This is a genomic window from Paraprevotella xylaniphila YIT 11841 (genome assembly GCF_000205165.1).
Classification (GTDB): Bacteria; Bacteroidota; Bacteroidia; order Bacteroidales; family Bacteroidaceae; genus Paraprevotella; species Paraprevotella xylaniphila.
The window spans coordinates 57,672-114,561 of the sequence record NZ_GL883880.1 but is presented as its reverse complement, the minus strand read 5'-3'; the positions used below and the strand labels follow the sequence as shown (position 1 = coordinate 114,561).

Below are 56,890 nucleotides of genomic sequence, written 5' to 3'. Positions count from 1 at the left end.
CGGACGACTCGGTGGCCATCCGCCACGGGCTGGCGGAAGGCTACCGCAGGCTCGAAGAACTGAGCCGGGAATGGAGCGAGGAGATGCGGGGCGACAACCACACCGTCATGGAACAGATCGAGTTGCGGGAGGCGGACGAGAGGGGAAAGCTGATGCGGCAAGCCGCCGCCCTTTACGAGAGGAAGACGGGCGGCAAACTGCCCGGCGACTATCTGGAAGCGGTGAAGGCGGAACGGGCGCTGCTCCACGGGCTCGCCCGCCACGGCTGGGACGGTCAGCGGGAAGTACCGAAGGAGACGGTGGAGAAGTACGGGCTGACGGAGGACTTTGCCGGTATTGCCCGGCTGAGGTGGGACTACCACCTGAGCGAGGACAACGGGGACTTCTCCCGGGACTACCCGGAAGCCGCCATCGGACGCCACAACCGTGCCATCCGGGAGCGTGCGGCGAAAGAACTGGCAGGTCTGGAAACGAGGCTGTTCCCCGAAAAGGCGGCAAGCCGGGAACGGAAGGCTGCGCACCTGCGGGCGGACAACCGGGCAAGCCCCACGGCATCGCTCAAACGGGAACGGAAGGAGCCGCCCGGCAAGCGGCAAACCGGGGAGACAGGCAGAAGGAAGCCTCCGGGGAGAAGAATCAGAATGTAGGACAACCATAAATTTTTGACATGATGGAAGAACAGAACCAAGAAAAAGCAACGGCAACGCAGCACGTGACGGTGGCGGATGCCGCAGCCCCGGAGACGGGGAACGGAAAGAAGGAGGACAAGGGCGGCGGGAAAAAGGAGAAGAAGACAGCCAAGCCGCTCACGCCGAAACAGTTGCAGCAACGGAAGAAGCTGATGGTATATCCGCTGATGGGTTTGCTGTTCCTCGGCTCGATGTGGCTGATATTCGCACCTTCGGAGGAGCGGGAGGTGAACCGGGACACTGTGGGGGCGTTCAACGCCGACATCCCCCTGCCGGAGAACGACGGGATCATCGGCGACAAGCGGAAAGCCTACGAGCAGGCGCAGGCGGAGAAACAGCAGGCGGAGAAGGTGCGCTCGCTGGAGGACTTCGCCTTCTCCGAAGAGAGCGATACGGACGGGGTGGAAATGGAACTGCCGGACAGCGAGCCGGAACGGGAACCGTTCCGGGACTATTCGGACAATAGCGGCGGCAGCCGTTCCTCCGTTACCGCCTACCGGGACATCAACCGTCAGCTCGGCTCGTTCTACGAGGAGCCGAAGGTGGACGGGGAAAAGGAGGAGCTGAAAAGGCAGGTGGAGGAGCTGACCGCCAAGCTGGAAGAAAGGGAACGGCAGGCGGGCGGAATCGACGATCAGGTGGCGCTGATGGAGAAGAGCTACGAGCTTGCCGCCAAGTACATGGGACAGAACGGGCGGGACGGCGCAGCCGTGCAGGTGCCCGCCACCGGGCAGGACGGCAACGGTTTGGGACAGCCCGCCGTGGCGGTGCAGGCGGCACGGGAGCGGACGGGATCGGGGCTGCAACAGCCCTTGAGCGATGCGGAGTTCATGCGGCAGTACAGCCAGCCGAGGAACTACGGCTTCAACACGGCAGTAGGCAGCGGGTACGCTATGGGGAAGAACACGATACGGGCGTGCATCCACGGGGATCAGACGATTATGGACGGACAGACGGTGAAGCTCCGTCTGCTCGAACCGCTGCAAGCGGGAAACCTTGTGATTCCGCAGAACACGCTCGTTGCGGGTACGGGAAAGGTACAGGGGGAACGGCTGGATATCGTGGTGTCGTCCGTCGAATACCGGGGGAACTTGCTGCCCGTGGAGCTGGCGGTGTATGACAGCGACGGGCAGAAAGGCTTGTCTGTCCCTTCATCACTGGAACAGGAAGCGGCAAAGGAGGCGATGGCGAACATCGGCGGCGGGTTGGGAACGAGCATCTCGTTCGCACGGAGCGCCGGACAGCAGGTGGCGATGGACATCACCCGTGGGCTGATGCAGGGCGGCAGCCAGTACCTTGCCAAGAAGTTCCGCACGGTAAAGGTGCACCTGAAAGCGGGGTATGAGGTGATGCTTTATGCCAAGGAGTAGCGTACTTTTTCTTTTGCCTTGACACAAAAGAAAAAGATACCAAAAAGAAAAAGTCAAGACTGCATTTTCTCGCTACTCTCTTCCTGCGTTCCGCTAAAGAAAAAGAACTCGCTAACGCTCAAACAGCTTTTTCTTTTTAACGCTGCACTTCGGTCGTTCGCTTTACGCTGCGAAAATGAGGTCGGTCTGCTATGCAGTAGGTAATTTTTTGTATGGGAAGAGGTAGCCAGAGGATATGATAATTAGCGATAATAATTTAGAACAATAATTAAAAAGAAAGGACAAATGAAAAAGATTTTTGGATGGGTCGCCCTGCTTATGGGCATGGTGACGGGTGCGAACGCACAAGTGAATGATACGATACAGCAGGCTGCGGGCAACGATCTGTATCAGGGGATTACACGGAAGCTACCCTACCGGCAGATGGTTACGCCCCACGGGGTGCAGGTGACGTTCGCCAAGACAGTGCATATCATCTTCCCCTCGGCGGTACGGTACGTGGACTTGGGGAGCAATTGGATTATCGCCGGGAAAGCTGACGGTGCGGAGAACGTGATCCGGGTGAAGGCGACCACCGAGGGGTTTCCGGGGGAAACGAACTTTTCCGTTATCTGCGAGGACGGAAGTTTCTATTCGTTCAATGCCCGGTATGCGCATGAGCCGGAGATGCTGAACATCGAGATGAAGGATTTTTTGGAGAACGGGGACACGACGGACTTTTCCCACACCCGGATGAATATCTATTTCAGGGAACTGGGTAACGAAAGCCCGCTCTTGGTGAAGCTGATCATGCAGAGCATCTACAAAGAGGACAGGCGGGAAATCCGGCACTTGGGCTGCAAACGCTTCGGGGTGCAGTTCCTCCTGAAATCCGTCCACTCGCACAACGGGCTGTTCTATTTCCACACGGAAACGAGGAACAGGTCGAACGTGGCTTTCCGGACGGACTTTATCCGGTTCAAGATCGTCGACAAGAAAGTGCCGAAGCGCACCGCCATTCAGGAACGGGTGATCGACCCGGTGCGCAGCTACAACGAGGTGCTGGTGACGGAGGGGAAAAGCGACGTACGCACGGTGTATGCCGTCCCGCAGTTCACCATACCGGACGACAAGCTGCTGGTCATCGAGCTGTTCGAGAAGGACGGCGGCAGGCACCAGACCATCCGGGTGGAGAACGCCGACCTTGTGGCGGCAAAACAGATTAACGAACTGAAAATCAAGTAAGCGATGAAAAGGTTACTGTTCATTATCCTGCTTTTCGGGGTGTGCCTGACTTTCAACCGGGCACACGCCCAACGGTGCCTGCCCGGAATGAGGGGCATACAGCTCACGGGCGGGCTGTCGGACAACATGCGCTGGAAAAACGGCGACGGCTTCGGCTACCACGCCGGGATAGCGGTGAGCACCTACACGAAGAACGCCCACCATTGGGTGGTCGGTGCGGAATACTTGGAGAAGCGGTACGGCTACCGGGACTGCCTCTATCCGGCGAGCCAGTTCACGGGCGAGGGCGGCTATTACCTGAACTTCCTTTCCGACCGGAAGAAGACGTTCTTCGCCGCACTGGGGCTGTCCGCCCTTGCCGGGTACGAGACGGTGAACTGGGGCGAGAGCCTGCTGCCGGACGGCTCCCGGCTCACGGATGAAGACAATTTCATCTACGGGGGTGCGCTGACGCTGGAGCTGTCCGCCTACGTGACGGACAAGATTGTCCTGCTGGTAAACGGTCGCCAACGGGTGCTGTTCGGCGGCGACTGCGGGAAGTTCCACACGCAGGTCGGCGTGGGAATACGTTTTATGATTCGATAACTGCTATATAATATATAATGTATATGAGGACAATGATTTATAAAATATTCACGGGCTGCTACATCGTGGCCGCCCTCGTGCTGGTCGCAGCCTGTAATGACGGGCTGGACATTCAGACGAAATACCCGTTTACGGTGGAGACGATGCCCGTCCCGAAGGAGCTGAAAGTGAACGAGACGGCGAAGATACGGTGCGAACTGAAACGGGAAGGACGCTGGGAGGACACCCGGTACACGATCCGCTGGTTCCTCTTCGACGGGGAAGGCACGCTCAAACTGGAAGACGGCACGGCGTTGCTGCCCAATGACCGCTACCCGCTGGAGAAAGAGACGTTCCGGCTCTATTACACCCCGCTGTCGGACGAGCAGAGCAGCTTCACCGTCTGGGTGGAGGACTCGGACGGTCAGGCGGTCGAGCTGGAATACGACTTCAATGCGGACAACGACAAGGAGGACGGGGATGGAAGTGGAACTGAGGAAGAGTGAGGTACCGGCTTTGGCGGAACTGAAAGACCTGTGCCGGCACGAGTGTACCGCAGAGCGGTGCGCCGATGCCGTCAGGGAGTTCGGATGGTCGCTGGAGCATGTGCCGGAGGACATGAAAACCCCGGAGATGTGCCGCCGTGCGTTGGCAGCGAGTGCGGAACTCGGTTACGGGCATCTGGCATTGCTGCACCATATCCCGTTCGCAGAGGTCTGCATGGAAGCCATACGGGACTGGTACGGCGAGGGCAGAGCCGATCTTTACGAGGTGGCTTCGGCAATCCGACCGGAGGTGTTCGACGGGAAGATGGCGGATTTTCTGGTGGCGGAGGACGGCAGGTGCCTGTCCCTGCTGCCCGTCCACCTGCAAACGCCGGAGCGGGCGGCGAAGGCGGTGGAGGTGTCGGGGGCGTCTGCCCTCCTTTCCGACCGGGTGAAGCCGGGATTGAAAACGCCGGAGCTGTGGCGGAAATGCGCCGAACATAGCTGGATGTCATTCGTGATGATTCCGTGGAGGGAACGGTCGCCGGAAGCGTGCCTGACGGCGTACCTGAACTATCCCGGGATGATCCATGCCCATCCCCATGTCGTGCCGCAACCGGTGGACAGCTATTGCAACGTGTACTCGCTGTGCCGCCTGATGGAGCAGATGACGGGCGGGAAATTCACCTACGGTCAGATGGCGGACTTCTACGGGGGAAAGCCGATGGCGGTCAAGTGTATCGAGGTGCCCGATGGTTTCCTGAAAGACCGTGAGGTGACTTTCGACCGGCAGAAAGAGACGTTCCGCATTGCCCCTCTCAGCCAGCGGCAGGAGCAGAAGGAACGGCAAGAGCCGGAACGGAACGACGCACCCAAGAGGCGCAACGGAATGAAAATATGAAACAACCTATCTAAAAAAACAGAAACATGGAACAAGAAGAAAGAATGTATCAGGTGCCTTTGGAGATGATATGCAGGCACGACCGCACGGCGGAGGTGTGCCGTGCCGCCGTTGAAGAGGACGGCTGGCAGTTGGAGAACGTGCCCGAAGAGGTGAAGACACCGGAACTGTGCCGGAAGGCGCTGGAAACGGAAGCGGGGTTCGGGAACGACTGCTTCCGGCTGGTTCAGCATATCCCGTCCCCGGAGGTGTGCATGGAGGTGCTGAAGGAGTGTAGCAAGGTTTGCCCGGAGGAACTCTACGGGGTGGCGGCAAGCATCCGCCCGGAGGTGATGAACGGCGAAATGGCGGACTTCCTGCTGCCGCTGGACGGCAGGTGCATCAGCGTCCTGCCCGTGCACCTGCAAACGCAGAAACGGGTGCTGGTGGCGGCTGAAACGTCGGGGATGTCCGCCGTCGGGCGTGGCGGAGTGCCGAAAAGCCTGCTCACGCCCGAGGTGTATGTCAGGTGCGCCGCCCACAGCCGGGAGTCGCTGATGATGATCCCGTGGGCGGAACGCTCGCCGGAGGTCTGCCTGATGGCGACAACGAAGTACCCGGACTGGGTGAGGAACCATCCGGAGTTCGTGCCGGAGAGCGTGCATAATCAAGACAGCGTATATACGCTGAACAGCCTGATGGAAAGCCTGACGGGGGAAAAGTTCAGCTACCGGCAAATGACGGACTTCTACAACGGGAAGCCGCTGGAGGTGAAACGGATGGAGACGCCGGACGGCGTGCAGAAGGACAAGGCGGTGAAGTTCGACAAGGAGACGGGGAAGTTCTCCTTCTCCGACATCCGGCAGGAGCGGAAACGGGGATTGAAGATGTAGCGTGAGCCGGACGAAATGGAAAGCATCCTTCGGGATGCTTTTTTCATATCCGCCCTATCGTCTTCCGGTTTCTTTTGCTTCTTGTTCTTTTTCCGCCCCGCTCATGAAAGAAAAGAAGTGCAAAACGGATAGCGAACAAAAAAGGGGGTGCTTAAAGCATCCCCTCGTCGGTGTAGCTGAGGTAGGTGTCCTCGGTCAGTATGATGTGGTCCAAAAGGCGGATGCCGATTGCCTCGCAGCCTTTCTTCAACTGGCTGGTCAGGTTGTTGTCCTGTGTGCTTGCCACCGTCGAGCCGGACGGGTGGTTGTGCGAGAGGATGATTCCCGAAGCATGGGAAACGAGAGCCGTCTGAAGGACGATGCGTATGTCCACGACCGTACAGTCTATCCCGCTGCGTGAGATGCACGAAACGCCCAGCAGCTTGCCTGCCCGGTTCAGATACATCGCCCAGCACTCCTCGTGGTGCTGCATACAGTTCTCGTAGAAGGTCTTGAGGATGTCGTAAGACTCCTTGGAAGAGTGGATTTTAACTCTCTTGGATGCGTCAGCGTCCTTGTAACTTACGGTGATTTGAGGAAAAGACAGTGTATTCATAATGCAAAAATTAAAAGTGAAACATTTATTTTTTGCTTTGGGGCACGGGGAAAGAGCGGACTTCATGCAAGGCTTTTGCGTGGAATACGACCCGAAGGTGTGGAGATTGTGCGCAAAACCGTCAGGTTCAGCCTTGCTACTTGTCCGTTTTTTCCCGTAGATTTGCTAAAAAAATGAGTGTGGAGCTTGGCTAAAAATCCGGTGGGTCAAGGGGTTTCTTTTTGCTTCTTTGTCTTTGTCCGCATCCGGCTCACCGAAAGAAAAAGAAGTGCGTCCGAAATGCCGGGTCAATCCTTTCCCACGGGTGGGTAAAAATAGAAGTCCGGGCGGATCGCTACCCGTCCCGGACCTGCGGCGATGAAACATAGAGGGGAATGTTATGGCTTGATTTCCCCCGTTGCGATTAAATTCCCGTCCGAATAATACGCTATCTTCCCGTAGGTAAATCCCATGTCGGGAATGGCTACGAGAGCGATATAGTCCGAATACTCCCTGCCTTTGAGGTTCTTCCCGACAAGGTTGTTGAATATCATGGGGATGCTGCAACCGTCCTCGCTGTAAAGGACGGTTTTCCCGTTCTGTCTGATTTCCTGCTTCATTGTTATCAAAATTTAAAAGTTGAAAAATCGGTTTCTTTGCTATCTTTCTTTTTCGCTACGGCTCACGAAAGAAAGTAGCGGGCGGATTTCTCCGCCCTGCCCTTTGTCCTTAGGCTGCAATCTCTTCGGTTTGCGGTTCTTCTTCGGGTTGCGTTACCTTGCGCTCCCTTGCCCGTTCCTGCACCAAGAGGACGGCTTTCTTTTCCTCGATGCGCTGGTGTCGCTTCTCGTACACCCCGTTGTACTCCCTTTCGATGTTGGCGAGTTCCTCCGGCATGTGCCTGCGTGCGAAGTCAAGCAAGAGGGTCGCCACGGTGTTGTTGCCGTATGCTCCCTTGAAATTGGCTACAAGGAAGTCCCTGCGGATGATGGTCTTCATCCTCACGGTGAGGTTGCCGATAATCCCCATCTTGTCCTCGTCCGTGATATACTGCTTGTCTTCCGTAATCCCCACGGCTGCGAAGTGTTCCTTACGGAGTGAAGAGAGAAGGAAGAAGTACAACATGGTATCTTCGTCCGCACTGAACTTGCCGCCCGTGATGTCGGCTTCGAGGATTTGTTTCTTGGTGTCCTCCACCGTGCGTTCGAGTGCGATTTCCTTGTTGCGCTCGTCCTGCTTCTCCAATTTCTCCACGGGTGAGAGCGGTGCGGATGCGGGCTTTCCGTCCGCTGTCTGCGCTTCGGTCACGTTCTCCACATAGCAGAAGTCAATCTCCTTCTGCCCGATTTTGGCATAGACGGTGATTTCCCCCGCTTCGCTCCTGCGGGTGATTTCCTCCTCCTGCTCCATGTAGTCCGCCCATTGCTGCTCGTAGCGGGTGCGGGCTTCCCCGTAGCGTTCGGGGTCGTTGAAATTTTCGGCTTTGGGTTCTTTCGGGCAGCTTGGAAAGGCGGTGTACCTGTCAAGGGTCTCCACCTCGTAGCCCGAAGCGATTAGCCGTTCTGCCACCGTTTCGTTGGTGCAGTAGCGGTCACGGCAGAGCGACACGCCCGGCTGGGTCTGCATGATTTGCACAGCCCGCTCCATGAGGTAGGATGCGTTCATTTCGGCAAGGCACGTGCGGTTGGCGCAATGCCCGCACCCGCCATCACGGAACAGCAGCAGGTTGTTGGTGTTGTGTGCGCACGTAGCGCACTCGGTCTTGTCGAAGCGGTAGTATTGCAGGTCGGTGGTGAAGTTCTGCTCGATGCGCCTTGCGACATCGGCGGCTTTCAGTCCCCGCCAACTGTTGTACGTTCCCTCGTCCTGCAAATGCTTCTCGTACACCTCACGCTGAATGTCCTCCCCGTATCGGCAGATTTCAGCCGCCACGCTGATGGTCAGCTCGTCCGCTTCCAAAAGGGCGGCGATTTCGGGGATAAGGGCGGTGAATTTCAGCCGTGTGCGGATGTAGTTCTCGTTCTTTCCGAAGAGTTGCGCCAAGGTCTGCACGGTATGGCGTCCGCTCTCGATAAGCCGTTGATAGGCTGCGGCTTCCTCCACGGGTGTCACGTCCTTGCGCTGCAAGTTCTCGGTAATCGCCATTTCCTCGGCTTCCTCGTCCGACAACTTGGTTACGATTGCGGGAATTTCGTCCCTGCCCGCAATGACGGACGCACGGTAACGGCGTTCCCCGAAAACAATCCCGTAACGGTCTGTCCCGTCAACGGGGCGCACGGTGATGGGCTGCAACACGCCCTGCCGTTTGATGCTCTCGGCAAGTTCGTAAAGGGCTGCTTCATCGAAGTGTTTGCGTGGGTTGAAACCGCTCGGCTGAATGTCTGCCAATGCTACCATCGTGATGTTTTTCTCTGCTGCTGATTGATTTGCTTTTGTCTTCATAATCTGTTATTTTTAAGTTGATTGTTTATAGTTGTTCTTTTTGATTTTTGACAAACCGTTCCGTTCGGGAAATCGGTTTCTTTGCTATCTTTCTTTCCCCGCTCCGGCTCACGAAAGAAAGTAGCGGGCGGAAAATCCGCCCTTGCGGGCTACCTGCGGTTATAGCATACGTTCGCGAACTTCTTTTTCTGCTCTACTGCCCGTTTGAGGGTGTAGAACGTGCCGCCTATGGCTACCGCATCGTAATAGACCATCAGAAAAGCGGAGTTTTCCAAAAGGTAGTCGTTACGGCGCAGGAAACAGCCCTCGGTATATCCGTCCTGCAAGGTTACCACTTCATCGGCTTGCGCCAAAATGGTGTCGTAACGCTGCTTGTCGGCTTGGGTGTACCGTTCGGCTTGTCCCTTGAAGGGGACAACGCATTTCAGACGGATATGCGGGTATCTCTTTTTGAGGTTCAATACTTCCTCTGCTGCGATAAGGTCGAAGCCCTCGCACATTCCCGACAAAAAGGTGTCGTAGCCTTTTTTGATACAATAACTTTCGATGGCTGCGAACGTGTCGAACGCCACCTCCCTGAAGAGTTTCTCACGGTCTGCCGTGAACTTGGCTATACGGTTGGTGCGGTGTCCCGAAAAGGCTACCGTCTTTTCTTTGGTAACGGGTGTTCCGTTTTCTGTCCATGTCCTTGTTTCCATATCGGTAAATATTAGAATATTAAAAGAATGATTATCAGTACGAACACGAAGCCGACAAACAGCCGCCACGCAAGGGCGAAAACAAGCCGTGCCACGAAGTAAAACAGAGCCACGACAAGCAACAAGGCGAAAAGCTGCCCTGCGGCGGTGGTAAGGAAATAAGCCGCCGAAGCCCAAAGGATTAGGCGGTATATCAGTTTGTAAACAAATGCCGTTTTCATGTTCTTGGGTATTGTCGGGCGGATTGCTCCGCCCGTGGTTCTTTAACAGTTCCCTTACGGGATATAGCGGTTATCAGCCAACAGCCGGAACGTGTCGTAATCAGCCGTTCCCCGATAACTTAGGGACAGTTCAAAGGAGAGGTGTCCTTTCTCTATGTAGAAAGTGAAGCGCAAGCCGTTGCGGGTTATCGTCCCTTTCGCATAGTTTCTACGTTCCCAGCTTACGGGTTCGTTCTCGATACTTTTCAAGAAGTCGGCTACCTTTCGGGCGTTCTCCGCATTTTCCTGCTCCACCTGCCTGTATATCTGCGTGCAGTAGTTTATCCAATCGTTTATTTTCTTGGCGGTGAACACGCCAATATTGCACGGCTTTTCGTATTGGCTGCCCGCCCTTTCGATGTCGTAGCGGTTGACATATTCAAAGTGTTCCATGTCGGCGGCTATCTTGTATTTGTTCTCTTTGTTTATCTTGTACACATGAAAACGGATGCCGTTGTACGTGAACTCTATGCGCACGCCGTAAAATGCGGGGTATTCACCGCTTACCACGTGGTAGCCGTATTCCGCTTGGGGCATGTACTTCCTTATCTCCTGCATGAGTGGAGACAGCTCTTTTTTTGCCTGTTCCACCTTCTCGGTAAACATAACTTTTATGTTTAACCCGTTAAATTCCTTTTCCGATAATGTTTTCATCGTCTTATGTCTTTAGTGGGGCGGACTGCTCCGCCCGTTGGTTGATACTCTTGTTCCTTTGTTGTTTCGCTTAGGCTGCTGCGGGTTCGTTTACCGGTTCGGTCACCTTGTCGGCAATCATCTTCGCCGCCTTGTTCACGTCCCCCAATATCTCCACCAAAAAGGCGGGTTCTTCCTTTAGCTTGGTGAGCCAGTGTTTCAGATAGGCGGCGTTGTTCTCCTGCGGTGCGGCTGCGTAGCCGAAGAACGCACCGCAAAGGGCGGCGGTAAGTTCGGCGACAAGTTCCTCACGGGCGTAGAGCGCATCCCCGAAGAAGCTGCCGAACGTGCGGTTCAGCCGTTGGGGGCTTCCCGTGCTGTGCGCCATCTCGTGCAGAAGCGTGCCGTAATATTCCGCTCCCTGCGGGAACTGCTCACGCTGCGGGCAAACGATATGGTCGGAAGAGGGCGAATAGTAGGCACTGTCCGAATACTGCACCTTGATGGGGCAATACCAATTTTGCAGACAGACAAGCTCGTCCAACGCCTCGTAAATCATCCCGTCCGAATAGTCTTCGGGCTGCTCTCCCTTTTTCATGCGCTCGTAGCGTTCGGGGTATTTCCCTGCAAAATCGGTCTGGTCGATGTTGAAGACATTGTAATACTTCATCTGCGGGATGACCTTGTAATTTTCCTGTTCGGTTGCGGTCAGCTTGCGGTATTCCTCGTACTTGATTGTCTTTTTCGTCTCCTTGTGTACCACGAACTTAAACCAATAATAGACGGGAAACGAGCGTGCGCCCTTGCAAACACTTAAATCCTCTTCCTTCGCTTGGTTGAACGTGAGGAACACGGGCAAAGTGAATTTCATGAACTCGGTGTAGAACAATAACATCAAGACATTTCCGCCGTTATAGAGCGTCCCTCTGATGTTGCGGGGCAAACCTTGTTCAAGGCTCGCTATCCACGGCTTTTGCCAATCCGTTTTCAAGCACTCGATTTTCTTGATTAACAAATCGGTGAACATCGGTGCAATCTTTTCGATGGTGCTGTTCGTTGTTGCCATAACTCACAAATTTTAATCGTTATTACTCTGTTTTCATCGCTTGTCGCCCCAACCAATTTTTTTCCCTTGGCTGATTGGGAAGAACATTGACCATCATTGATAGCGGAAAAGGTGAATTGCAACCATCTGAAAAAATGGTAAATACTACCCGCAGGGTGGAGATTTGGCATTTTTTACGGATTTGCTTTCACCTCCGCCTACCTTCGTCAATGTTTTCCCAATCAGCTTAGGGAAAAAATGCCCTGTCAGTCATTCCAGTCAATGGTAAGTTACTTGCCGGGTGCGGGAAGAAGAAGTCTTCCGGAGAGCCGGGAACGCCCGTTTCCCAAGGCAAGGAGATACGGACGGGAGAAGTATATGGGAGCACGGTCAGCTTCCGGCTGCCGGACAAACACCGGGGAACTCTTTCGGGCGGGACGGGGGCACGGGAAGTTTCGGCGAACAGCCGAAGCCCCGTGTGACGGCACGGACGGATGTGTTCCGTTTGTCCTTCCGCCCGATGTCCGGCTTCGGCCATGCAGCCTGCCGAAATGGTCGGAAACGGACGCCGGGACGGGACAGCCCGTGCCCAAGGTTTAAGCGCAAGACAGTGAAAGCCCTTTCACCCACGTTAGGGATTGCAGGGAAAAGCCCACAGCATAGCGAGGACTTGCAACGGAAAGCCCGACCCGAAGGGGAACGCCCAAACAACCATCCGCAAAAACTGCTTTTAAGCATACCTTGAAAAAAGGAAGACCGAATATTCCGAAGTTTCGTCCTTATGATATATATTTGTAATTGAACGGAAAAAATAGCTGCATATCAAGGCTTGAAGCGAAGATTACAGCGAAAAAGCAAATCACTACCTATTTTTGAAAAGAATTGCATTTATGGAAAAATACAAAGTAGATTATAGTGAGTTTTCTTATTTTAAAGGCATAACGATAGATTTTGATTCTTTAGAAGAAGGTCTTGATTATGCCCAAAGACATAATATCAAAGATGTTTTAGTCCGCTCTGAAAAGAATGATATAAAAAGAGTTGTAAACTTTGATTTTCTAAATAGGCGGGATTTTATACAAACATTTCATTGGATCGTTTCTCTTTCTAAAAGGTCGAACATTACTGGATTATATCATCTTTCAAAACTGAAAGATTTCCGTTGGGGAGTAGATAATAATTTTGACTTGGATTTATCTCTTTTTCCAGTATTAGAGAAAGTCAATATCAGTTATGATGCAAAAATCAGTGGTTGGGAAATGCTGCATCAATTAAATTGGCTTCAGCTAAGTAAAGTTAGGACAGATAACCTTTCATTTTTAGAAAAGACCATTAGTTTACAGTATTTGCGTATTATCGGAGGTTCATTTACTTCGATCGAAGGTTTGGAAAAGTGTGTCAATCTAAAAACTCTTTTTCTACAAAGGTGTACGGCTCTCACAAACCTAAAACCAACAATCGCAAATTTGTATAATTTAGAGAGATTGAATTTAGAAACATGCCGAAAAGTCAATGTAGAAGAACTCAAAGGCATTGCTGTCAGATATATATCAGTAATTTGAAAAACATTGGGAGCAAAAATGAAAATACCCATCACAATCCTGCTTTTAGCAAGCCTGTTTGCCGCAAGTTGCGGAAAGCCGCCTATGCCGCCGAGCGACGAGGAAATGATACGCCACTTTGCCACGCACGAGGCGGCGTTCCGCAAGGTGTACGAAATCATGGCAGAGAGTTCAGAAGGCAGTTTCCACTACCCGCCACTTTATCCGGAAGAGGTCATTATACTTGATTCAACAGAGCAAAGCGATACATCCCATGAAACGAATGACGAAGAAGACCTCCCGGTATATGGGCTGCTGAAGCCAGACCGAATACAGCTCGATTCCTTGTTGTCAGAGATTGGATGCGGTCTTGTCCTTGTTGACCGCAGGGAATGGGAAACGGCGGATTCGGTATATGTGAGCCTCGTTATGCCGTACTATTCCCACGGCATCGTGGACGCAGGAACATCCAAGAGTTTCGTTTATGATCCCGGATTGAGAAGCCGCCGGAATATCCGTATCACCGAACACGGCGACCTGAACGAGATTTACCGAAGGACATACAACGACACCACGCTGTACAAGCCCGTCAAGGAAGGCTGGTACATCAAGTTAGACCATTCACGATAACCTGAAATGATGAACCAAACAAGATGAAATTAAGATTGGCATTAAGGATATTATGGGGGTTATGCTATCTGCTGTTGCTGTGGGTGGCTGTCGCTGATTCTATACAATTCTCAAAGCATCCGGAACTTTACCCGATAGGTTGTGAAGGATTAAGTTGGAGCTATGAATCTTCCGAAAACTATATCCTTACGGGCTGGGTGGCGATTGGTTGGAGTGCCATCGGCTTTGTCGCATCTGCCTGCTATCGTTTCAAGTATAGCGGAAAAATACTGCTGGTACATTTTGTACTGACACTACTCCGATGTTGTTGGATTTGTATAGTCATTTATGGATAGATCCTTCCGCTCGTCCTCGAAAGCGATGGTCTTGGCAAGGAACATGCCGATGACGAACTTCGCCCCATGCGCTATCAGCTTGCGCCGCAGCGCTATGAAAGTAGCCCCGGTAGTAAGCACGTCGTCCACGAGCAAGACGCACTTCCCCCTGAACCGTTCGGGGTGGAACTCCAGATTGGCGGTGCGGTCTCCGTTCCCGTGCGTGCCCTTGAATTGCGCCCGGTCATAAGCGACGGTTATCGCCCCGTACCCGTCGGCTATTCCCATGTCCGCCGAGAGCTTGCGGCAGAACGCCTCGTACCGGGTGCGGTGCTTCTCCCGTGTGGATGCCGGGACGGGAACCAGCACGGCACGGTGCCTGTTCTCCTGAATCGCCCGGATGTGGCTGGCGGCGATGGAGAAGAGCTTGACGAAAAGGTCGGTCTGCTCGCCGCTCTTGAAACGCCAAACGGCGTTCGACACCTTCTTCCCCTCGAAGGTGATCTTGTCGTTCCGGCGGACGGGGCAGTAGTCATAAAGGTATAAACACAAGCTGCCGTCCAAGCGGAAGAAACCCTGAAAGCGGTTGTCGAGCGGAAAGAACGCCTTGCGGAATCCGTTGAAGAAAGTGAATACAAGGATATTGTTCCAGAAACGTGCCTCGTCCTCGCTGCCGGAATCGAGCCTGTACATGAATCCCGCCAAGTTCCCGCTCTCGTACAAGCCCATGCCGATGGTCAGGCGGCTGTTGAAGTCGGTCTGGCTGACGATGTACCAGCCGCACCGGGCGAAATGCTCCTCGGTAGCCGGAACGGGTCTCCAGCAGGAAATAGAACTTGCCGTCGTCCTCGAAACGGATGACGTACTCGCAGCGCAGGCGGCGTGCGATCTTGCCCAAGATGCGGCTCTCCTCCTCGATGACCGCAGGAGTGGCAAGGAAGGTATATTGTGCGATAAAGACAGCCTCGTCCATAGTAATGATGTTTGGTCGGTTACAAATATGCGAAATGTCCGGCACACGGCAAGCGGAAAGGGCGGAAAATATGCGGAAGGGCGTGCGGATATGTAGAGCTTCTCCCTACTTTTCACCGCCCGGAACGTGACAAGGCTACAAGCGTGAAGCAAAACGAGGACAAGCGATACGGTTTTGATACACGGACATATACAGACCGGTATATTTGCAGGGAAGTATAACAATAAAAACGTATTGGGACAATGGAAATAGTAAGCATCGAGAGAAAGACCTTCGAGGAGATGAAGGAACGGTTCGGCAGCTTCTCGCAGCACGTGAGGGAGCTTTGCGCCCGCTACCGCCCGCCCGAAAAGATGAACTGGATGGACGGGGCGGACGTGTGCGAGAAACTGGGCATCAGCAAGCGGACATTGCAGACCTACCGTGACCGGGGGCTGCTGCCGTACAGCCAGATCAACCACAAGATTTACTACCGGACGGAGGACGTGGAGGCGTTCGTGGAAGCCATGAGCCGGGAAATGACGGAGGACGAGTGAGATGGAAGTGATCACAAGGGACACGGAAGAGGTACGGGCATACTTCGAGGCACTGGAGGAAGGCATGAGGTACCTCGACACGGTAACGGCGCACTTCCGCCCGGCGATGAACGGCGAGGTCTATCTCACGGGCGAGGACGTGTGCAGGCTGCTGCACATCACGCCGAGAACGTTGCAGGACTACCGCACGCAACGGCTGATCCCGTACATATCGCTGCCGGGCAAGACGCTCTACCGCCAGTCGGATCTGCTGCGTATGCTGGAGGAGAACTACGTGGACATGCGCCCAAAGCGCAAACGGGGGAAAAGTCCAACATAAACGCACGGGGGTGTGCATCGGGAAATGCAGCAAAGGCAGGGACACCGTATCGGAAGTTCCTGCCTTTGCCGCATTCTGCACCGGGGAAAGGCGTCAAGCCGTTTCCCGGAGGGAGCGGCGCACCCGCTTCCCGTCCTGTTTCCTGTCCTTCTTCTCCAGCACGCTCCGCTGCATGGCGGCGAGGTTGCCGGAGATTGCCCGGAAATCGGAGCTTACCATCCTGTTGGTCACCTCGGCGTAGATCTGGGTGGTGGAAATGTGCTTGTGTCCGAGTATCTTGGAGAGCGCCTCGATGGTGCCGCCGTTGCAGAGATAGACGGTCGTGGCGAAGGTGTGGCGGCTCAGGTGGAAGCCGATCTCCTTGTGGATGCCGCAGGCTTTGGCTATCTGTTTGAGGTGGGTGTTGCACACGCTGTTGCTGGGTATGGGGAAGACAAGGTCGCCCCCGGCAAGCCCCCTGTACCTCTCTATCAGCTCCTTGGCAATCTCCATGAGGGGAACGTTGCTCGATACACGGGTCTTGGTGCGTCGGGTGATGATCCATTCCTCGCCGTCGAAGTCCATGCGCTGTATCTTGTCATGGGTGAGCGTCTTTATGTCAATGTAGCTAAGCCCGGTGAAACACCCGAAGAGGAACATATCCCGCACAAGGTTGGTCTGTTTCTTGACGAACACGGCATTAGCCAAGGTGCGCAGCTCCTCTTCCGTGAGATAGCCCCGGTCGGTCTCCTGCATCTCAAGGCTGTACTCTCCGAAGGGGTCGGTGCGGACGATTCCACGCCGCCACGCCTTGTCGGTCAGGCTGAGCAGGGGCATGGTGTATATCCAGAGGGTGTTGGCACTCAGCCCTTTCTCTACCCGCAGGTACTTGTCGAAATCGGTGATGATCTCCTTGGTCAGTTCCTTGTAAGCCATGTCGGTGCGCTTCTTCTTCTCCCAAAGGAAGGTCTTGAAATGGTTGTAAACAGCCAGATACTTGTTGTAGGTGGACTTGGCTCGCTGCCCTTTCTCCACCATCGCCTCAAATTCCCGGTTCATGTTCCCGAAATCTTTGAGGATGCAGTTCTCCATCACGCCGACACCGAGGAAGGCGTTGCGCAATTTCTCGGCGGTGACGAAATCCTCTTCCCGGAGGATGCGGTGGTAGTGGTTGGTGAGCCGGGCGGAGACCTCCTTCAGTTGCCCGTTTATCTCGTTTGCCTCGGCGGACTTGCCTTTCGCCTTGCCGTTCTCCCAGAGGTCGGGAGTGACAAACAGCTTGGTTCCCACCGCCTTGTCATCCCCGTCAACGGAGATTTTCACCATGATGGGGGCTTTCCCGTCCCGGTTTCTCACTGCGGATCTCTTGATGTAGAACGAGGTCGCAAACGTACTTCTCTTTGTTTCCATAACTCTAAAATTTTCGTTTCTAAAGGTAGTTACTTATTTCTTACCAAGAGCTATGCAAAACAAGGCAAAGCAATGAAACAGAACTCATTATGCCGTATATACTCCCTTTCGGAACCGGTAGCTGTTTAGTAGCCGAACTTTGTCCGAAAGGGGTGTTTTCAGGCTTTTTATGCCGAAGCCTGCTTCAACCCGCTCTGCATACAAGATGCTGACCTGCATTTATTTATGTAGAACTTTGCTTTTCTTTGCGCCTTATGCCGATTTTTTCCGTAAAAAAGAACGCCTTACGGAAAAAATATCTATTTTTGCATATCAAAAAAATAAATTGTGTGGGTTAACAGTAAAAACCAAGGCTAACAATAACCAAAATACAGGTATGGGAAAAATAATAACGATGGGAGAAATCATGCTCCGTTTGTCTACACCCGGACAATCTCGTTTTGTACAGACAGACACATTTGATATTAATTACGGGGGCGGGGAAGCCAACGTAGCCGTAAGTTGTGCCCATTATGGACATGAGGCCTACTTTGTTTCCAAACTGCCCAAGCATGAAATAGGTCAGGCTGCCGTAAATGCCTTGCGCCGTTATGGCGTACACACTGATTTCATCGCCCGTGGCGGTCAGCGCGTGGGAATATATTATCTGGAAACAGGAGCCTCCATGCGTCCGTCCAAAGTCATTTACGACCGTGCAGGGTCGTCTATTGCAGAGGCTTGCCCGGACGATTTCGATTTCGATGCCATCATGGAAGGTGCCGACTGGTTTCATTGGAGCGGTATCACACCGGCCATTTCAGATGCCAGTGCCGAATGTTTGCGCCAGGCATGTATTGCAGCCAAAAAGCACGGCGTGACCGTTTCCTGCGACCTCAATTTCCGCAAGAAGCTTTGGACATCGGAGAAAGCCCAAAGCATTATGAAGCCTCTGATGCAATACGTGGACGTATGCATCGGCAACGAAGAAGACGCAGAACTTTGTCTGGGCTTCAAGCCGGATGCGGACGTAGAAGGGGGCAGCACGGAAGCCGAGGGTTACAAAGGCATTTTCAAAGGCATGATGGACACGTTCGGTTTCAAGTACGTCATTTCCACTTTGCGTGAATCCATCTCGGCCACTCACAACGGGTGGAAAGCCATGATATACGACGGTAAGGAGTTCTATGTGTCCAAACGTTACGACATAGACCCCATCATCGACCGTGTCGGAGGAGGCGATTCTTTCTCAGGAGGCATTATTCACGGCTTGCTAACAATGAAGACTCAAGGCGAGGCGTTGGAGTTTGCCGTAGCGGCTTCGGCTTTGAAGCACACAATTCCGGGCGACTTCAACATGGTATCCGCCGAAGAAGTGGCAGCTTTGGCCGGAGGTTCTGCCAACGGTCGTGTACAAAGATAAACCCGTCCAACGATAATAAGAAAAAGATATGGCAAAATTCGATAAACTTGCAGTCATGCAAAAAATAGGGGAAACCGGCATGGTTCCCGTATTCTATCATTCCAATGCCGAAACGGCCAAGAAAGTAATCAAGGCGTGCTATGATGGTGGCGTGCGCGCATTTGAATTCACCAACCGTGGCGATTTTGCCCAGGATGTGTTTGCAGAATGCGTGAAATTCGCTGCCAAGGAATGCCCGGAACTGGCTTTGGGCATAGGTTCCGTTGTGGATGCCCCTACAGCAGCCCTCTACATCCAGTTAGGAGCTTGCTTCGTGGTAGGGCCGTTGTTCAATCCTGACATCGTACCGGTATGCAACCGCCGTTTGGTGCCCTACTGTCCGGGATGCGGCACAGTATCGGAAATCGGCAAGGCACAGGAATTGGGCTGCGACCTTTGCAAGCTCTTCCCCGGTGACGTGTACGGCCCGGCTTTCGTGAAAGGGATGATGGCACCCTGCCCATGGACCAAGCTTATGGTGACGGGCGGCGTGGCTCCTACGAAAGAGAACCTGACCGCATGGGTCAAAGCCGGAGTCTACTGTGTGGGGATGGGTTCCAAATTGTTCCCGAAAGAAGAAGTTGCTGCCGGGAATTGGCAATACATTACCGACAAATGTAAAGAGGCTTTGGGCTATATTGCCGAAGCGCGTATATAATGACAAAGGACATTAGATTTTTATGAGTAATACAATTGGTTAATTTTGTGGTATGTGATTTGCGAAAACCGCATACCTTGGTTTTAATGTTTTTAGATGTGGGTGTCATGTCTTGTGAAAAACGTGGCACAGGTTAACTTTTTATAATTATTAAAATTTTAGGTTAATGTATGCGGCTTTGTGAAAAGCCGCATTTTTTGTATACATGGGAAGTGTGCTATTCCATTAGCCGAAATGTTTTATGCAACCAAGTTGCACGGAAAACCGGATAACTTTGCCATAGAAATCATAAAAAAGCCATATAATGAAAACAAAAGCACATACCTGTGGGTGCGGTCACGGCATCTGCCACACGGAAAACAATCGGAAAACCAACCTGTGTCTGTGGTTTTCTTTCGCAGTTTTGATCAGCGGCATCACATGTCAAAGCATGGACACTGCCTTTTTTCGCCCTTCATGGGTACGGCTGTGTTGGTTTTTCGTGGGGTGGTTGCCCGTAGCGTTCCCCATCATGAAAGAGGCGTGGGAAACCATTCGCCACAAGGACTTTTTCAATGAATTTACGCTGATGCTGTCGGCCTCGCTCGGCGCTTTCTATATCGGAGAATATCCGGAAGCTGTGGCGGTCATGCTCTTTTATGCCGTGGGAGAGATGTTTCAGGACCGTGCGGTGGACAAAGCCCGGAGCCATATCAAGTCGTTGTTGGACGTGCGGCCGCAGACTGCCACCGTGCGGCGCGACGGGCAATGGCAGACGGTGGCACCGGAAACCGTGGGGGTAGGAGAGGAGATTGAAGTCAAGACAGGCGAACGCGTCCCCTTGGACGGTGTGTTGTTGGAGCCTGAAACCGCTTTCAATACCGCCGCATTGACCGGCGAAAGCGTGCCGCGCATGATTGGGCAAGACGAAGAAGTACTGGCCGGTATGATACCGACCGAACGGGTCGTCAGATTACGCACTGTACGCGGCTATACCGACAGCGCCCTGTCACGTATCCTCGACATGGTACAGCATGCGGCTTCACGCAAAGCTCCCACCGAACAGTTTATCCGCCGGTTTGCCCGTGTCTACACTCCGACCGTCACGATGCTTGCCGCACTGTTGGTCGTGTTGCCTTGGCTTTATGCCTCATGGCATCCCGGTTTCATCTACGATTTTCATGCATGGCTCTACCGGGCGTTGGTCTTTCTCGTCATTTCCTGCCCCTGTGCATTGGTGGTCAGCATACCGTTGGGCTATTTCGGAGGAATCGGGGCAGCCTCACGCCGGGGAATCCTGTTCAAAGGCAGTAACTATCTGGACGCCATTACCCATATAGATGCCGTAGTATTCGATAAGACCGGCACACTGACCTGCGGCGTCTTCCGGGTGCAGGAAGTACATCCTTCCGGCGGCCTCACAGCCGACGAACTGGTGGCATGGGCCGCAGCGGCGGAATCCGGAAGCAACCATCCCATAGCCCGTGCCGTTGGTGAATATGCCAAACAACAGGCCATAACGCTTCCTGCGGTAAGAAATACGGAAGAACGGGCCGGATTAGGCTTGCGCGCCATGACCGGCAGAGGCGAACTTTTGGTCGGAAAAGCGGCTTTATTGGCTCAAAACCAAGTAGCTTATCCCGAAGACATTCTTCACATTCCCGACACGATTGTGGTTGTGGCCCTCGACGGACGCTATGCCGGCTACCTGCTGTTGGCCGACGAGCCGAAACCCGACGCATCCCGTGCCGTGGCGACTCTCCATGGCCTGGGCATCCGCAACCTCTGCATTTTATCCGGAGACAAGTCGGCATTGGTGGGCAAACTGGCCGGACAATTAGGGATTTCCCGTTATTTCGGCGACCTGATGCCGGAGGACAAAGTGCGGCATATCGAAGAATTCCAAACAGAAGAACATGCGCGTGTGGCTTTCGTCGGCGACGGACTGAACGATGCGCCCGTATTGGCTGCCAGCAAGGTAGGCATTGCGATGGGCGGGTTGGGAAGCGACGTGGCCATCGAAGCGGCCGACATCATCCTGCAAACCGACCAACCGTCGAAGATAGCCGAAGCCATTCGCATAGGTCGCCGCACACGGGCTGTCGTGTGGCAGAACATCATCGGTGCCCTCGGAGTGAAACTGCTTGTACTGGTACTGGGTGCTTTCGGTGCGGCCACCTTGTGGGAAGCCGTCTTTGCCGACGTGGGTGTGGCTTTGTTGGCCATTCTGAATGCCGTCCGGCTGTTGAGTGATAAAAAAGATTAAACCATCGCCATACTATGGGATAAAGCACGTACCTTTATCCCATGGTTATATTGGAGGCATATACATTATGGAAGAAGACATCTATTTGCATAAACTGAATTTACGGAACGTGAAACCCACAGCCATCCGTCTGTTTATTCTCCGTACGATGATGGAAATGAACCGTGCCGTGTCACAACCCGACTTGGAAGAAAAACTGCAAACCGTGGATAAATCCACCATATTCCGCACCATCTCGCTGTTTCTGGACCATCACCTGATTCATGCCATTGATGACGGGTCAGGCGCACTGAAATATGCGGTATGCAGCGACGATTGCACTTGTTCGGTGAGCGACCAACACGTACATTTCTATTGCGAAGGATGCCATCGGGCTTTCTGTTTTCGGAGTCAGGCGGTCCCGGTGGTGCAGGCACCGGAAGGATTCGTCCTGCACGGGGTGAATTATGTACTCAAAGGACTGTGTCCGGCATGTGCGGCCCGTATAGATAAAGACTGACATTTTGTCAGTAGCCTTATCCTCGTTTTTGGGAAACAATACCAACCATGACACGACAGCGCACACTGCGCAATGAGGGCGGAAGAAGATCCGGTTCCATGATTTCGAGATTTGACTTCAATTCGTCCAGCAACTCTGGATGGGGGAGGCATAATTTATAGGCCAGTTTCATACAAAGTGCACGGACGCTATAGGGATACCGGGAAGAAGACATGCCGATAAGGCAATAGTCCAAGAAATCCGTACGGAACGGGTGGGGGAGCACAGAACGGGAAATGAGCGTGAGCAACAGGCGGCGGAGCGTTTCGCTCCGGGTATCCATGGCACGTTCCATCCACGTGTCCACGTAGTGCGGCGGGAGGCTTGGCAAAAGGTCGGTATCCGCATACGTGAAGATCCATGCAGCATTTTCCGCCATGCGGCTGTCGCCATCCGCCATGATACGGTACAGCGTGTCGCGGAACATGCCATCGTATGCCAAGCATTTTCCACAGGCGCGGACTTCCCGCATAGGAAGGCGACCGGACAGCATGTCCTGCCATTCGGAAGCGGATGAAGCCTGACCTACCATAGATGGTGCTCTGCAAAATAACGCCATAACGGAGCGAGCATCAACGCCTGCTTGATTTCGTTGTGCTGCAAGAGGCTGCGCACTTCGTCCACGGTCAGGAAATGCACGCTGATGTCCTCGGTGGCTTCCCGGTGGGGAGCCGACATGCGTTTCACTCCCCGTGCCACAAAACAATGGCATTGGTTGTTCATGGAAGACGTATTGGGCGAAATGGTCATCAAGTGCGCCCATACCCCGTCGCCGAATCCCGTCTCTTCGTGCAACTCCCTTTGGGCAGACTCCAACGGCGTTTCCCCTTCTTCGCACACCCCGGCACATATCTCATAACCGGTCCACTGCAATCCATGACGGTATTGCCTTTCCATGATAAATTTTCCATCTTCGGTCAAGGCTATCACATTGACCCAATCCGGATACTCCAACACGTAGTATTCGTCATTTTCCACGCCATTGGGAAGCCTCACCTTGTCGCGCCGGGCAGTCAGCCAGGGGCGACGGATGAGGTATTCACTCTCCAAAACCGTCCATTGTTTATCTTTGTCGTCCGTCATATCAAGCTATTTACTACGCAAAGGTAAGTCTTTTCTTTAAAGAAAAGCTTCCGGAAAGCGAAAATCTTCCGGAAGCATAATTCCGGTTTACAGGGTAACGCCGGACTTGAAAATAGCAATTTCGTGATAACCGTTCTCTTCGTTCAACGTCTGCCGCCCACTGGCCACGTCGAGGACGAAAGACGTGAAGCGTTCCAATACGAGTGGCATGGGTTCTCCTTCCAGTAACGTGCCGGCATTGAAATCTATCCAATTAGACTTTTTCTCCGCCAATCCGGTGTGGGACGAAATCTTCACGGTGGGCACAAACGTACCGAAAGGCGTGCCGCGTCCGGTCGTGAACAGCACGATATGGCATCCGGAGGCCGCCAAAGCGGTACTGGCCACAAGGTCGTTGCCGGGAGCACTCAGCAAATTCAGTCCCGGAGAAGACAAGGTTTCTCCATATTCCAACACGTCGCACACGGCAGTCGTCCCGGATTTCTGCGTACATCCCAATGACTTTTCTTCCAAGGTGGAAATCCCCCCGGCCTTGTTTCCCGGCGAGGGGTTCTCGAAGACCGGTTGCCCGTGGCTGATGAAATAGTCCTTGAAACCATTGATGAGCGAGACGGTCTTCCGGAAAACCGCCGCATCCTTGCAACGCGCCATCAAAAGCGTTTCGGCACCGAACATTTCAGGCACCTCTGTAAGCACCGTGGTGCCCCCTTGTGCCACGAGGTAGTCTGAGAAACATCCTAAAAGCGGATTGGCCGTAATGCCGGAAAAGCCGTCGGAACCTCCGCATTTGAGTCCTATTTTCAGTTTCCCCATCGGCACTTCCGTCCGGCTGTCTCCCACCATCCGGGCATATAAATCCCGGAGAATCGTCATCCCGCTCTCCATCTCGTCCTCCTCGTGTTGGCAGACCATAAAGCGTATGCGCTCCGTGTCATAGTCTCCAAGTAAGGCACGGAATGCGTCGGGCTGGTTGTTTTCGCAACCCAAGCCGATTATCAACACGCCGCCGGCATTGGGATGGAGTGCCATGTCGCGCAGGATGAGGCGCGTATGCTCGTGGTCGTCTCCTAATTGCGAACACCCGTAATTATGCGTGTAAGCCCTGATGCCGTCTATTCCTTCGGCACGGGTTTCCTTTTCGAGCATCCGCGCCAAACGTTCGGCCACGCCGTTGACGCATCCCACAGTGGGGATAATCCATAATTCGTTACGGATGCCCACTTCACCGTTCCGGCGTGCATACCCCGAGAAAGTCTGCAGTCGGTCGGGGCGGTAACACGGGATGTGTACAGGTCGGTACTGGTAATCCGATATCCCCTTCAGGTTGGTACGCAACATCCGCTCGTTCACCCACCGGCCTGGCTCTATCGTTTCCGTGGCATGCCCGATGGGGCTGCCATACTTGATAACGTCCTGTCCGGCGGCAATATGGGCGAACGAGACTTTATGGCCGGCCGGAACCTGCTCCCTCACCTTGACAATCGTGCTCCCGTATGTGATGCTTTCTCCCTCCTCCAACGGTTGCAAAGCCACGGCCACATTGTCCGCCGGATGAATGATAATATATTTCAACATAAAGAAATCCTATGAATCCAACATGTGTTTCAGTGCCTCCCGCATGCCCTGTAAGCGGATGTCTTTCAGGTAACGTGCCAAGAGTCCGCCCAATCCGGGTATCCGGTTCAAATCTTCACCCCACCAATCCGTACGTTCCAACACGCCAGTGGCCACCTTTTGCTCGTCGCCGTCCTGCCACAAGCAGGCCACGTGTGCCATGATGTCGGGGGAGTCGGACGGGACAATCGGAGTACCATCCTCGCGGCTGCCACCTTTATAATAAATAATCAGGGCTGCCAGGCCGAACACGATTCCGGACGGGAGCGTGCCTTTGCGCCTGAGGTATTCTTTCAGTCCCGGCAAATCTCGCGTGGCGAACTTAGGGAAGGCGTTCAGCATGATGGACGTGACCTGATGGTCTACAAACGGGTTGGTAAACCGTTCCATCACGCTGTTGGCAAACGTCCGGAGTTCTTCCTGTGGCAAGTCTATCGTCTCGATGAGTTCGTCGAACATCACTTTGTGGATATACCGCCCCACGTCCGGGTCTTGGCAGGCATCACGCACGATGTCTACTCCGGAAAGATATGCCACGGGGGAGAGTAGCGTATGAGGCCCGTTCAGCAAGGTCACCTTTCTCCGGTGGTAAGGTTCTTCGTCGGGCACAAAACGTACGTTCAGGCCGCATTCCGCAGCCGGAAACTCCTGCGCCACATTTTCCGGAGCTTCGATGACCCAAAGGTGGAATGCCTCGCCCTGTACGACGAGCTGGTCTTTGTATTGCAGCCTTTCCTGAATCTCTTCGATGTGCTTACGGGGAAAGCCCGGCACGATACGGTCCACCAACGTGGCATACACGCCGCATGCCCCTTCGAACCATGCCGCAAAATCCTCGCCAAGCTGCCAGAGGTCGATATATTGTCGGATGATTCTTTTCAGATGATGCCCGTTCTGGAAAATCAACTCGCAGGGAAAAATAAGCAGCCCCTTGCTTTTGTCGCCACGGAAATGACGGAAACGATGGTAGAGCAGTTGCGTCAGTTTTCCGGGGTAAGAGGCAGCCGGACGGTCGTCGAGCCTGCAAGCCGGATCGAATGCGATGCCGGCCTCGGTCGTATTGGAAACGACAAAACGAATTTCCGGTTGCTCGGCCAGTTTCATATACTCGTCAAAGTGGCTATAGGGGTTAAGCGCACGGCTGATGACATCTATCAGGCGGTATGAGTTTACCACCTGCCCGTTTTCAAGCCCTTGCAGGTTGACGTGGTAAAGGCCATCCTGCCGGTTGAGCACATCCACCATGCCCTTTTCGATAGGTTGCACCACGACCACGCTGCCGTTAAAGTTACTGCGCTCATTCATATTTGATATAATCCAATCCACGAAAGCGCGCAGGAAATTGCCTTCGCCAAACTGTATGATTCTCTCTGGCCTTTCACTCTTGGAGGCCGTTGTTTTATTCAATTCCAACATAGATACATTTATTTAATTGACCTGTATTTCTCTTATTCCAAAACAATCCCTTTCACAATCACTTCCGTCAATGCAGCCTTGTCGTTTTCCAAAAAACGGATACGGACAAAACGGCCGGTAGGGACTTCCTCAGAGAATGACAACAACAGGTTCTGTTCCGCCTGCGTATTCTGACTCTTGTCACAGAGTACTTCCCATGTGTTGTTATCATGTGATGCCTCCACTATATAGCGGCGAGCCGCTTCATCGGGGAAATGCAGTTGGATTTCCTTTAATTGCAAGCCCTTTTCCGTATTCACTGTCCAGAAAGGCGATTTATCCTCCGCTGAAGCCTTCCAATAAGTCCGAATATTTCCATCGGAAGCCATGCCGGGAGTATGTTCATTTGCGTTGCTGCTGGTAATAGTAGGATTGTTTCGCCCGAAAGTTTGTATAACCTCCGTCTTCCCCTCACGTACATAACGTTTATAGGGACGTTCTACTATCGGAGTTACTCCTTCTTTATATTCCTCACCACCCTTAAACGTAATCGTAATCCGTGCCGGTTCCAAACCTTCGGACGTGGCTTCTACTATAGTTTTGCCTGCATAGTAGGAACGCATGGCGATAGCGGCTTGCCCATCCATGATGCGGATGTCGCTGTCAGCCTCAAAACGGATGGAACGTCCTGTTGGGAACTCACCCGGACCAGATACAATACGCAATTCCACGTCGGGCGACTGGCTGACCCATTTGCCCGAAACGTCACATACCGTAACCAACAACTGTACATCGTCCGTGCCGTCCGTTTTTACAATCGTACCACTAGCTTCCAATTTCAGTTTTGCAGCCGCACTATCTATCGGCCATTCCGGTGGAGCAATACCTGCATATTCATTGCGATACCAGTACCAGTAACGTTTTGGAATGCGGAAATAATCGATAATGCCCAACTTGGCCATCATGCTTCCGGCTATGCTGCCGTGGTCAAAAGCACACCAACTAACTTGTCCGCTGCGCCAAGGATACCCTTTCCACCCTTCATTCTGCTTTATGCATCCCCACTTCGCGTTATATTCTCCAGGGCGGTCTGACGAGATTTCGGAACCATATTCGGAAACAATGTTGGGAATGCCCGGATTTTGGAAGTCAGGAATAATGGCCCCGTCACCATTATAGCCTGCCACATCTCCGATATGGTCAATGCGTCCTTCCCCGATAGGACGTTGGGCGCCTCCAATGGCTGCTAGACGTGTCGGATCTAACTGATGAACTCGATTTACCATTTTCCGCAACAATCCGCGCATGCCATCCATAGCCTCCGGGGCGGTGAAGAAGGCTTCATTACACACACTCCACGCCACAATGGACGGATGGTTACGGTGAATGCGTATCATCTCCTCTAATTGCAGCAAGGCACTTTCTTCGAATGCAGCCGTATGAGTTTTATCCACCGGATAGGCACTACTACTCCATGAACCGTCCTCTCCATATCCACCTATGCCCCAAAAAGGAGCTTCCGACCAGAACAGAAGACCCAGTTCATCGCAAGCCTGAACAAAAAACGGAGCATGTGGATAATGTGAGCCACGGATAAAGTTAAATCCGGCCTCCTTTACCATCGCCACATCCCGCCGGGCGGCACTTTCCGTCACAGCGTCTCCCCAACCGGCCTGATCTTGATGCACATTGGCACCTTGAATAACCAAGCGATTACCGTTTAGAAAGAAACCTTTGTCGGCTGTCCATTTGAGCCATCGGAAACCAAACGGAGTTTCCATACAGTCCAGTAACTCATCATCTTTATAGAGCGAACTAACCGCTTTGTACAGGATAGGGGTCTGAGGTGTCCACAGTTTAGGTTCCTGAATCGGTTCTGTCTGTTGCATCCACACCTTACACTCGTTAGCGGCCAATCTTCCCGTGGTTTCCGTTACCGCCACTTCTTCTCCCCATTCATTGAGAATACGCGTTTCCAAGCGGTAGGTTCCTGATTCATCGCTGTCATTACACAATTCCGTTTCAATTTTTACCGATGAGCTTTTTCCATCCTGTTCCTCCAACTCCGGAGTGGTTACAAACGTACCATACCAAGCAATGTGTACGGGAGTTTTTTTCACTAACCGTACATTGCGATAAATACCTCCACTGAATACATGTTCGCCTGCCCGGGGGGCTACATCCGGTTGCCATAAATTATTTACCCGAACCGCTACCATGTTATCACCAACCTTTGCACAATCAGAGATATTTATTGAGAAGCCCGTATATCCTCCCACATGCCTGCCTGCTAATTTCCCGTTAACAAAAACTTCCGCATCTTGGAACACACCGTCAAACTCCAAGAAGAGCTTTTTCGTCAAATCCTTTTCATCCAGTTGCAAATGTTTCCGATACCACCCATACCCCACATAGAAATCTTTTGCCATAAAGTAGGGTATGCTGAAAGAATGAGGAATACCAATGTTTTCCCAACAGCTGTCATCATAATCTACTTGTTCAGCTCCTGTGTAATCGCCTTGGGCGTACTTCCAAGTATTATTGATGTTGGTTGTTTCGCGGGGAGTCTCACTGAGAATTGTACAAGCTGTTTGAAAGCACAGTACATGTACTAGCAAACAAATGATACAAATGGTTCTCATTATATATAATTGAATATTTCTTTTATACATAAATCCAACATTTAGATGAATGTAAATCTTTTTAAAACTTCACCAAGATTCGGAAAACCTTAGACGGTTCATCCGCCCACTGCTGTAATGCTTTCCCGGCTTGTTCAAGGGAGACCTCACGGGTAACGAGCTTGTCCACCGGGCAGCGTCCTTGTTGCAAATAACGGACCACGGCGCGAAAATCTTCCGGTAATGCGTTTCTCGAACCACGTATGTCCAACTCCTTCTGCACGAACAACTTCGTCTGGAAAGAAACATCGCTTTTGGCATATCCGATGTACACTACACGTCCGGTGAAGGATACTTCCTGAACGGCCATGACGTATGTCGGCGCACTGCCCACAGCCTCAATCACTACGTCCGGGCCTAAGCCTCCGGTGTATTCCATCAGCCGGGCATGCACGTCCTCCGTTTTGGAATTGAGAAGGCAGGTAGCCCCCAAGGAACGCGCCACCTCAAGCTTTTCGTCATCCAAATCCACGGCAATTACCTTTGCCCCTCTCAGGGCTGCACGGACAATAGCCCCCAAGCCAATCATGCCGCAGCCGATGACCATGACCGTGTCTATGTCCGTAATTTGAGCACGCGACACGGCATGGAAGCCCACGCTCATGGGTTCCACTAAAGCACAGTCGCGGGCGGAAAGCCCGTCGGCCGTTACGACTTTCTGCCAAGGCACGGCCACGAATTCCGTCATGGTGCCATCCCGTTGTACGCCAAAAGTCTCGTTATGTTCACAAGCATTGACTCGCCCGTTACGGCAAGAGGCACACTTGCCGCAATTCGTGTAAGGATTGACGGTGACATTCTGTCCCGGGCGCAGAAAGTCGGGGACATCCGTGCCCACAGCTTCTATCGTAGCGCCCACTTCATGGCCGGGGATGACAGGCATCCGTACCATCGGGTTCCGCCCCAAATAGGTGTTGAGGTCTGAGCCGCAGAAACCCACATAACGGATACGTAACAATACTTCGCCCGTCCGGCAGGCAGGCGCTTCTATTTCCTTTAAAGCCGTATGAAGCGGCGATATAATCTGAAATGCTTTCATTCTGACATGTTTTTAATATAAGGTAATACGGGCAAGGCACCGAAGCCGTAGAAAGTTTTTGCATTGCCTCCCAAGAACAGGGATTTTTCCTCATCGCTCAGCTCATTGCTCTTTACAACAAAGTCGTAGGACATGCGATAGGTTATCGCCGTGATGGTGCGCGGATAGTCCGATCCCCACATCAATTTTTCCATCCCGACGAGTCCGGCAGCTTCTCGGATGGCACGCACGGCTCCTTTGAAAGGATAAAACTCATCGTTGAAAAGCCATGTGATGCCACCGGACTCTATGAATACGTTGGGATAACGTGCCAATTTGATTTGTTCCATCCAACCGGGAAAAGTCACCATCCCGAAATGTCCGATGGCAATCTTCAGATCCGGGCATTCCGTAATCACGTCTCTCAACTCCTCCACTTGGGTGTCGCCTTCCAACATGTCTATCGACAGGATGATCCGGTGTCCCTCCATGAGGTGGAACATGGCCATCATTTCGTCGCCGTTCAACGGAATCCTGCCTGTGGACAAAACCAAGCGGTTGGCCGGAACCTTGATGGCCTTGAATCCTTTCCCTATCAGTTCATTGGCCTGCACCAGAAATCCCGGTTTGCGGAACTCGCACAAACCGCATACCAAAAAGCGATTCGGGTAACGGGCCTGTACGTCCATCAGGTAATCGTTCTGTATGCCGTCGATATATTCTTGTGTGACCACGGCGGCACTGACTTGTGCATAGTCCATGTTGGAGAGGAACACTTCAGCAGTGTTTCTTCCGTCCGTCATAAAAGGCGGGAGCATTTGCCGGACTTCTCCCATGAAAAGCGATTTGCCTCCCGAGAGGGTGCGGATGGGCAGCCCGTCGACTTCGGTATCTTGTCTGAGCCATAAATGGGAATGGGCATCAATGATTGTATATTCCATCTCTTTCCGGTTTTATGTGTTTTTCCACGTTACACGTTGTTGGTCTCCGATGATTTCTTTCACTTTAGCTACCAAATCCCAATCTATCGGCTCCTCGATATATTGTATATTCTTGAGCACGTTGTCCGGATTGGCAGAACTGAAAAGGGTGGTACCAATACGAGGATTGCTGACCGAAAACTGAATCGCTAACTTTTCTATAGGATAACCCTGTGACAGACAATAGTCCGAGGCTTTGCGGCAAGCTTCGACCAATGCAGCCGGAGCCGGATGCCATTCCGGTACACCACGCTGCGACAACAACCCCATAGAGAATGGAGATGCGTTGATGACTCCGATTCCTTTTGCCTCGAAGTAATCCAAGAAATCGGCTAACCGGTCATCGTTTAACGAATAATGGCAAAAATTGAGCACGCTTTCCACTGTCCCCTCCGGCACACGGTCGATGACCCATTTCAGGTTTTCGAGCTGCAGGTCGGTGATTCCTACATGGCCAACGAGTCCTTTCTCCCGTAGTTCCACCAATGTCGGCAAGGTCTCGTTTATTACTTGGGAAAGATCTGCAAACTCTATGTCATGCACATTAATAAGGTCGATGTAGTCCACATGCAGCCGTTCCATGCTTTCAAAAACGCTTTCCAGAGTCCTTTGAGCGGAATAGTCCCAAAGGTTCACCCCATTTGCACCGTAACGTCCGACTTTGGTAGACAAGAGGAACGATTCCCGCGGCAATTCCGTCAGAGCCCCTCCCAATACCGTCTCGGCTTTCGTGTGACCGTAATAAGGCGACACGTCGATGAAGGTCATACCATGTTCTATCGCCGTAAATACGGCACGAATCGCTTCTGCTTCGCTGACAGAGCGAAACACACCTCCCAATGAAGAGGCACCAAAACTCAATACGGGCACTTTCATTCCCGTTTTTCCTAAATATGAATATTTCATAATAGAATCTTTTTTATTGATGTCATTTCTTTCATCATGTTGTTTGCACCATAAATAGCTTATGCAAAAGTAGGTGAAAACATATTGTTCTTATTGGACTTTATAGCCTTTAATAAGAACAATATCGGCTAAATCTTATAGGACAAAACTGTTTTATGATAATTTAACTGTTGGGGGGCAAAATAATGAATATTATTACCATCTTTGAATTCATTTTATACGCCATGGAATTTAACATAGACAATTTTCACCCTTTTGTCCTTAATGTGGGACTGGCCCTGCATAATGCAGATTGGAATTGGAAAAACGTGAGCAGCCCTTTTGCTCGCCTTTATTATGTCATAGAAGGTACGGCCAAAGTCATATTGCCCGACCATACCGTGCAGCTTCGCGAAGGGCACATGTACTTTATTCCCGCATTTACTACGCACAGTTATGAATGCACCTCATCTTTTGCCCATTACTATGCCCACATTTATGAAGACCCTCAGGCCAAAAGCTTGTTCTTGGAAGATTGGATCCTGCCGGAGGAAATCCAGGCCGGTTCCCTTGAACGTTCTATCTTCCAGGAACTATACTCCTTGAATCCGACGATGAAGTTGAGCAAATCCGATCCCACTACTTATGACAACAGTTCCACATTGGCATCCAACTTATTAAAGAACAAACAGAGGCCGCTTTATAACAAAATGATTTCGCGCGGTATTGTCTACCAATTGCTTGCCCCCTTTTTCAGAACGGCTCATATTAAATCCGTGGTGACGGACGACCGGATAAGAAAAGCCATCACCTATATCCGCAATCACATTTCGGACGACCTCTGCATCGACAAAGTGGCAGAAACATTATGTGTATCTAAAAACTACTTTATCCGTATCTTCAAAAAGGAAACGGGAACGACTCCTGCCAATTTCATCATTCAACGCAAAATAGAAAAAGCTCAGTTATTGCTTGTCACGAACGACCTTCCGGTAAAACAAACTTCCTATCTGGTCGGTTTCGAGGACTTCTCTTATTTCAACAGGGTTTTCAAGAAGATTACCGGCATGACACCTAACGAATACCGCAGGAAAGCCAAATCGCAATCGGCAACTGACGGAAAATACAACCCCCATGAAAAGAACCCGAATTTGGAATAGGGAATACAAAAAGCCGTTTCTACTTGAAACGGCTTTCTTGTCAAGAGGTTCCCAGCAGATTCGAACTGCTGTGGACGGTTTTGCAGACCGCTACCTAACCACTCGGTCAGGGAACCAACATCTTCGCATCTCGGAAGAGGTTCCCAGCAGATTCGAACTGCTGTGGACGGTTTTGCAGACCGCTACCTAACCACTCGGTCAGGGAACCATTTCCGTTTTGCGTTGCAAAGGTACAACTTTTTTTGAAAACCGCAATTATTTATGCGCATTTTCCTCTTTTTTGGTGCAGTTTCTCCTTTTTTCTTTCCTTGTAGGGCGTTTCAACCCCCTCAATTTACAGTCTGCCGTACAACTTGCACATGCCGACGAGTCTTCCGGATGACGTATGAACCGGTATACGCGCCTTCCCACCCAACAGAAAGCCACCACGATAATGAAATAAGCTATATATTCATGCCACATAAGTCGAACCATATAAAATGTATCGGACAAAAATAATGTAAAAACGGATAACGGAATAAGCCGTGGGGAACAAATTCCGTCTTTTTACCTTATATTATGAAAAAGAGAACAGGGAACGACAGAATAAAATACTTCTATCGCTAATTTTTAAGGCTTATTTGTTATCTTTGCATACTCCTGCAACGGGTTTGTTTGTTTTAGACAAGAGGATATGGTGAAGGAAGAATTTTTTTATGACAGTGTCATGTCGTGTATCCGGGAGCACCAGTTGGTTGGACCGGATGACAAGATACTTGTGGCCTTGAGTGGAGGAGCCGATTCCGTGGCTTTGCTATTGGTGCTGCAACAGGCCGGTTTCCATTGCGAAGCCGTGCACTGTAATTTTCATCTGCGCGGGGAGGAGTCCGACCGTGATGAGAAATTCGTGCGCGATTTATGCCGTTCACGGTCCATACGTTTGCATACGAAAGATTTCGACACGGCGGCGTACGCCCGTCAAAAAGGTATCAGCATAGAAATGGCCGCACGTGAATTGCGTTATGGATATTTTGAAGAGCTTCGTGCAGACTGGCGGTTTGATAAAATTGCTGTGGCACACCATCGTGACGACAACGTGGAAACACTGTTGTTGCATCTGGTCCGCGGCACGGGGCTGAAAGGCTTGACGGGCATGCGCTACCATAACGGTTATGTCATACGCCCGATGTTGGACACGAACCGGAAAGAAATCGAACGATATTTGGCCGGGAAAGGACAGCCTTACGTCACGGACAGCACGAACCTGGAAACGGAAGCCGTCCGTAACAAAATCCGTCTGGAGTTCTTGCCGATGCTGAAAACCGTGAACCCGTCCATCCTCGACACCTTACAAGGCACGATACGCCATCTGGAAGATGCCTATACCTTATATAATATGGCCGTAGAGGATTTGAAGGCGCGTATATGCCGGAATGACCGTATCGACATACAAGCCTTGAAGGCTGTTCCTGCCGCACGCACCGTGCTCTTTGAACTGCTGTCCGCGTACGGTTTCAACAGCGTTCAGGCGGAAGAGGTTTTCGACCACTTAGATGGTTGTTCCGGAAAAGTTTATGAAAGCCATGAATGGCGGTTGCTTCGGGACCGAAAAACGCTTGTGCTTAGCCGTAAAGACGAACAATACAAGTGTTTGTGCCATGTCCTTCCATTGGAAGGATGTGTGAAAGTAACACAAGACCTTACCTTCCTCATTCGCAGGGTGCATTATGACCGGCATTTTACGATACCTCGAAGCAAGGATACGGTGTGCCTGGACCTGGACAAAATAGAATATCCCATAACGGTAAGGCTCGTGCAAGAAGGGGACCGTTTTGTCCCTTTCGGCATGACGGGGCAGAAATTGGTAAGCGACTACCTGACAAACTGCCAGAAAAACCTGTTTGAAAAAGAAAGGCAGTTAGTCGTATGTAGCGGAGAGCACATCGCTTGGTTGGTCAACGAACGGAGCGACAACCGTTTCCGGATAGATGACAAGACGAACCATGTACTCATCATACAATGCCAAAGAACCCCGCAGGCCTCATAAAGTTTTGAAAACCGAAATACCATAAAACAGAATATGCTTTCCATTTTGATTCCGGCGTATAACTACGTGTGCGTTAAATTGGTGACCGACCTGCAACAACAGGCTGAAAGATTGGAATGCCCTTACGAAATATTAGTGGCTGACGATGCTTCGGAGGAAGCCTTTAAGCGTGAAAACCGTAAAATCAACGGCATTCCCGGCTGTAAATATATCGAATTACAAGAAAACGTGGGTCGTTCGCGTATCCGCAATATCTTGGGGCACCTCGCCCGATATGACTACCTTATTTTTATGGATTGTGATGCGTCGGTGGTCGGTAGCGACTTCCTGTCCCGGTACATGGCTGTGCGTAATGCGGCTGAAGTCGTTTACGGAGGCTTGGTGCATCCGGAACAGCTTCCGTCACCAGAGGTTTCTTTAGCGTATCTTTACGAAAAAAACGCCGAACCTCACTTCACTGCCGAAAAACGGGCTTTGCACCCCTACAAAGTCTTCCGCACGTTTAATTTCATGATTCTCCGCGAAACGTTCCTCAAACATCCTTTTGATGAAACCATCACGCACTACGGGCATGAAGACACTTTATTCGGATTGGCATTAAAAAAAGAAGGCATCAAAATCCTGCATATCGACAATCCTTTGATGAACTGTGGCTTAGATACGAACCTCAACGTGTTGCGAAAGACGGAGGAGTCATTACGGACGCTCTATGTGCACCGCAAGAAGTTGGAGGGGTCTTCGGAGATGCTGCGCCTGTACGGCATTCTCCAACGATTGCATCTTGTTTCTTTTGTATTCCTGTTGTTTCGCCTGTGCGAACCGATGTTACGACGGAACTTGTATGGCAGGCATCCCAACCTGTATTTCTTTGCCTTTTATAAAATAGGCTATTATTGCAACTTTGCTAAGGGAGGGAAATAAAAAAAGAACCGGACTCCATAAGGGTTACAGGAGTCCGGTTCTTTTTCAGTCTTATTCCCGACAATTCGTATTTCTTAATAAGCAAACAAAGGATAACCTGCCATCACTTCGTTCACCTGCTTGCGCACATCGGCAATGACATTCTCATCTTCCGGCGCATTCAATACCTTTTCTATCAACTCGGCAACCAGTACCATCAAATCTTCTTTTGCCCCACGTGTCGTAATGGCCGGCGTACCTAAACGGATGCCGGAAGTCTGGAACGCACTGCGGCTGTCGAACGGCACCATGTTCTTGTTCACCGTAATGTCGGCTGCTACCAAGGCTTTTTCGGCCACCTTGCCCGTCAAGTCGGGATATTTGCTACGCAAGTCCACCAACATGGAGTGGTTGTCTGTTCCGCCACTTACGATGTCGAAACCGCGTTTCATCAGTTCATCGGCCAAAACCTTGGCATTCTTCTGTACCTGTTTAGCCCATTCCTTGAATTCGGGTTGCAACGCCTCGTTGAAAGCCACGGCCTTGGCGGCAATCACATGCTCCAACGGGCCACCCTGGATACCGGGGAAAACGGCACTGTTGAGCAGTTGGCTCATTTTCTTCACCTCGCCTTTCGGAGTCTTCAATCCCCAAGGGTTGTCGAAGTCTTTACCCATCAGGATGATACCCCCGCGCGGACCTCTTAATGTCTTGTGGGTGGTAGAAGTCACGATATGGGCATACTTTACCGGATTCTCCAACAGTCCGGCTGCAATCAAACCGGCCGGATGTGCCATGTCTACCATGAATATGGCACCAACCTTGTCGGCAATCTCACGCATGCGGGCATAATCCCACTCGCGGCTGTAAGCCGAACCGCCGCCGATAATCATTTTCGGGCGATGTTCAAGAGCCAGTTTCTCCATCTCGTCGTAATCCACACGGCCGGTTTCCTTGTTGAGGTTGTAACCGATGGCATGGTAGAGGATACCGGAAGTATTCACAGCCGAACCATGGGACAAATGGCCTCCGTGGTCCAGATTCAAGCCCATGAAGGTGTCACCCGGCTTCAGGCATGCCAAAAATACCGCAGCATTGGCCTGCGCTCCCGAGTGGGGCTGCACATTGGCGTACTCGGCACCGAACAGTTTGCATACCCGTTCGATGGCCAAGCTCTCCACTTCGTCCACCACCTGGCAGCCTCCGTAGTACCTCTTTCCCGGATATCCCTCGGCGTACTTGTTCGTCAGCCAAGACCCCATGGCTTTCATCACTTCGTCGCTCACGAAATTCTCCGATGCGATGAGTTCGATTCCTTTGAGCTGCCGTTGGTGCTCTTTTTCAATCAAATCAAATACTGTTGTGTCTGTTTTCATTTTTATTGACTTTAAATAATTGGATTTCATTCTTTCTTTTTCTCCACGCTCCAACCGAATTTACCGATTTTCCTGCCCAAGCCATAGTAAGCCCCGTGGAGGTAAACCAAAGGGTGACTGGCGTCCAGGCTCCATTTCCCGCTCTGCTCGTCCAAATAACGCTCATCGGCTTTCACATTCAGTACTTCCGCGATGAACATGTCATGCGACCCTAAAGATACAACCTCTTTCACACGGCACTCTATGTTCAACGGCGATTCCTCCACGATGGGGGCTGCCACCATGCGGGCCTTTCCCGGAGTGAGCTTCATTTCCTCGAATTTACGGTAATCGCGCCCCGAACGCACGCCGCACCAATCCGTGGCGTACGCCATGTCTTCGGTAGTCAGGTTGAGGACAAACTCCATGCTTTGCTTGATAAGCGCGTAAGAATGCCGTTCCGGTCGTACGGAGATGTAGCACATGGCCGGATTGGTGCAAATGGTTCCTGCCCACGCCACGGTGAACAAATTATAATCCTCCGGCGTGCTGCCACAACTGACCAACAAGGCGGGCAGGGGATAAATCATAGTTCCGGGTTTCCAGTCTTGCTTCATAGCCGAAAGGGTTACACCAGTTTAACGTGGTCCAAATCCACCTCTTTATTACAATAATGGCAACGAAGCACACCTTCCTTGCCCGGTACGGCATGAAAATATGTTTTCATCGGTTCGTTGTTCGTAATGCACTTGGGATTGGCACACTTCACGATACCTTTCAGTTCTTCGGGCAAAACGACTTCCTTTTTCTCCACGACCTCATAGTCCTTTATAATACATAAGGTCACGTTCGGGCTCACCACGGCCAACTGGTTCAGTTCTTCGTCCGAGAAAAACTTGCCCGCAATTTTGATGATGCTCTTATGTCCCATTTTCTTGCTCTTCAAGTTGTAGCCCACAGTAATGGAAGTCTTCATCTGTTCGAGGTGGAGCAGGTTGACCACCTCAAAGAGCTTGCTAGATGGAATGTGGTCTATCACCGTACCGCTTTCAAGCGCGGCCACCAAAAGTTCTTGTCTCTTCATTGTATGCTTACGGTATTTTAGTCAATAATCGTCCGGTCGTTCATCACATCGTCCAAGGTCAGCCCCAAGGCGTCGCATATCAAAGCCTGCCGCGCAAACAGGCCGTTGTGGGCCTGCTCGAAATAATAAGCGTGCGGGTCGTCGTCGATGGCGTACTCGATTTCGTTCACGCGGGGGAGCGGATGCAAGATACGCATATTGTCCTTGGCTTTCTTCAACATGGAAAGTTTGAGCAGATAGAGGTCCTTCACCCGTTCATACTCCATCAGGTCGGTAAACCGCTCCTTTTGTACACGGGTCATGTAGAGAATGTCCGCCCCGGCAATGGTATCGGCGGTAAAGTCCGTGTGTTCCACATATTTTATATGATGAATGTCGCAATACTGCTTGTACACGTCCGGCATCTTCAGCTCTTCGGGGGCAATGAAATGAAACGTAGGGTTGAAATGACGCATGGCCATCAGCAAAGAGTGTACAGTGCGTCCGTATTTCAAATCACCAACCATATAAATTTGCAAGTTGTCAAGCGTGCCTTGCGTCTTATAAATGGAATAAAGGTCCAACATGGTCTGCGAAGGATGTTGGTTGGCCCCGTCGCCCGCATTGATAATGGGCACCGGAGACACCTCGGAAGCATAACGGGCCGCCCCCTCCAGATAATGCCGCATGACAATCAAATCGGCATAATTGCTTACCATCATGATGGTGTCTTTCAGGGTTTCGCCCTTGGTGGAACTGGTCACTTTCGGGTCGGTAAACCCTATGACGCGCGCTCCCAAACGGTTAGCTGCCGTTTCAAAACTCAACCGTGTCCTCGTAGACGGTTCAAAAAACAAAGTAGCCACGACTTTACCCTCCAACAGCTTGCGGTTGGTATGTTTCTCAAATTCTCCGGCCATTCTGAGCAGATACATGATCTTTTCCTTGGAATGGTCTGCAATAGTTACCAAACTCCTGTTTTCCATTTCGGATTTCTTTTTGCTTATATATAGAATTTCTTCAGCTTTCAAAGTTACATAAAAAAAGTGGAACGAGAGAGGAGTGCGCATCATTTCGTTAACTTTTCCACAAATAAACAGCCTATTATAAAGTTTATTTGTAATTTTGCACTTTGCCACTTTGATAAATGAAAGAAAAAGATTTATGAGGAAGAAGTTTGTAATCACTTTGTGGGTGATTTTGTTTCTTTGCGTCAGTGCAGTTTCCTTGGCTTTTTACGCCATCTGGCACGGATGGATTGGATACATGCCGAACTTATATCAATTAGAAAACCCCGTCAACAAATACGCGTCACAGGCCGTTTCGGCCGACGGCAAACTTCTGGGTACCTGGTCGTACAGCCGGGCCAACCGTATTTTCGTGGGCTTCGACGACCTTTCCCCTTGGTTGGTCAAGGCGTTAGTGGCCACGGAAGACGAGCGCTTTTATGATCATTCGGGCATCGACTACCGTGCTTTGGCGCGGGCCGTGGTAAAGCGTGGTATCCTTGGGCAAAGCAATGCCGGGGGAGGAAGTACCATTACGCAGCAACTGGCCAAACAACTTTATAGCGACGTGGCGCAGAGCACGATGGAGCGTGCCTTGCAGAAACCCATAGAGTGGGTGATTGCAGTCAAGTTGGAACGGTACTATACCAAGGAGGAAATCATCACCATGTACCTCAACTATTTCGACTTCCTGCATAATGCCGTGGGCATCAAGACGGCATCCCGCACATACTTCAACAAAGAACCGCAGAACCTTTCGGTATGTGAGGCGGCGACGCTTATCGGCATGTGCAAAAACCCGTCTTATTTCAATCCGGTGCGGAAACCGGAACGTTGCCGTGAGCGGCGCAACGTGGTACTGGACCAGATGGTCAAGGCCGGTTATTTGAGCAAGGCAGATGCCGAGCTGCACAAGTTGGAACCCATCGGGCTGCGTTTCCACCGCGTGGACCACAAAGAAGGACTGGCCACTTACCTGCGCGAACGGCTGCGCACGATGTTGATGGCCAAAGAACCCGACCGAAGCGATTATGCTTCATGGCAAGACCAAAAGTATTATGAGGATTCGTTGGCATGGGAAACCGACCCTTTATACGGGTGGTGCAACAAGAACCGGAAAAAGGACGGTACGCCTTATAACCTATATACGGACGGCCTGAAAATCTACACCACCATCGACTCACGCATGCAACAATATGCGGAAGAAAGCGTGGAAGAGCATGTGGCCGGTTACCTGCAGCCCATCTTCGACAAAGAAAAACGTCACCAGACGACACGTCCGTTCTCCAACCAACTTTCTACTAAGGAGGTGGAAAAAATCATGCGCCGTTCGATGGAACAAAGCGAGCGCTATATCACCATGAAGAAAAACGGAGCTAGCGAAGAAGACATCAAAAAGTCGTTCAACACGCCACAAGAAATGACCGTTTTCTCTTACCACGGCGAAGTGGATACCATCATGACACCAATGGATTCCATCCGCTATTACAAAAGTTTCCTGCGTGCAGGATTCATGTGCATGGACACCCGCACGGGATACGTGAAAGCCTACGTGGGCGGACCGGATTACCGCTATTTCCAATACGACATGGCCGGAGTGGGCCGACGCCAGGTCGGGTCTACCGTCAAACCATTCCTCTATACGCTAGCCATGGAAAACGGCATGTCGCCCTGCGACCTTGCGCCGAACGTGCAACAGACGTATATCGTGGCCGGAAAGCCTTGGACTCCCCGCAACGGTAGCCGCTCCCGATACGGGGAAATGGTTACGTTGAAATGGGGACTGGCCCAGTCTAACAACTGGATTTCTGCCTACCTGATGAGCCGCCTCAGTCCGTCGGCTTTGGTACGGCTGATTCACGAGTTCGGCGTGCTCAACCGCGACATCCATCCTTCCATGTCGCTGTGCCTCGGTCCTTGTGAAATCTCCGTGGCAGAGATGGTCAGTTCATATACCGCCTTTGCCAACCGCGGCATCCGCACGGCTCCCCTTTTCGTGTCGCGGATAGAAGACAACGAAGGGAATGTGGTAGGGGAGTTCCAACCCCGCATGACGGAAGTCATCAGCGAGGAAAGCGCTTATAAAATGATTATCATGCTGCAAGGCGTAATGAACGGAGGTACGGGCGGACGCATGCGTTTCCGTTACCATGTCAACGCAGACATGGGAGGCAAGACGGGAACCACCAACCGGAACTCCGACGGTTGGTTCGTATGCTTCACGCCATCGCTTTCCGCCGGTTGTTGGGTGGGCGGCGAAGACCGCGACATCCATTTCAACAGCATGACGTACGGGCAGGGAGCCTCTTCGGCTTTGCCCGTCTGCGCCTATTTCTTCCAAAAGGTATATAAAGACAAAGACTTGGGATATTCCCCCGACGAGAAGTTCAGCATTCCCGAAGGGTTCGACCCTTGCCAGGACACCATCCTGACAGAAGAGGCACCGGTGGAGGAATATGGCGGCATCGACGAGGTTTTTGAATAAGCCATGGCATGCGGACAAAGTGTCACCAAAAACCTTAAAAAAGAAGCATAAAGTCATTCCTAAAGACGCAAATCATGAAGACGGCCCCGAAGGCGAAGCATGGAAAAAAGCTTCCCTTTCGGGGCCGTCCGATTATGATGCCGTTGTCAGAGAGGCGACAACCGGAGTTTTTTTCGTTTTTTCGTGGCAAGAATCAAATCATTCTGCGCCAAACGGAAAATCGTTCGGCTGAAAGCGATTTTTCACTTGGCGCAGATTGGAAAACGCACGTCCGAATATCAAAGCGAAGACCTGCTCCACGGCCTTTTTTACCGGCTTTTCCTGCGCATGGCGAATTTATTAGCTCTTATTCGTCCGACAAGGGCACCGCGACATCCTGTACCCGGAAAGTCCCAACCAACTTACGCGGAACGGCTCACCATACGGCAGGGCGCACCGCCGGACCCACCCAAATGACAGGCACTACCGCGTTTGTCCTTTCTTTTTGAATCTGGCGAAAGCCGCGAGAATCGCTTAAAATCTTCGGAGGCTTGCCCTGCTCCCATACACGCGATTCTCACGGGTTCGGATTTGACATTCTGACAATATGACAAAATGAATGGCAGTCCCCCTTCACTCCATAAACGCTTCCGGATAGCATACCATACCCTGTGTGCCGCGCAACCCTCCGGCCACCAACTCGGCGGCCATACAACATTCCGCCGGGACATCAAAAGGAAATGCTATTCCATAGTCCGAAGCTTTCCTGTATCCGAAACGGGGATAAAACCCTTCATGCCCCAACACGACGGCCGACTTGTAGCCCAACCGGGCGGCCCGTGCATGCAGTTCCCGAATCAAGGCACTGCCTATGCCCATGGATTGCCTGTCCGGCCGTACGGCTACGGGAGCCAGCGCCAAGGATTCCGCCTCCAGTTTTCCCGAACGAATCGACACACGGGTCATCAGGCCGTAGCCGACCACGCCGCCGTCCCCGTCGGCCACCAAAGAAAGTTCCGGAACAAATGCGGGGGAATGCCGAAGCCGCCCCACCAGAAACTGTTCGCGATGGTCGCTCTCCTCCATGTCCCGGAAGGCTTCTTCCACCAACTTGAAAACTTGCGGATAGTCTTTCTCCGTCTCTTGCCTGATTTCGTAGTCCGTTTTCATTTGTCTAAAATTTCAAAACGAACCGACATGGAATAATGGTTCTTAATCGTTCGAAAACCATCGAAGGAAGCCGCGTCGGAAGAACTTACGTTGCTTTGTGCCGTGAACATGGGAGAAAGGCCGTTGTTTCCATTTTCAATGATGCGTTCCACTCCTCCAAGTTTTTGGCCCAATGCCTCAACCAAATAAGCGGCTTTCTTCCGGGCGGCCATCAAGGCGGCTATTTTCCCTTTTTGATGGTAAAGCTGCATGTCTTTGTTCTTCAACTCACCGATGCGCATCGTATGGATGCCTTTGGTGTCCACATGCCGGACAATGCGGTCGATTTGCTTGAAGTCGGTCAGCGTGAGGTCAAACCGCTTGGAAACGAGGAACTCCCGTCCGCTCTCGCGCCAATAGTCACCGATTTCCTGTGTGCGCACGGCTTCGTCCGGGACACCGGCTTCCCGGAGTGTTTTCCGCACCCCTTCCTCTATCCGGGCCAAGGGTACCTTCGTACGGTAATCTTCCTCTTTGGATTTGCCGTCGAATTCTTCGGCAAAATATTCCTTGATTTCGATGATGTAATGTATCTCATCCGGTACGATTTCCACCTCGGAAGTACCGGTCACTTCAATGTAACGCCCTTCGTCAGTAACGGCCTGCACCACGCCCCATGCCCAACCGGCCAGGAGCAGCATGAATAAAAGTCTTGTTCTCATACGCTTTTTTGTTTTTATGATTTGAAATATACGTAGGCATTCCGTCCTTCAGGAAAAGGCCAGTTCCGCTACCCCCTCGCGGACATAACCCCGCTGCCAGTCCTCCGGTTTGAGTAATTCCCCGTCGTAACACAGCAGGTCGATGTCTATTTTCACGATGCCTCGCGACTTATCCTCCGGTGTACGCCCGTGGTCACGTTCTATCTTTTTCAGGCATTCGCGGACTTGCGATGCCGTGAGCGGAGTAGTAAAACAAGCCACCTGATTGTAAAACATGCGGGGCGAATCGAAGGCCACAGGGGCAGTCCGCACCAAGCGACTGAACACGATGCCGGGAAACGACATGCGCAAGTCGGACTGCGCTGCCAAAAGCCGTGCCGCCGTGCATTCATTGCTGCCCAATCCTATGAAACATTTCTTCATCCGTTCTTTTTATCCACAAAAATAGGGAGTTTTACCCTCCCTTACAAAATCTTTTTGTATTTTTGTATGGTATACTTTATTAATAGCTAAAAAATGAATTACATAGGGATTATTCCGGCACGATATGCTTCCACGAGATTTCCGGGCAAGCCTTTGGCCATGTTGGGCGGCAAGACTGTCATCCAACGGGTGTACGAGCAAGTGTCCGGCGCGGTGGACGATGTGCTCGTGGCCACCGACGACGAACGGATTCTCAAGGCTGTAGAAGGATTCGGCGGCAAGGCCGTCATGACCCGCGCAGACCACAAGAGCGGCACGGACCGCTGCTATGAGGCTTACGTATCGCAGGGCAAACCATACGACGTGGTCGTCAACATCCAGGGCGACGAACCTTTCATCCAACCGCAGCAGTTGGATGCCATAAAGGCTTGTTTTGAAGACCCGCAAACGGAAATCGCCACCTTAGTGAAACCTTTCACGTCGGCTGACGGTTGGGGCGCCTTGGAAAACGTCAACTCGCCCAAAGTGGTGGTCAACCGCCGGATGCAGGCCCTTTATTTCAGCCGTTCCATCATTCCTTACCAACGCAACAAGGATAAAACGGAGTGGCTGAAGGGGCATGTGTATTACAAGCATATCGGCTTGTATGCTTACAAGGCCGATGTGTTGAAAGAACTCACCTCCCTGCCGCAATCACCGTTGGAGTTGGCCGAATCGTTGGAACAATTACGGTGGTTGGAAAACGGTTACACCATCAAGGTGGGCACCAGTGAAATAGAAACCATCGGCATCGACACGCCGGCCGACCTCGAAGCGGCCGAAGCTTTCCTGAAGAACAGGAGCAAACGATAACACATTCAAATATATACAATACGGCAATGGGATTGAAACACAAACTCTTCGGCATAGTTTTGTTATGGCCTGCCCTGCAAGGCTACGCCCAAGAAATCAAAATAGGAAATTATACTTTTAAAGACGGTGCGGAATACCAGGGGGAACTGTTCAAAGGCAAACCCTACGGCAAAGGCATTACCCACTTCAAAAACGGGGACTCTTACGAAGGCGAATACGTGAAAGGCAAACGCCAAGGATACGGCGTGTATAAATTCCCTGACGGAGAAAAATACGAAGGCGAATGGTTTCAAGACCAACAACACGGGCATGGCATATATTATTTCATGAACAACAATAAATACGAAGGCTTGTGGTTCCGCGACTTCCAACAGGGACAAGGCACCATGTACTATTACAACGGAGACGTGTATAAAGGTAATTGGGAAGCCGACAAGCGGGAAGGTTACGGGGAATATAAATACGCCAACGGGGCATTCTACCGGGGAGAATGGAGCAATGACCAAAAAAACGGCAAAGGCATCTTCGACTGGAACGACGGTTCATGGTACGACGGCATGTGGAAAGACAACCAACGCAACGGCAAAGGTACGTTCAACTATGCCGACGGGGACAAATATACCGGAGAATGGGTGGACGACGTGCAGCACGGGAAGGGAGTGTACAAATTCCACAATGGCGACCAATATGAAGGCGGTTACGTACAGGGCGAACGTACCGGTGAAGGCATTTTCACTTTTGCCAACGGCAACAAGTACGTCGGCCAGTTCAAGAACGGATTCCAAGACGGTAAAGGCACGTTCACGTGGCACAACGGCGCATCGTACACCGGCATGTGGAAAGCCAACAAACGCGACGGACAGGGAAAATACGTGTGGAGCAACGGCGACACCTACGAAGGGAACTGGAAAGACGGACAAATGGACGGGGAAGGCATCTTGCGTATGACAGACGGCTCGAAGTTCAAGGGAATGTTCAAGAACGGAGAGAAGAACGGCCCCGGCATCATGGAGGATGAAAACGGTATGCGCTTCGAAGGAAACTTCAAGGACAATGAGAAAGACGGCCCTTTCGTGATGAAAGACAAGGACGGCAATATAGTCCAAAAAGGAGAGTACAGCCACGGAGTGATAGTAAAATAGGAGGAACATAAATGGACTTGGATTTTCTGACCGAGGAAGTCAAGAAACTGGCCAGACAGACCGGTGAGTTTTTAAAAAAAGAACGGCTTTCTTTTGACCGTAGCCGTGTAGAGCAGAAAGCGGCACATGACTATGTGTCGTACGTGGACAAGACATCTGAAAAACATATCGTGGAGAGGTTGCATGAATTGCTCCCCGAAGCCGGTTTTATTGCCGAAGAAGGGTCCGGTTCGTTGGAAGAACAGGAATATTGTTGGGTGGTGGATCCCTTGGACGGGACGAGCAATTATATTCATGACTGCATGCCGTATTGCGTGAGCATTGCCTTGCGCAACCGTGAGGAAATACTGTTGGGCGTAGTGTACGAATGCGGCCGTGAAGAACTCTTTTGGGCCAACAAAGACAGTAGGGCTTATTTGAACGGCAAGGAGATATACGTCAGCGACCAAAGTGTGCTCGACCAATCTTTCATTGAATTAGGGTTCCCATATAAAGCAGAGAACTACCGCTCTTTCGCCCTCGGCCTCATACAAGACTTGTACGGCCATGTGGGAGGGCTGCGGCTTATGGGCGCGGCCGCCGCAGAAATCTGCTATATTGCAGCCGGGCGCTTTGAAGCCCGCGTGGAGGCTTTCATAGGGCCATGGGATATTGCGGCGGGGTACATCATCTTGAAACAAGCAGGTGGTAAAATGACTGGATTTGACGGCAATCCTGATTGCCTCGGGGCCAAGGAAGTGTTCGCCTCGAACGGAAAAGTGCATGAAGATCTCTTGAAAGTGCTCCAAAGGCATAAAAAGTTACTGAAAAATGAATGAGATATTCGTACAAACGTCTATATTTGCACCGACAGAACGATAAACCCCTGACATTATGATTATCGATGACATAGCGCACCTGAAAGATTATACCCGTCTTCTCCCTACATTGAAGACGGTCATCGGCTTTTTGAAAAGCCACGATTTGCAAGCTTTACCGGAAGGACGCTTTGAATGGGATGCCGACGGATGCTTCGTAAACGTGCAGACCGTCCCTCCAAAGGCTTCTTCCCAGGCCGTTCTCGAATCGCACAGGAAAATGGTAGACATACAAATACCTCTCACGGGCGATGAAACCATGGGATATTCCCCCTTAAAAGAATTGCAGCCTACACCATACGATGAAACCAAAGACATTTCATTCTATAAAGAGTGCCCTGGAAATTTCGTCACCGTAAAGAAAGGCATGTTTGCCATCTTTTTCCCACAAGACGCACACGCGCCGGGCGTAACACCGACAGCTTTGAAGAAAGCCGTCTTTAAAATTCCGGTATCGGATGATTGGAACCAACAATAAAAATAACACCTTAATTCTATTCTTATTATGGCAAAATCAACAGTAAAGTCAAGTCCAAAGACTTTGGACATCATTAAAAACGACCCTTGGCTGAAAGATTATGAAGCCGCTATCGTGGGTCGCCACCGGCATGCGGAAGACAAAATCGCAGAACTCACACAGAATGGGAAATGCTCTTTGTCGGACTTCGCTTCGGGATACTTATATTTCGGCCTGCACCGCACGGCTACGGGGTGGGTGTTCCGCGAATGGGCGCCCCATGCCACCGAAATCTATTTGATAGGCGATTTCAATGATTGGAAGGAATCGCCGAAATATCAGTTGAAAAGGATAAAGGACACCGGCAACTGGGAAATCAAATTGCGCGGCAAAGCCCTCAAGCACGGCGACCTTTACAAGTTGAAAATACATTGGGAAGGCGGATGCGGCGAACGTATTCCGGCATGGTGCCGCCGCGTGGTGCAAGACGAACAGACCAAAATCTTCAGTGCACAGGTCTGGGCACCCGAACAGCCTTACGTATGGAAAAAGAAGACTTTCCGCCCCAATACGGCTCCCTTGCTGATTTATGAATGCCACATCGGCATGGCGCAAGATGCGGAGAAAGTAGGGTCTTACAATGAATTCCGTGAAAAGGTGCTGCCCCGCATCGCTGCAGACGGGTACAACTGCATACAAATCATGGCCATACAGGAACATCCTTACTACGGAAGTTTCGGCTACCATGTGTCGAGTTTTTTTGCCGCTTCCAGTCGTTTCGGTACGCCGGAGGAACTAAAGCAGCTCATCGACGAGGCACATAAAAGGGGCATCGCCGTGATTATGGATATCGTGCACTCCCATGCCGTGAAGAACGAAGTGGAAGGCTTGGGCAACTTTGCCGGTGACCCCTGCCAGTACTTCTATTCGGGCGGACGGCGTGAACACCCTGCTTGGGACAGTTTGTGTTTCGATTATGGCAAGAACGAGGTCATGCACTTCCTATTGTCCAACTGCAAATTCTGGTTGGACGAGTACCATTTCGACGGTTTCCGCTTCGACGGTGTCACGTCTATGCTCTATTACAGCCACGGGTTGGGCGAGGCGTTCTGCAACTATGGGGATTATTTCAACGGGCATGAGGACGACAATGCCATCTGTTATCTGACGTTGGCTAATGTGCTGATTCACGAAGTCAACCCCAAAGCCATTACCATAGCTGAGGAAGTGAGCGGCATGCCGGGATTGGCTGCCCCGTTCAAAAGCGGCGGATACGGGTTCGACTACCGCATGGCCATGAACATTCCCGACTATTGGATAAAGACCATCAAGGAAAAGAAGGACGAGGACTGGAAACCCAGCAGCATGTTCTGGGAAGTAACGAACCGACGGGCTGACGAGAAGACCATATCTTATTGTGAAAGCCACGACCAGGCTTTGGTGGGCGACAAGACTATCATTTTCCGCTTGATAGATGCCGACATGTATTGGCACTTCAAAAAAGGAGATGAGAACTACGCCGTAGAACGCGGTATAGCCTTGCATAAAATGATTCGCCTGCTTACGGCTTCCACCATCAACGGCGGTTATCTCAATTTCATGGGTAATGAATTTGGTCATCCGGAGTGGATTGATTTTCCGCGTGAAGGTAACGGATGGAGTCACAAGTATGCACGGAGACAGTGGAATCTTGTAGACAATAAAGAGTTGTGCTATCATTACTTAGGCGATTTCGACAAAGCAATGCTTGATATTATTGGCAAGGAGAAAAATATCCAGAAATCTCCCGTGACGGAAATCTGGCATAACGATGGTGACCAGGTATTGGCCTATAGCCGTAATGACCTCGTATTTGTCTTTAATTTCAGCTATGCCCGTTCGTATACGGATTACGGCTTCATGGTGCCTCAAGGGGCTTACGACGTGGTGCTGAACACTGATGCCCCGGCATTCGGCGGACACGGATTGAATGATGACAGCCTCCGCCACTTGACCAACTTCGACCCGCTTCTGGCCCGGGATGGAAAGGGATGGCTCAAACTCTATCTTCCGGCACGTTCCGCCATGGTACTCCGTCGGGCGCAAGAAGATAAAAAGACGGAAAATGAATAAGAGTAAAAACAAATAAACTGAAACTGGATTCCGGATGTACAAACCGACATATAAGAAAAGAACCGCACGCATGATTTCATGGGTATGCGGTTCTCTTTTCACCTTGTTCTCCCTGCTTTACCTGTTTGTGATGCAGGCTGACTTATTGGCTACCGCACAACATTTGTTGTCGAAAGGGCAGACCGTTTATTCTCCGTTGTGGGGAGCGGTCGTCATTACCCTTCTGCTACTGCTATTGCAGGGAGTTTTTCGGCGGATAATGGTATATCCGTTGCGTTTCCATGCGCTCTATTATTTCCCGTCGTGCGTCGTGTTGGGATTGCTTACGTCCATTGTTCCTCAAACGGGATGGAATGTGCAATTATCCACTAATTGGATATGGCTCACGGTCTGCATTTTTCTGTATATCCTTGTGACATGGACAGCCCTGCATTTCCCGGACCGTAAAAACGGAAAACAGAATGCTTTTTCCTTCCTTTGGGTGAATTTCCTATGGCTTGCGTTGCAATTCTGCATGGTAAACAGCATAGCCAATACGAAAGATGTATACCACTACCGGCTCAAAGCCGAGAGATGCCTCGTCGAAGGGCAGGACTCATTGGCGTTGCAAGTAGGAGCCAAATCATTACAGGCAGACCGGAGCCTGACTGCCATGAGAATGTTTGCACTAAGCCGTGAGAACCTTTTAGGCGAGAAGCTTTTCGATTTTCCTCAATATAACGGTAGCCAAGGGCTGTTGCCCAGTTTTTCTGATACAACCTACACTCATGATTGGACGAATGCCTTATACAAACATTTAGGGGGGAAGCCGGGGAAAAATATGAAAGACAACACTCAGTTTCTCGAGCTTCTGTCACAACGGCCTTCGGCCACTGCTGCCGCAAAAGATTATTTGCTCTGCGCCTATCTGTTGGACAAGAACCTTGATGCTTTTGTCACCGTACTACCACGTTGCCATGAAGTGAACGACAACCTCCCGTTACATTACAAAGAGGCTCTCATTCTATATAACCGTTTGCATACCACTCCGGCCATTACGTACAAAAACAGCGTAATAGAAACAAATCTGAACGACTTCCTCCACTACGGTATGCAATATACCCATGCGACGGAACGCTCGAACCAATGCCGGCGCATGTACGGAAATACGTATTGGTGGTATTATTATTATCAAAAACCTTCTGAATAATCGTAGCTTTATCCCCTATATTCCCGCCATAAATGCCGCAAAGCAATCAGGGGATGATACCATAACATACGCGGACCTGCATATCGCATCACTTTCCGGATGCGTCGCTTCATGTCCGGACGGTAGCAATGTATGGTGCAAAGACGGCACGTACGCTTATCTTTCTGAAAGGGACACCGTGATAGACGTGCACGGGAATAATCCAACATTTCACGGCACTCCGGACATAAAGTCCTGTTGCCTTCCTTGTAGCGGCAGTAGAGACGAATCATCAATTCTACCGTACGCTGCTCTTCCTCTATCCGGTTGTTTTTACCCTTGCCCAAAGCCGTTCTTTTCCTTTCTACCTATTCTTTAATGCGAATCAAGGCATTGGCCAAAATAGCTGTGACACCACCGGTCGTGATTCCGGACGAGAATATGTTTCTCACCGTTTCCGGAAGTTGTGAAAGAATCTCGGGCACCAATTCCACACTTAATCCCAAAGAAAAACTCAATGCCATCACCAACGTGGCTTTGCGGTCGATGGTCTGGGCTGCAATAATGCGGATTCCGGCGGAAGCCACTGTGCCGAACATCAACAGCGTGGCACCGCCCAATACAGGTTCAGGCATCAAGGAGAACACCAGACCCACGGCCGGGAAAAGTCCTAGCAAGACAAGGAATCCTGCGATATAATATCCTACGTAACGGCTCGCTACTCCAGTCAACTGTATCATCCCGTTGTTTTGGGCAAAGACTGAGTTGGGGAAGGAATTGAACACTCCGGCCAACATGGAATTGAAACCATCGGCCAAAATCCCTCCGGAAGCCCGTTTCACGAACGTCTTTCCCTCTACCGGCTCTCCCGAGATGAGTGAATTGGCCGTGATGTCGCCGTAGGCTTCAATCGCCGTAATCAAATACACCAGTCCCAAAGCGATAAAAGCCGACCAGTCAAAAGACAAGCCGTATTTAAAAGGTACAGGTATATTGAACCCTCCATAACTCTGTACCGAAGAAAAGTCCACCAACCCCATACACCAAGCCACCGCATAACCGATGACAAGTCCGATGACAATCGAGCTCATACGCAAGTAACGGTTCGAGCTCCTGTTGAAGAAAATAATCAGCAACAGAACCAAAGCCGCCAGGCCGACATGTTCAAAGCTGCCGAAAGTCCCGTTACTTTTGGCCACCGCACCGCCTCCGCAGGCCGTAATCCCCACTTTGATAAGGCTCATGCCAATCAGCGTCACGACAATACCGGAAACCAACGGCGTAATGATTTTACGGGTATATTTCAATAAGCGGCTAATCAACATTTCTACTGTAGAGGCCGCCATGCAAGCCCCGAAAATAACGGGAAGACCTCCGGTCAGCCCCGCAGAGATGATAGGACCGATGAAAGAAAAGCTCGTGCCCTGTATGCACAGCAATCCCGTACCGATACCTCCGATTCGCTTGCACTGTATAAACGTGGATACGCCGGAAGCAAACAATGCCATGGAAACCAGAAAACTGGTCGTCTCGATGTCCAACTTCAAAGCTCCGGCTATGATAAGCGGTGGGGTGATGATAGCCACGAAAATGGCCAATAAATGTTGCAGGGCTGCAAATAAAGTTTCGCGTAAAGGCGGCCGATCGTTCAACCCGTATATCAACTCTGTTTTTAATTCGGATTTGTTTGATTCTTCCATTGGTTTCTTCTTGTGTATGTTTGATTTATATGTAGGAAAACAGCCTAACTTCATAATTTGGGCGCAAAGGTACGAAAAAAACAGTAAAGGAAGTATGCCTGTTTCGCTTTCTCCTGATAATTAATAGGCATTTCGAGTCAAATGTTAAAATTTCGAGGTCCAATTAGGTATTTTCATCCCATCATTCGTCCTATATATAAAACTATCTAGAAAACAGTCCGGTCTCGCAGTTATATCGGTTCGGCTGCGTCTTACGGTAAAACTAATAGAACCTTGAATTTCGTTATGAAGAAAAAAGACTTTTTTAAGAGTAGCCCTTTGCAGGGTACACGGCGAGGGATAGCTACTTTTGCCATGGCATTGGCCGTCAGCGGCATGCTTTCCGCGCAAAATTGGATTGATGTAACAGATACGTACATCGTGAACGCAGATTTCTCCACCGGTACGAACGAAGGGTGGGAATCCGGAACCATACTTCCTGCGGTAAATGCAACGTTCCAGAATGCAGAGCTTTACCAATCACAAAATTCGGCCTCCCAAAAAGTCATGGGCCTGAAAGCCGGAAAATACAAATTGGCAGTGCAAGGTTTTTACCGTGCGGGTGGAAATGACAACGGTGCCGGTTATGAAGCCGGGACGGAGGTCATTCAGGCTTACTTGTTTGCCGGGACGGATTCTGTAAAAATGAAATCACTTTATAGCGAAGCGAAAGATGGGAGCGTGGCAAACCAAAGAAACGGATGGCCGGACGGGATGGAAGGCATGCATGCCTATTGTGAAAAATATCCGGAAAGTTATTGGAACGAACTTACTTTCACCGTGAACGAAGGGAAGGAAATGCTAATGGGTATCGCCATTACCACCAATGCCGGAGGGACATGGACTTGTTGGGACAATTTTAAACTGTACATTGAAGGTACGGCTTTCGATGCTTTTGCCGTAAAGCTCAACAAGTTGGAGTTCCTGCAGGATTCTCTTCAGGTCTTGGGGATTACAGCTTCTCAAGAATTGTCACCGATAATCGATAAGTATAAGGAATATAATGCTTCCACCCCTGAAAGCGAAATCGCACAAGCTACCGTCATTATAGAAGAGCATACGGCTTTGGCCCAAACCTTGTGTACCCATGGGGCAACTTTACGTAACAGCATCGCAAGGGCACAGGATATATACGGCAAAATGGAAAGCGGTGTTTATCAGGTTGCAGATGCCGTGAGGGCGGACTTGAAAAATGGAATTGAAGCGGCCCAAAGCATATTACAACTATCTACATTGAACGAAGTGAAAGACGGTGTGGAACAAGGTATTGCCGATATGGAAGCCGCCACGGCGAAAGCCACTACGTTCATCAGTTTGGCATATTCCCTGCAAAAGGCAAAGGATTTGGCCGACAGGATAGGTGGATTGGAAGGCAACGAAGCTTATGCCCAAGTGGAAACTTTGCTCTCCGGTAAGGAAGAAATTACGTATGATGTAGCCGCTGCTGCGACTTCTTCGCTGAATGCAGTATGTCTCCCGGCCATGACAGAGGAATTTTTGGAAGGAGCTTCTGATGAGAATCCGATAGAACTTACCAGTTTCATCACCAATCCCAATATTTACCAAAAAACGTCTGAAATGACACCGCCTGAGGGTTGGAAGTGCCAGAAAGGGAGTGCCGATGGAAAATGGTATACCACTCCGGAAGGCACAGGTAACAAAGGATTGATATGTAACAGTTGGACAGGAAGCCGCCTTACGGGATCCAATTACAGCCAACTGATAGGAGGCGATTCGGATGGTGCCGTCAAGCTACCGGACGGCCTGTATACACTGAAAGCCGCCACGTGGACCAATACGGAACCGTCCAGTGTGCATTTGTATGCCTCTACCGACAGTATGGATTTTGCTTTTGCCGAGGTGAATGCTGACAAGGCACTTTATGACAACGCCAGCGAGACATTCAGTACCACGACCGAAGTGTCCAGTTTTGAGGTACGTGACGGTAAACTGTACATCGGTGTCGTTTGCGACGGCCCCGTAACCGGGAACGGAAAGGATTGGAATGCGGATAATTTCCGCCTTTATTACATAAAGAAAGATGTAATCAGTGCCTACCGCGACCGCTTACAAGTCCGTTTGGATTCAGCATATTCAAAGCATGGGGTGATAGTAGAAATAGGAATTGACGACAGCGATACTTATGGAATTGCTTTGGATGAGCAGGAAGGTTATCCGTCATTGATAGGACATGCCACCGTAGAGGAACTTAAAATGGCTATTGAAGACTTGGATGATTTGAATGCAGAAGCTGACAGTATCATAAAGCACTATAAGACCATCACACCGCTGTTAAGCGAAGGTTCTGCTTTGGATGCCCAGATAAGAGACGGGCTTGCATACGCCCAGCCTAAACCTACGGCTGATTTCTCGGTTGCTTTGGAAGACGCTATGGTTTATGCCGAAGACATGAGTTGGGATAACTATTTGGATGAAAGAATTAAGACCAAAATAGAAACCCTTAACGGCTGTATGCAAACTTTAAGAGCCTCCATAGCTTTGTGCTATCCTATGGCCAAAGCCAAAACCTTGGCAGACCAAATCGGTGGTTTGTCTGATAATGAAGCCTATAAGGCTGTGGTGGAATTATTGAAAAACGATGATTTCGACGAAATCGATGCCGACATGAATACGGAGGCTTTGAAGATGGCATGCGTGGAAGCAATGACTCCGGAAGTATTGGCAGAAGTGAGTGTAGATCATCCGTTGGATATGACCAGTTTCATTGTGAACCCGAATGTCTATCAAGACGCGACGGATGAAAACGACTCCCCTATAAACACCCTCGTCAACGGTTGGGAGTGCACGAGTACTGCGGATTCTCCGGCCAGAACCGACCAGTTATCAGGTGATACATGGCTGAGTTGTTGGAGTTGGTCCGGAAATGCCGCACATAATATCGGCACACCCAATGTTTATTCCCAAGTGTTGGGCAATATGGGAAACCAAGAAGGTAAAGTGGCTTTACCAGACGGTGCTTATCGTGTAGAAGCCGCAACTTATTGCACAAAACAGCCTGAACTTATCCAACTGTTTGCCTTGACACGCCAAATTGATATTGAAACTGTTGAAAGTGGTACAGGAGCTGATAGTACGGTCTATGTGTATTCGGACAGCGTTTTCACGGATGCGCCTTTCAATGGGGATAAGGGCAAATGGGACGTAGCCCAAGGGGCACTTTCCACGACCACGGTCATCCCGGAGGTGTATGTGGAAAACGGTACGGTAGTCATCGGTGTACGGGGAACCGGAGTCGTGGGAGGCAACGGGCAATACTGGTGGGCAGACAACTTCCGCCTCTATTATGTCGGACAGAACAAGGGGGATAATATCCACGGTATTTCAAATGGAAATCCTGATGAAAAGGACGAAGTGGATGTATTCGACCTGGCCGGACGCATGGTTCGCCAGAGCGTGAAACATGCGGATGCGTTGGGGGGATTGCGTAAAGGCATCTATATCGTAGATGGTAAAAAGTATATTGTTAAATAATGTATCACATCACAAACCCAAACATGATTTTATGAAAAAAGTTATTTCATTGTTCCTGTTCTTTCTCATGGTATGGAATTCGTCAGCGAAGGACTTTCCCAAAGTCATCCTTGCCGGAGACTATCCCGATCCCTCCATCTTGCGCGACGGGAAGGATTACTACATGACGCATTCTCCTTTTTATTATGCGCCGGGCTTCCTGATCTGGCATTCCCAAGACTTGGAACATTGGGAACCGGTATGCCGTGCCATGGCACAATGGGAAGGCTCGGCCATGGCACCGGATTTGGTGAAATACAATAATAGGTATTATATCTATTATCCGGCCGCAGGGACGAATTGGGTGATATGGGCAGATGACATCCGTGGGCCGTGGAGCACACCTATAGATTTAAAGGTGAAAGGCATCGACCCCGGACATGTGGCCGATGCTGAGGGAAAACGTTACCTGTATCTCTCCGAAGGCAAAGTCGTGCAACTCTCCGATGACGGTCTGTCTACGGTGGGCGAGGTAAAAAAGGTCTACGACGGTTGGCCCTATCCCCGGAACTGGCGAACAGAAGGCATGTATCTGGAATCCCCGAAACTGAACTACCACAACGGGTATTATTACCTCACGTCGGCCGAAGGCGGAACTGCCGGACCGGGCACCAGTCACATGGTCGTGACGGCACGCTCGAAAAGCGTACTCGGACCGTGGGAAAACTCTCCGTTCAACCCGTTGGTGCATACTTACAGTGAAAGGGAAAGCTGGTGGTCTAAAGGGCACGGCACACTGATAGACGACGTAAACGGAAACTGGTGGGTG

The 56,890-nt window shown here is 51.1% G+C and carries 55 protein-coding genes, 2 tRNA genes and 1 pseudogene (2 of these 58 only partly in view); 30 read left to right on the top strand and 28 right to left on the bottom strand.

The genetic code is table 11. The features are described from left to right. From HMPREF9442_RS12725 to HMPREF9442_RS12695, 7 genes are all read left to right on the top strand, one after another. Positions 1-647 carry the 3' portion of a hypothetical protein gene (locus tag HMPREF9442_RS12725; RefSeq protein WP_008629259.1) on the top strand. It extends 520 nt beyond the left edge of the window, so 647 of the gene's 1,167 nt are visible here — the last part of the coding sequence; its start codon lies beyond the left edge, outside the window; the stop codon is at positions 645-647. A 20-nt stretch (positions 648-667) separates the two neighbouring features. Further along, positions 668-2,059 carry a conjugative transposon protein TraM gene (gene traM / locus HMPREF9442_RS12720; RefSeq protein ID WP_008629258.1) on the top strand — a complete coding sequence of 464 codons (1,392 nt, stop codon included), beginning with the start codon at positions 668-670 and terminating at the stop codon, positions 2,057-2,059. A gap of 285 nt (positions 2,060-2,344) precedes the next feature. After that, a complete protein-coding gene (gene traN / locus HMPREF9442_RS12715) occupies positions 2,345-3,283 on the top strand; it encodes a conjugative transposon protein TraN (protein WP_008629256.1) in 939 nt (312 codons plus the stop codon). Positions 3,284-3,286: 3 nt separating this feature from the next. Continuing rightward, entirely contained in the window at positions 3,287-3,868 is a 582-nt protein-coding gene (locus HMPREF9442_RS12710; RefSeq protein WP_008629254.1) for a conjugal transfer protein TraO, read from the top strand. A 23-nt stretch (positions 3,869-3,891) separates the two neighbouring features. Then, positions 3,892-4,353 (top strand): DUF3872 domain-containing protein, encoded by a 462-nt coding sequence (locus tag HMPREF9442_RS12705; protein WP_040603133.1) that lies wholly within the window; start codon positions 3,892-3,894, stop codon positions 4,351-4,353. After that, entirely contained in the window at positions 4,328-5,233 is a 906-nt protein-coding gene (locus HMPREF9442_RS12700; RefSeq protein WP_008629251.1) for a hypothetical protein, read from the top strand. Before HMPREF9442_RS12705 ends, HMPREF9442_RS12700 begins: the two co-directional genes overlap by 26 nt. A 26-nt stretch (positions 5,234-5,259) precedes the next feature. Further along, complete coding sequence (locus tag HMPREF9442_RS12695) at positions 5,260-6,105, top strand: hypothetical protein (protein WP_008629250.1); 846 nt, start codon at positions 5,260-5,262, stop codon at positions 6,103-6,105. Positions 6,106-6,256: 151 nt separating this feature from the next. Here HMPREF9442_RS12695 and HMPREF9442_RS12690 read toward each other — a convergent pair whose 3' ends face one another. The 7 genes from HMPREF9442_RS12690 to HMPREF9442_RS12660 all read right to left on the bottom strand — a co-directional run bounded on the left by HMPREF9442_RS12690 (position 6,257) and on the right by HMPREF9442_RS12660 (position 11,778). After that, on the bottom strand, positions 6,257-6,700 hold the full coding sequence (locus tag HMPREF9442_RS12690; protein ID WP_008629249.1) for a JAB domain-containing protein: 444 nt from the start codon (positions 6,698-6,700) through the stop codon (positions 6,257-6,259). A 377-nt stretch (positions 6,701-7,077) separates the two neighbouring features. Then, positions 7,078-7,299 carry a DUF7688 family protein gene (locus HMPREF9442_RS12685; protein ID WP_008629243.1) on the bottom strand — a complete coding sequence of 74 codons (222 nt, stop codon included), beginning with the start codon at positions 7,297-7,299 and terminating at the stop codon, positions 7,078-7,080. Positions 7,300-7,408: 109 nt separating this feature from the next. Next, positions 7,409-9,121 (bottom strand): ParB/RepB/Spo0J family partition protein, encoded by a 1,713-nt coding sequence (locus HMPREF9442_RS12680; RefSeq protein ID WP_008629240.1) that lies wholly within the window; start codon positions 9,119-9,121, stop codon positions 7,409-7,411. 149 nt (positions 9,122-9,270) lie between these two features. Further along, positions 9,271-9,819, bottom strand: a complete 549-nt coding sequence (locus tag HMPREF9442_RS12675) for an SLOG family protein (RefSeq protein WP_008629239.1) — start codon at positions 9,817-9,819, stop codon at positions 9,271-9,273. Positions 9,820-9,830: 11 nt separating this feature from the next. Further along, complete coding sequence (locus HMPREF9442_RS12670) at positions 9,831-10,040, bottom strand: hypothetical protein (protein ID WP_008629237.1); 210 nt, start codon at positions 10,038-10,040, stop codon at positions 9,831-9,833. A gap of 54 nt (positions 10,041-10,094) precedes the next feature. Next, complete coding sequence (locus HMPREF9442_RS12665) at positions 10,095-10,733, bottom strand: hypothetical protein (RefSeq protein ID WP_008629235.1); 639 nt, start codon at positions 10,731-10,733, stop codon at positions 10,095-10,097. Positions 10,734-10,803: 70 nt separating this feature from the next. Beyond that, a complete protein-coding gene (locus HMPREF9442_RS12660) occupies positions 10,804-11,778 on the bottom strand; it encodes an ArdC family protein (protein WP_008629234.1) in 975 nt (324 codons plus the stop codon). A gap of 280 nt (positions 11,779-12,058) precedes the next feature. Between HMPREF9442_RS12660 and HMPREF9442_RS12655 the strand changes: the two genes are divergently transcribed. The 4 genes from HMPREF9442_RS12655 to HMPREF9442_RS15995 all read left to right on the top strand — a co-directional run bounded on the left by HMPREF9442_RS12655 (position 12,059) and on the right by HMPREF9442_RS15995 (position 14,263). Continuing rightward, complete coding sequence (locus tag HMPREF9442_RS12655) at positions 12,059-12,502, top strand: hypothetical protein (RefSeq protein ID WP_008629232.1); 444 nt, start codon at positions 12,059-12,061, stop codon at positions 12,500-12,502. 145 nt (positions 12,503-12,647) lie between these two features. Further along, positions 12,648-13,319: a leucine-rich repeat domain-containing protein gene (locus HMPREF9442_RS12650; protein ID WP_008629231.1), complete on the top strand. Its 672-nt coding sequence runs from the start codon at positions 12,648-12,650 to the stop codon at positions 13,317-13,319. Positions 13,320-13,337: 18 nt separating this feature from the next. Then, positions 13,338-13,928, top strand: a complete 591-nt coding sequence (locus HMPREF9442_RS12645; protein WP_008629230.1) for a DUF4948 family protein — start codon at positions 13,338-13,340, stop codon at positions 13,926-13,928. A 23-nt stretch (positions 13,929-13,951) separates the two neighbouring features. Further along, the gene (locus tag HMPREF9442_RS15995; RefSeq protein WP_087944121.1) at positions 13,952-14,263 is read left to right on the top strand and encodes a hypothetical protein; all 312 of its coding nucleotides are present in this window, start codon (positions 13,952-13,954) and stop codon (positions 14,261-14,263) included. Here HMPREF9442_RS15995 and HMPREF9442_RS12640 read toward each other — a convergent pair. After that, positions 14,222-15,178, bottom strand: coding sequence for a ComF family protein (locus HMPREF9442_RS12640; protein WP_232038359.1), 957 nt, complete (start codon positions 15,176-15,178; stop codon positions 14,222-14,224). The genes HMPREF9442_RS15995 and HMPREF9442_RS12640 overlap by 42 nt on opposite strands. A 279-nt stretch (positions 15,179-15,457) precedes the next feature. Here HMPREF9442_RS12640 and HMPREF9442_RS12630 point away from each other — a divergent pair, with 279 nt between their 5' ends. Both HMPREF9442_RS12630 and HMPREF9442_RS12625 read left to right on the top strand, forming a co-directional pair. Further along, positions 15,458-15,751 carry a helix-turn-helix domain-containing protein gene (locus HMPREF9442_RS12630; RefSeq protein WP_008629224.1) on the top strand — a complete coding sequence of 98 codons (294 nt, stop codon included), beginning with the start codon at positions 15,458-15,460 and terminating at the stop codon, positions 15,749-15,751. Between the two features lies 1 nt (position 15,752). Then, positions 15,753-16,070: a helix-turn-helix domain-containing protein gene (locus tag HMPREF9442_RS12625; protein ID WP_005858007.1), complete on the top strand. Its 318-nt coding sequence runs from the start codon at positions 15,753-15,755 to the stop codon at positions 16,068-16,070. A 93-nt stretch (positions 16,071-16,163) separates the two neighbouring features. Here the strand turns inward: HMPREF9442_RS12625 and HMPREF9442_RS12620 are convergent, their stop codons facing one another. After that, a complete protein-coding gene (locus HMPREF9442_RS12620; protein ID WP_008629218.1) occupies positions 16,164-17,459 on the bottom strand; it encodes a site-specific integrase in 1,296 nt (431 codons plus the stop codon). Positions 17,460-17,835: 376 nt separating this feature from the next. On the opposite strand from HMPREF9442_RS12620, the gene HMPREF9442_RS12615 reads away from it, so the two are divergent. The 4 genes from HMPREF9442_RS12615 (at position 17,836) to HMPREF9442_RS12600 (ending at position 22,299) form a co-directional block, all read left to right on the top strand. Continuing rightward, positions 17,836-18,858: a sugar kinase gene (locus HMPREF9442_RS12615; RefSeq protein WP_040603127.1), complete on the top strand. Its 1,023-nt coding sequence runs from the start codon at positions 17,836-17,838 to the stop codon at positions 18,856-18,858. A gap of 28 nt (positions 18,859-18,886) precedes the next feature. Continuing rightward, positions 18,887-19,555: a bifunctional 4-hydroxy-2-oxoglutarate aldolase/2-dehydro-3-deoxy-phosphogluconate aldolase gene (locus HMPREF9442_RS12610; protein ID WP_008629215.1), complete on the top strand. Its 669-nt coding sequence runs from the start codon at positions 18,887-18,889 to the stop codon at positions 19,553-19,555. 304 nt (positions 19,556-19,859) lie between these two features. Continuing rightward, positions 19,860-21,800 (top strand): heavy metal translocating P-type ATPase, encoded by a 1,941-nt coding sequence (locus HMPREF9442_RS12605; RefSeq protein WP_420850133.1) that lies wholly within the window; start codon positions 19,860-19,862, stop codon positions 21,798-21,800. 67 nt (positions 21,801-21,867) lie between these two features. Beyond that, positions 21,868-22,299 (top strand): Fur family transcriptional regulator, encoded by a 432-nt coding sequence (locus HMPREF9442_RS12600; protein ID WP_040603104.1) that lies wholly within the window; start codon positions 21,868-21,870, stop codon positions 22,297-22,299. Between the two features lie 16 nt (positions 22,300-22,315). On the opposite strand, the gene HMPREF9442_RS12595 is transcribed toward HMPREF9442_RS12600, so the two are convergent. The 8 genes from HMPREF9442_RS12595 to HMPREF9442_RS12560 all read right to left on the bottom strand — a co-directional run bounded on the left by HMPREF9442_RS12595 (position 22,316) and on the right by HMPREF9442_RS12560 (position 32,015). Then, positions 22,316-22,870, bottom strand: coding sequence for a HEAT-like fold family protein (locus HMPREF9442_RS12595; RefSeq protein WP_008629204.1), 555 nt, complete (start codon positions 22,868-22,870; stop codon positions 22,316-22,318). Then, on the bottom strand, positions 22,864-23,421 hold the full coding sequence (locus HMPREF9442_RS12590; protein ID WP_008629202.1) for an NUDIX hydrolase: 558 nt from the start codon (positions 23,419-23,421) through the stop codon (positions 22,864-22,866). The genes HMPREF9442_RS12595 and HMPREF9442_RS12590 overlap by 7 nt, the downstream gene beginning before the upstream one ends. A gap of 87 nt (positions 23,422-23,508) precedes the next feature. Continuing rightward, complete coding sequence (locus HMPREF9442_RS12585) at positions 23,509-24,996, bottom strand: UxaA family hydrolase (RefSeq protein WP_008629200.1); 1,488 nt, start codon at positions 24,994-24,996, stop codon at positions 23,509-23,511. Between the two features lie 9 nt (positions 24,997-25,005). Then, positions 25,006-26,451, bottom strand: a complete 1,446-nt coding sequence (locus HMPREF9442_RS12580) for a tagaturonate reductase (RefSeq protein WP_008629198.1) — start codon at positions 26,449-26,451, stop codon at positions 25,006-25,008. Positions 26,452-26,483: 32 nt separating this feature from the next. After that, positions 26,484-29,102: a glycoside hydrolase family 2 protein gene (locus HMPREF9442_RS12575; RefSeq protein WP_008629196.1), complete on the bottom strand. Its 2,619-nt coding sequence runs from the start codon at positions 29,100-29,102 to the stop codon at positions 26,484-26,486. A 31-nt stretch (positions 29,103-29,133) separates the two neighbouring features. Next, the gene (locus HMPREF9442_RS12570; RefSeq protein WP_008629194.1) at positions 29,134-30,150 is read right to left on the bottom strand and encodes a zinc-binding alcohol dehydrogenase family protein; all 1,017 of its coding nucleotides are present in this window, start codon (positions 30,148-30,150) and stop codon (positions 29,134-29,136) included. Next, positions 30,147-31,070 (bottom strand): amidohydrolase family protein, encoded by a 924-nt coding sequence (locus HMPREF9442_RS12565; RefSeq protein WP_008629185.1) that lies wholly within the window; start codon positions 31,068-31,070, stop codon positions 30,147-30,149. Before HMPREF9442_RS12565 ends, HMPREF9442_RS12570 begins: the two co-directional genes overlap by 4 nt. A 12-nt stretch (positions 31,071-31,082) precedes the next feature. Then, on the bottom strand, positions 31,083-32,015 hold the full coding sequence (locus tag HMPREF9442_RS12560) for an aldo/keto reductase (protein ID WP_008629182.1): 933 nt from the start codon (positions 32,013-32,015) through the stop codon (positions 31,083-31,085). A 224-nt stretch (positions 32,016-32,239) separates the two neighbouring features. Here HMPREF9442_RS12560 and HMPREF9442_RS12555 point away from each other — a divergent pair, with 224 nt between their 5' ends. Then, on the top strand, positions 32,240-33,154 hold the full coding sequence (locus HMPREF9442_RS12555) for an AraC family transcriptional regulator (RefSeq protein WP_040603123.1): 915 nt from the start codon (positions 32,240-32,242) through the stop codon (positions 33,152-33,154). Positions 33,155-33,199: 45 nt separating this feature from the next. On the opposite strand, the gene HMPREF9442_RS16305 is transcribed toward HMPREF9442_RS12555, so the two are convergent. Together HMPREF9442_RS16305 and HMPREF9442_RS16300 are read right to left on the bottom strand one after the other, a co-directional pair. Then, a tRNA-Cys gene (locus HMPREF9442_RS16305) sits at positions 33,200-33,270 on the bottom strand. 21 nt (positions 33,271-33,291) lie between these two features. Further along, positions 33,292-33,362 (bottom strand) — tRNA-Cys (locus HMPREF9442_RS16300). 465 nt (positions 33,363-33,827) lie between these two features. Between HMPREF9442_RS16300 and tilS the strand changes: the two genes are divergently transcribed. Beyond that, positions 33,828-35,180, top strand: coding sequence for a tRNA lysidine(34) synthetase TilS (tilS, locus tag HMPREF9442_RS12545; protein WP_008629172.1), 1,353 nt, complete (start codon positions 33,828-33,830; stop codon positions 35,178-35,180). A 33-nt stretch (positions 35,181-35,213) separates the two neighbouring features. Further along, positions 35,214-36,101 carry a glycosyltransferase family 2 protein gene (locus HMPREF9442_RS12540; RefSeq protein ID WP_008629171.1) on the top strand — a complete coding sequence of 296 codons (888 nt, stop codon included), beginning with the start codon at positions 35,214-35,216 and terminating at the stop codon, positions 36,099-36,101. Between the two features lie 74 nt (positions 36,102-36,175). Here the strand turns inward: HMPREF9442_RS12540 and glyA are convergent, their stop codons facing one another. From glyA to pyrB, 4 genes are read right to left on the bottom strand one after another with little or no spacing between them, the layout of a single operon-like run. Beyond that, complete coding sequence (gene glyA / locus HMPREF9442_RS12535) at positions 36,176-37,456, bottom strand: serine hydroxymethyltransferase (protein WP_040603118.1); 1,281 nt, start codon at positions 37,454-37,456, stop codon at positions 36,176-36,178. Between the two features lie 26 nt (positions 37,457-37,482). Beyond that, positions 37,483-38,052, bottom strand: a complete 570-nt coding sequence (locus HMPREF9442_RS12530) for a flavin reductase family protein (protein WP_008629169.1) — start codon at positions 38,050-38,052, stop codon at positions 37,483-37,485. Positions 38,053-38,063: 11 nt separating this feature from the next. Beyond that, positions 38,064-38,519 (bottom strand): aspartate carbamoyltransferase regulatory subunit, encoded by a 456-nt coding sequence (gene pyrI / locus HMPREF9442_RS12525; RefSeq protein WP_008629168.1) that lies wholly within the window; start codon positions 38,517-38,519, stop codon positions 38,064-38,066. A 17-nt stretch (positions 38,520-38,536) separates the two neighbouring features. Next, on the bottom strand, positions 38,537-39,484 hold the full coding sequence (gene pyrB / locus HMPREF9442_RS12520; RefSeq protein ID WP_039865552.1) for an aspartate carbamoyltransferase: 948 nt from the start codon (positions 39,482-39,484) through the stop codon (positions 38,537-38,539). Positions 39,485-39,662: 178 nt separating this feature from the next. On the opposite strand from pyrB, the gene HMPREF9442_RS12515 reads away from it, so the two are divergent. Continuing rightward, on the top strand, positions 39,663-41,990 hold the full coding sequence (locus tag HMPREF9442_RS12515; RefSeq protein ID WP_008629165.1) for a transglycosylase domain-containing protein: 2,328 nt from the start codon (positions 39,663-39,665) through the stop codon (positions 41,988-41,990). Beyond that, complete coding sequence (locus HMPREF9442_RS16295) at positions 41,962-42,222, top strand: hypothetical protein (protein ID WP_008629163.1); 261 nt, start codon at positions 41,962-41,964, stop codon at positions 42,220-42,222. The genes HMPREF9442_RS12515 and HMPREF9442_RS16295 overlap by 29 nt, the downstream gene beginning before the upstream one ends. 380 nt (positions 42,223-42,602) lie before the next feature. On the opposite strand, the gene HMPREF9442_RS12505 is transcribed toward HMPREF9442_RS16295, so the two are convergent. Genes HMPREF9442_RS12505 through HMPREF9442_RS12495 form a run of 3 tightly spaced genes read right to left on the bottom strand, consistent with a single transcriptional unit; the run spans position 42,603 to position 44,263 of the window. Next, positions 42,603-43,139, bottom strand: coding sequence for a GNAT family N-acetyltransferase (locus HMPREF9442_RS12505; protein WP_008629160.1), 537 nt, complete (start codon positions 43,137-43,139; stop codon positions 42,603-42,605). After that, positions 43,136-43,840, bottom strand: coding sequence for an SIMPL domain-containing protein (locus tag HMPREF9442_RS12500; RefSeq protein WP_172604642.1), 705 nt, complete (start codon positions 43,838-43,840; stop codon positions 43,136-43,138). The genes HMPREF9442_RS12505 and HMPREF9442_RS12500 overlap by 4 nt, the downstream gene beginning before the upstream one ends. Positions 43,841-43,888: 48 nt before the next feature. Next, positions 43,889-44,263: a 2-amino-4-hydroxy-6-hydroxymethyldihydropteridine diphosphokinase gene (locus HMPREF9442_RS12495; RefSeq protein WP_008629157.1), complete on the bottom strand. Its 375-nt coding sequence runs from the start codon at positions 44,261-44,263 to the stop codon at positions 43,889-43,891. A gap of 93 nt (positions 44,264-44,356) precedes the next feature. On the opposite strand from HMPREF9442_RS12495, the gene kdsB reads away from it, so the two are divergent. Genes kdsB through HMPREF9442_RS12465 form a run of 6 tightly spaced genes read left to right on the top strand, consistent with a single transcriptional unit; the run spans position 44,357 to position 50,872 of the window. After that, positions 44,357-45,115, top strand: coding sequence for a 3-deoxy-manno-octulosonate cytidylyltransferase (kdsB, locus tag HMPREF9442_RS12490; protein WP_008629156.1), 759 nt, complete (start codon positions 44,357-44,359; stop codon positions 45,113-45,115). A gap of 26 nt (positions 45,116-45,141) precedes the next feature. Then, the gene (locus tag HMPREF9442_RS12485) at positions 45,142-46,257 is read left to right on the top strand and encodes an MORN repeat-containing protein (RefSeq protein ID WP_008629155.1); all 1,116 of its coding nucleotides are present in this window, start codon (positions 45,142-45,144) and stop codon (positions 46,255-46,257) included. An 11-nt stretch (positions 46,258-46,268) separates the two neighbouring features. Beyond that, positions 46,269-47,075: an inositol monophosphatase family protein gene (locus HMPREF9442_RS12480; RefSeq protein ID WP_008629150.1), complete on the top strand. Its 807-nt coding sequence runs from the start codon at positions 46,269-46,271 to the stop codon at positions 47,073-47,075. A 55-nt stretch (positions 47,076-47,130) separates the two neighbouring features. Beyond that, on the top strand, positions 47,131-47,592 hold the full coding sequence (locus HMPREF9442_RS12475) for a NanQ anomerase/TabA/YiaL family protein (RefSeq protein ID WP_008629149.1): 462 nt from the start codon (positions 47,131-47,133) through the stop codon (positions 47,590-47,592). Between the two features lie 27 nt (positions 47,593-47,619). Further along, positions 47,620-49,683, top strand: a complete 2,064-nt coding sequence (locus tag HMPREF9442_RS12470) for an alpha amylase C-terminal domain-containing protein (protein ID WP_008629148.1) — start codon at positions 47,620-47,622, stop codon at positions 49,681-49,683. A 34-nt stretch (positions 49,684-49,717) separates the two neighbouring features. Beyond that, complete coding sequence (locus HMPREF9442_RS12465) at positions 49,718-50,872, top strand: DUF6057 family protein (RefSeq protein WP_008629147.1); 1,155 nt, start codon at positions 49,718-49,720, stop codon at positions 50,870-50,872. An 8-nt stretch (positions 50,873-50,880) separates the two neighbouring features. On the opposite strand, the gene HMPREF9442_RS12460 is transcribed toward HMPREF9442_RS12465, so the two are convergent. Together HMPREF9442_RS12460 and HMPREF9442_RS12455 are read right to left on the bottom strand one after the other, a co-directional pair. Continuing rightward, a complete protein-coding gene (locus HMPREF9442_RS12460; RefSeq protein WP_008629146.1) occupies positions 50,881-51,198 on the bottom strand; it encodes a nitrous oxide-stimulated promoter family protein in 318 nt (105 codons plus the stop codon). Between the two features lie 21 nt (positions 51,199-51,219). Next, positions 51,220-52,551 (bottom strand): nucleobase:cation symporter-2 family protein, encoded by a 1,332-nt coding sequence (locus HMPREF9442_RS12455; protein ID WP_040603101.1) that lies wholly within the window; start codon positions 52,549-52,551, stop codon positions 51,220-51,222. Between the two features lie 285 nt (positions 52,552-52,836). On the opposite strand from HMPREF9442_RS12455, the gene HMPREF9442_RS12450 reads away from it, so the two are divergent. Further along, positions 52,837-56,082: a T9SS type A sorting domain-containing protein gene (locus HMPREF9442_RS12450; protein WP_008629140.1), complete on the top strand. Its 3,246-nt coding sequence runs from the start codon at positions 52,837-52,839 to the stop codon at positions 56,080-56,082. Positions 56,083-56,113: 31 nt separating this feature from the next. Further along, positions 56,114-56,890 (top strand): annotated as a pseudogene (locus HMPREF9442_RS12445) (family 43 glycosylhydrolase); its annotated part runs 1,644 nt beyond the window's last position; the annotation flags it as partial.

Coding starts and splice junctions, on each gene's coding strand:
- HMPREF9442_RS12610 (WP_008629215.1), top strand. CDS start 18,887: ATGGCAAAATTCGATAAACTTGCAGTCATGCAAAAAATAGGGGAAACC.
- HMPREF9442_RS16295 (WP_008629163.1), top strand. CDS start 41,962: ATGGCGGCATCGACGAGGTTTTTGAATAAGCCATGGCATGCGGACAAA.
- HMPREF9442_RS12485 (WP_008629155.1), top strand. CDS start 45,142: ATGGGATTGAAACACAAACTCTTCGGCATAGTTTTGTTATGGCCTGCC.
- HMPREF9442_RS12580 (WP_008629198.1), bottom strand. CDS start 26,451: ATGTTGGAATTGAATAAAACAACGGCCTCCAAGAGTGAAAGGCCAGAG.
- HMPREF9442_RS12475 (WP_008629149.1), top strand. CDS start 47,131: ATGATTATCGATGACATAGCGCACCTGAAAGATTATACCCGTCTTCTC.
- HMPREF9442_RS12505 (WP_008629160.1), bottom strand. CDS start 43,139: ATGAAAACGGACTACGAAATCAGGCAAGAGACGGAGAAAGACTATCCG.
- HMPREF9442_RS12575 (WP_008629196.1), bottom strand. CDS start 29,102: ATGTATAAAAGAAATATTCAATTATATATAATGAGAACCATTTGTATC.
- HMPREF9442_RS12515 (WP_008629165.1), top strand. CDS start 39,663: ATGAGGAAGAAGTTTGTAATCACTTTGTGGGTGATTTTGTTTCTTTGC.
- HMPREF9442_RS12570 (WP_008629194.1), bottom strand. CDS start 30,150: ATGAAAGCATTTCAGATTATATCGCCGCTTCATACGGCTTTAAAGGAA.
- HMPREF9442_RS12455 (WP_040603101.1), bottom strand. CDS start 52,551: ATGGAAGAATCAAACAAATCCGAATTAAAAACAGAGTTGATATACGGG.
- HMPREF9442_RS12665 (WP_008629235.1), bottom strand. CDS start 10,733: ATGAAAACATTATCGGAAAAGGAATTTAACGGGTTAAACATAAAAGTT.
- HMPREF9442_RS12705 (WP_040603133.1), top strand. CDS start 3,892: ATGAGGACAATGATTTATAAAATATTCACGGGCTGCTACATCGTGGCC.
- HMPREF9442_RS12540 (WP_008629171.1), top strand. CDS start 35,214: ATGCTTTCCATTTTGATTCCGGCGTATAACTACGTGTGCGTTAAATTG.
- HMPREF9442_RS12670 (WP_008629237.1), bottom strand. CDS start 10,040: ATGAAAACGGCATTTGTTTACAAACTGATATACCGCCTAATCCTTTGG.
- HMPREF9442_RS12690 (WP_008629249.1), bottom strand. CDS start 6,700: ATGAATACACTGTCTTTTCCTCAAATCACCGTAAGTTACAAGGACGCT.
- HMPREF9442_RS12600 (WP_040603104.1), top strand. CDS start 21,868: ATGGAAGAAGACATCTATTTGCATAAACTGAATTTACGGAACGTGAAA.
- HMPREF9442_RS12620 (WP_008629218.1), bottom strand. CDS start 17,459: ATGGAAACAAAGAGAAGTACGTTTGCGACCTCGTTCTACATCAAGAGA.
- tilS (WP_008629172.1), top strand. CDS start 33,828: ATGGTGAAGGAAGAATTTTTTTATGACAGTGTCATGTCGTGTATCCGG.
- HMPREF9442_RS12565 (WP_008629185.1), bottom strand. CDS start 31,070: ATGGAATATACAATCATTGATGCCCATTCCCATTTATGGCTCAGACAA.
- HMPREF9442_RS12590 (WP_008629202.1), bottom strand. CDS start 23,421: ATGACGGACGACAAAGATAAACAATGGACGGTTTTGGAGAGTGAATAC.
- HMPREF9442_RS12685 (WP_008629243.1), bottom strand. CDS start 7,299: ATGAAGCAGGAAATCAGACAGAACGGGAAAACCGTCCTTTACAGCGAG.
- HMPREF9442_RS12675 (WP_008629239.1), bottom strand. CDS start 9,819: ATGGAAACAAGGACATGGACAGAAAACGGAACACCCGTTACCAAAGAA.
- kdsB (WP_008629156.1), top strand. CDS start 44,357: ATGAATTACATAGGGATTATTCCGGCACGATATGCTTCCACGAGATTT.
- HMPREF9442_RS12605 (WP_420850133.1), top strand. CDS start 19,860: ATGAAAACAAAAGCACATACCTGTGGGTGCGGTCACGGCATCTGCCAC.
- HMPREF9442_RS12595 (WP_008629204.1), bottom strand. CDS start 22,870: ATGGTAGGTCAGGCTTCATCCGCTTCCGAATGGCAGGACATGCTGTCC.
- HMPREF9442_RS12450 (WP_008629140.1), top strand. CDS start 52,837: ATGAAGAAAAAAGACTTTTTTAAGAGTAGCCCTTTGCAGGGTACACGG.
- HMPREF9442_RS12465 (WP_008629147.1), top strand. CDS start 49,718: ATGTACAAACCGACATATAAGAAAAGAACCGCACGCATGATTTCATGG.
- HMPREF9442_RS12680 (WP_008629240.1), bottom strand. CDS start 9,121: ATGAAGACAAAAGCAAATCAATCAGCAGCAGAGAAAAACATCACGATG.
- HMPREF9442_RS12650 (WP_008629231.1), top strand. CDS start 12,648: ATGGAAAAATACAAAGTAGATTATAGTGAGTTTTCTTATTTTAAAGGC.
- HMPREF9442_RS12710 (WP_008629254.1), top strand. CDS start 3,287: ATGAAAAGGTTACTGTTCATTATCCTGCTTTTCGGGGTGTGCCTGACT.
- HMPREF9442_RS12615 (WP_040603127.1), top strand. CDS start 17,836: ATGGGAAAAATAATAACGATGGGAGAAATCATGCTCCGTTTGTCTACA.
- HMPREF9442_RS12560 (WP_008629182.1), bottom strand. CDS start 32,015: ATGAAATATTCATATTTAGGAAAAACGGGAATGAAAGTGCCCGTATTG.
- HMPREF9442_RS12660 (WP_008629234.1), bottom strand. CDS start 11,778: ATGGCAACAACGAACAGCACCATCGAAAAGATTGCACCGATGTTCACC.
- HMPREF9442_RS15995 (WP_087944121.1), top strand. CDS start 13,952: ATGAAATTAAGATTGGCATTAAGGATATTATGGGGGTTATGCTATCTG.
- HMPREF9442_RS12700 (WP_008629251.1), top strand. CDS start 4,328: ATGGAAGTGGAACTGAGGAAGAGTGAGGTACCGGCTTTGGCGGAACTG.
- glyA (WP_040603118.1), bottom strand. CDS start 37,456: ATGAAAACAGACACAACAGTATTTGATTTGATTGAAAAAGAGCACCAA.
- HMPREF9442_RS12500 (WP_172604642.1), bottom strand. CDS start 43,840: ATGAGAACAAGACTTTTATTCATGCTGCTCCTGGCCGGTTGGGCATGG.
- traN (WP_008629256.1), top strand. CDS start 2,345: ATGAAAAAGATTTTTGGATGGGTCGCCCTGCTTATGGGCATGGTGACG.
- HMPREF9442_RS12530 (WP_008629169.1), bottom strand. CDS start 38,052: ATGAAGCAAGACTGGAAACCCGGAACTATGATTTATCCCCTGCCCGCC.
- pyrI (WP_008629168.1), bottom strand. CDS start 38,519: ATGAAGAGACAAGAACTTTTGGTGGCCGCGCTTGAAAGCGGTACGGTG.
- HMPREF9442_RS12630 (WP_008629224.1), top strand. CDS start 15,458: ATGGAAATAGTAAGCATCGAGAGAAAGACCTTCGAGGAGATGAAGGAA.
- HMPREF9442_RS12555 (WP_040603123.1), top strand. CDS start 32,240: ATGGAATTTAACATAGACAATTTTCACCCTTTTGTCCTTAATGTGGGA.
- pyrB (WP_039865552.1), bottom strand. CDS start 39,484: ATGGAAAACAGGAGTTTGGTAACTATTGCAGACCATTCCAAGGAAAAG.
- HMPREF9442_RS12645 (WP_008629230.1), top strand. CDS start 13,338: ATGAAAATACCCATCACAATCCTGCTTTTAGCAAGCCTGTTTGCCGCA.
- HMPREF9442_RS12585 (WP_008629200.1), bottom strand. CDS start 24,996: ATGTTGAAATATATTATCATTCATCCGGCGGACAATGTGGCCGTGGCT.
- HMPREF9442_RS12695 (WP_008629250.1), top strand. CDS start 5,260: ATGGAACAAGAAGAAAGAATGTATCAGGTGCCTTTGGAGATGATATGC.
- HMPREF9442_RS12625 (WP_005858007.1), top strand. CDS start 15,753: ATGGAAGTGATCACAAGGGACACGGAAGAGGTACGGGCATACTTCGAG.
- HMPREF9442_RS12470 (WP_008629148.1), top strand. CDS start 47,620: ATGGCAAAATCAACAGTAAAGTCAAGTCCAAAGACTTTGGACATCATT.
- HMPREF9442_RS12495 (WP_008629157.1), bottom strand. CDS start 44,263: ATGAAGAAATGTTTCATAGGATTGGGCAGCAATGAATGCACGGCGGCA.
- traM (WP_008629258.1), top strand. CDS start 668: ATGATGGAAGAACAGAACCAAGAAAAAGCAACGGCAACGCAGCACGTG.
- HMPREF9442_RS12480 (WP_008629150.1), top strand. CDS start 46,269: ATGGACTTGGATTTTCTGACCGAGGAAGTCAAGAAACTGGCCAGACAG.